A 55,919-nucleotide genomic window follows, 5' to 3' on the forward strand; every position below is an offset into this window, starting at 1 on the left:
ATGGGAAACCCGGCGGCGCGATCCTCGACCGCGTCCGGGCGACCTGAAGTGCGGCTCGCCATTGCCGGCGCCGGGCAGATCGTGGCCGACTTCCTCCCGTACGCCGCAGATGTTCCCGGCCTGACGCTCGCCGCGATCTTCGGCAATCCCCGCCGCTATGACAAGCTCCGCGCTCTCGCCACCGCCTACGACATCGGCACCGTTCACACCGATTACGACGCTTGCCTCGCTGACCCGCACGTCGACACGATCTGGGTAGCCTTGCCCAACGCGCTTCACTTCGAGTACTCACATCGAGCGCTGCTGGCTGGCAAACACGTCGTGTGCGAGAAACCGTTCGTGTTGCGAGTGGATGAGCTCGCTGAATTGCGAAGGGTCGCAACCGAGCGCGGCCTGATTCTCGTTGAGGCCATCAGCAACCAGTACCTGACGAATGTGAGGGCGATGCGCGAGCACCTGGCTGAGCTCGGAGACCTGCGGCTGGTGCAGTGCGAGTACTCGCAGTACTCATCCCGGTACGACGCATTTCGCGAGGGGACAGTCCTCCCGGCTTTCGACCCGGCGATGGGAGGCGGCGCTCTCATGGACCTCGGCATCTACGCTCTCCACCTGGTGGTGGGCCTGCTGGGGCGGCCGGAAGATGTCACCTACGTCGCACATGTGGAACGCGGCGTAGACACCTCCGGTGTCGCCGTGCTCCGCTACAACCACGCGACAGCCGTCTGCATCTGCGCCAAGGACTCCGCCGGACCCTCTCGAACGAAGCTGCAGGGAACCGACGGTGTCATCATCATGGACGGCACCCCGAACGAAGTTCCGTCGTTCGACCTCCGGCTTCGAGGCGCGGAGTCGCGACTTATCGCCGACAACCTCCATCCCCACCGCATGGTCGAAGAGTTCCGTGCGTTCGTCCGGATGGTCGATACCGCTGATCTCGCTGAGCGGGACCGTCGCCTGGATCACAGCGAGATCGTGCTCGACGTCGCCACCGCCGCCCTCGCATCAGCCGGCATCGTGCTCGGGTGACCTGGGCATCAGTACAAGCCGTTCGACCCGGAAGGAACTCACAATGATGAAACAAATCCCTGGTATCTCCGCACGGTTCCGGCCGTACCCAGACGGCCGATGGAAGGTCGACGAGACCGGTCGGATCACCGTGACGAGCATCCCTGGCACCGACATCTTCACTGACCCGGGCGGAGAGGACTCACAGGTCACCTCGACCACCCTTCACAGCGCAGCCACACTCCTCACTGATGCGCCGTCGGGGGATTTCCAGCTGAGCGCCCGGGTGAGCGTCGGCTTCTCGGATACCTTCGACGCCGGGGTTCTCTTCCTCCGACACAACCGCGACACGTGGGCGAAGCTTTGCTTCGAATACTCTCCGCAGGGCGAGCCGATGATCGTCAGCGTCGTGAACGACAGGGTGTCCGACGACGCGAACGCTTTCACCGTCGACTCCCGAAGCACCCACCTACGGATCTCTCGAAAAGGCAGAGTGTTCGCATTCCATGCCTCCCAGGACGGCAAACGGTGGACCTTCGTGCGGGCATTTGCGTTCCCCGATGCCGACTCGTCGCTTGAGGTGGGGTTTGAAGCGCAATCGCCGCACGGCGACGGGTGTGACGTCACCTTCGAGGACCCCGTCCTGACGGCGACCTCCATCACCGACTTCCGCGACGAGACCTGACGGGTCTGGCCGACTCGGGCCCCGCCCGGTCCCTGCTTTCCCGCGAGAACCCTCAGGCGGGTCGAGGCGCCGGACGAGCCGAGTGCATGAGCTCCGGCGGGGAGCCCTGGGGCCGAGCTAGCGCGAGATAAAACCCTGCCGCCTCGGCACGTGTATGTACACCGATCTTCCGGTAGATGCTCGAAATGTGGAACTTGACCGTATTCTGACTGATTCGCAAATCGGTGGCGATGTCTCGATTGCGGTGACCGGCAGCGATGCCTTGCAGCACATCGATTTCCCGCGGCCGCAAGGTGGCAGCAAGGGGATGCCCTGAAGTGAGGAGATGAGGTGGGTCTAGGGGGATGGTGATCGCCATCTCGGTGCCCCAGCCCGGCGTCGCGTGGACGACCAAGGTGCCACCCAAGGCCCCCACCCGGCGGCGGACGAGTTCGAATTGCGTGCCGTCCGAGGTCGGTTCTCCGCTGCCGTCGTCGCGCATCTCGACGAGCAGGTTGCTTCCATCACAGTCCCACTTGACACGCACTCTTCTGACGTCCGACCGATCTACAAGCGCGAGGATCGAACCCCGCACCACAGCGCGGGCGCCTTGGGCGACCTCGCTGGGGAGCGGCCGGCCGTCTTCGGGTGGCTCGACGAATTGCACGTCGATATCGCGATGCCGTGTGAACGGCCGGATATCCTCCCGGAGCCGGTTGAACGCGGTGGTGACCGGCTCCTCCGTCACAGTTCTGATCCGAGCGCTCGCTCTCCTGAGCCGTGAGATCCCGTTGGCGGCGATGCTCGTTGCTGTGAGGCGCGCAGCCCGATCTCCTAGTGAAGTCGACCGGAGAGCGGCCAGCAGTGATGCAAGGGTGGTCGAGTACTCGTCAGCGAGCTCAGCGAGCGCATCCATGCGCTCACCCGACGACTCTCGGGCAAGCTGAAGGTAGTCCGGCGGCGCTGCGTCGGCGAGGTCCTGGACGCGCAGCGCCACCACGTTCCATACTTGCGCGGCTCGCTCAATGCGCGCGCCTCGGCCGGTAGGGCCGGAGTCGTCAAGCTCCTCGCCGTGAAACGGGTTGGCCATGATCACCAATGCTCCGTTGCCCGACACCAATTGAAGTGACGGCAGGGATTTCCCGGCGACCAAGAGGTCCGTAAGCCGGCTGGAGTTGGGGCCAAGGCTCCGCCGATGCTCGTCCAAGTCGAGCAGCGACAGTGATTCGGCGAACTCTCGGTCGCCGGCGCTCGACACATGTCCGCCGGTGGCGCTGGCCGACAGGAGGAGCAGAGCGTCATGCGGTACGAACTCGGCAAGCAGGCGTGACAGGAGATTGGGAAGCTCCGTGACAGGCGAGGCGACAACCTCGGCCAGGTCTCGCAGAGTGTCCTCAGTGCAGCGATGTCCACCGTCGGGCATGGCCTCACTCTAGAGCCGAACCGCCCGTTCGGGTAGGTCAAACAGCCCCTCCGGGGAATGGCAGCCCCGGGCATCTCACGGCAAGGTCGATTCTGCCGGGACCCGCACCGGCCCGACTCAACGCTGAGAGGACGAGTATGTCTGGGAACAAGGCCGTCGCATATAAGGGCCCCGGGATCGTCGAGGTAGTCGACACCGCTTATCCGGAGTTCGAACTAAAAGACGGGCCCGGCGTGAACCCGGCGAACGTCGGACGGAAGGTGCCCCACGGCGCGATCCTCCGCACGGTGTCGACCAACATCTGCGGTTCTGACCAGCACATGGTGCGAGGTCGTACCACCGCCCCTGAGGGACTTGTTCTCGGACACGAGATCACCGGCGAGGTCGTGGAGGTGGGGCCTGATGTCGAATTCATCAAGGTCGGTGACATTGTCTCGGTCCCGTTCAACATCGCCTGCGGACGCTGTCGGAACTGCAAGGAGGGCAAGACCGGTATCTGCCTGAACGTCAATCCGGATCGGCCGGGAAGCGCCTACGGCTATGTCGACATGGGTGGATGGGTCGGGGGGCAGGCCGAGTACGTGCTGGTCCCGTACGCGGACTGGAACCTGCTGAAGTTCCCTGACCGTGACCAAGCACTGGAGAAGATCCTTGATCTGACGATGCTCTCCGACATTTTCCCGACTGGTTTCCACGGCGCGTACACCGCAGGTGTCGGGCCGGGTGCCACGGTCTACATCGCGGGCGCCGGCCCGGTGGGACTCGCTGCCGCCGTCGGTGCGCAGCTCCTCGGTGCGGCCGTCGTCATCGTTGGGGACCTCAACGAGGAGCGGCTCGCTCAGGCGCGTTCGTTCGGCTGCGAGACGGTCGATGTATCCGAGGGCGACCCCAAAGACCAGATCGATCAGATCCTCGGTGTCCCCGAAGTGGACTGCGGCGTCGACGCGGTGGGCTTCGAGGCGCGCGGACACGGATCCGATGCGTCGCACGAAGCGCCTGCGACGGTCCTGAACTCCCTCATGGACCTCACTGCCGCCGGCGGCGCTCTCGGAATCCCCGGGCTGTATGTCACGGGCGACCCGGGCGGAATCGATGAAGCCGCCAAGACGGGATCCCTTTCGCTGCGACTCGGTCTGGGCTGGGCCAAGTCGCTTAGCTTCACCACTGGTCAGTGCCCGGTCATGCGGTACAACCGGCAACTGATGATGGCCATCCTTCACGACAAGGTTCAGATCGCCCAGGCGGTCAACGCCACGCCTATCACGCTTGAAAAAGCTCCTGCCGGATATGCGGACTTCGATAAAGGCGCGGCCCGCAAGTACGTCCTCAACCCCAACGGATACATCGCGGCCTGAACACACTAACCCGGATCCGGGACCGCCGGCATCCAACTTCCAGAAAGGAAAAGACATGACCGTTACCCTCGAGGACGCCCGTCGCGTTATCGCCGCCGCCGAGAAACGCGCCGACGAGATCGGCCAGCCCATGAACATCGCCGTAGTTGACGCCGGAGGCAACCTCGTCTCCCACGTCCGTCAGGACGGTGCGTGGATCGGCAGCATCGAAATCTCCATCAGCAAGGCGTGGACGTCGAAGGCATTCGACATCTCGACCAAGGACCTGGGCGACAACTCCCAGCCGACCCAGCAATTCTTCGGCATCCACACCACCAACGCCCACGGCCGCGGTGTCGCCATTTTCGCAGGCGGCGTTCCGCTCAGCCGCGACGGTAGGGTCGTCGGCGCCATCGGGGTCAGCGGAGGCTCCGGCGAACAGGACCAGACCGTCGCTGAGGCTGGCGCCGCCGCGCTGTGACCTGACCGCGCAGGTGGGGCATGCCCGTGCCCCACCTGCGCCCTACGCGAAGCTAGACATGGCGACGAAGCCTCCGAAGAACGACATCGACGAGACCTGCGTGCACGTCACGCGGCCGAGAAGGACGCCGTGGGCGTGCCCGCGGTGCTGCACGCCCTGAGATTGCGAACGCGCAGATGGGCGCGGACTCGGCACTCGACTAACACATGGTTGTTCCCGACCTCGTTGCGGTATGCCTGTCGCATTCCGCAAGAACGGACTACGATGCGGGGGGTGGGAAGTGTCGAGCCCTACGAATCGAAGGCGGGCCGCCGGTATCGGGTGCGCTACCGCCGTCCGGACAATACGCAGACGGACAAGCGTGGGTTTCGCACGAAGCGGGAAGCGGAGGCCTTCTTGGCAACTGTGGAGGCTTCGAAGCTTCGTGGCGAATGGGTGGATCCCGCGCGATCGCGGGTCCGCTTCGCGGAGATTGCTGAGGCTTGGTATGCCAGCAAGATCCGTGTGAAGCCGACCACATTGTCCGGCTATCGAAACTCGCTCGACAAGCATGTGCTCCCGGGATGGGGCAGTGTGCGGATCGTCGACATCGATCACGCTCATATTCAGTCTTGGGTGAGGCAGCTTTCGACGGCGCTGTCTGCGTCGTCGACGCGCCAGGTCTTCCTCGTCCTGTCCGAAGTGCTTGCATTCGCGGTTCGCGATGGCCGCCTCGCCCGCAATGTTGCCGCTGACGTTGAGCTTCCAAGACTGTCCAAGTCAGAGCGGCACTACCTGAGCCACCTGCAGGTCCATGAACTGGCCGATGAAGTCGGGGAGTGGGGAACCCTGGTGAGGTTCTTGGCGTATAGCGGACTGCGCTGGGGTGAGGCTGCAGCGTTGCGTCCCGCCGACGTCGATCTGGCGAACCGTCTCGTGCACGTGCGGCGTGCTGTCGCCGACGTTCGCGGCGCGTTGGTTTGGGGGACACCGAAGACGTATGAACAACGCGTTGTGCCATACCCGTCGTTGCTCGACGAGGGAATGCGCGACCGCGTCGTCGGTGGGCGAAAGGATCTTGTCTTCTCCACGCGGGAGGGAGCGGTTCTCCGGGGAGGGAACTTCCGCCGTCGCGTGTTCGCGCCGGCCATTGCACGGCTGCGTATCGCTTCGTCGGACAGCTTTCCGCTCATCACTCCCAATGACCTGCGCCACACCGCCGCGAGCCTCGCGATCTCCGCGGGGGCGAACGTAAAGATCCTGCAGCGGATGCTCGGGCACGCTTCAGCCGCGATGACGCTAGACGTCTACGCAGATCGGTCGCTCGGACAAGACAACACTGCAATAAGCATCAAGGAGGGTTGCATGGCAGGCAAGTCCGAGCTGTTCAAGGACTCATCGGATGGTTATCGCTTTCGACTGAAGGCTGGGAACGGAGAAGTCATCGCGACTTCCGAGTCGTACACCTCGAAGTCGGCGGCGCAGAACGGCATCGACTCGGTGAAGTCCAACGCAGGTTCGCCGGTGGTCGATCTGACGTAGCAGTCACCCGCCACGTTGTTCAGGGCCGCGTTCGTGCCCACCCCGTGCCCACGAACGAGACGGAACGCGGCGGGCTCAAGTCGGTGAATAGGCGCGATGGGCGATGAATGATCCGCGAAATTTCGCGGAAGCTGTGTCGAACCGGATCGAATCAGCTTGAGAAGGAACGGTTCCGACGGAGTTCAAATCCCTCCGTCTCCGCCATATTCCGGCTGTTTCACCCTCGTTCTGCGACGTGGTCCCGGCGGGTTTGTTCCCGATCTGGCTGATTTCTTCCGAGATGTGGGCACGGCGTGGGCGACTCAGATATCCGCCGTCATCGGCTTCTCGGATGATGGTCGCGCTCGGCGCCATGCACCCCCGGACAGGCCATATGGGCTCGTCGAGGGAGCGACGCTCGGAGAGGCGACCTCGTCACTCAGCGACTGCGGCCCCTCTTGTGAGCGCCTCTCGACTGCGCTAGACACGGACTGACAGCCCCGGTACACGTGCACTGACCGAGTGACAGATTGGGGATCCTCGCCTCATGTCCGCGCCGACCGAAATCGCGGCGACCTCCAAACTCAACCTTCCCGCGCTGACGGCGATGGTGGTCGGCTCGATGGTGGGGGCCGGCGTGTTCCAGCTCCCGGCGCGCTTCGCCACCCAGACGGGCGTCTACGGCGCACTCATCGCGTGGACGATCGCGGGTCTCGGGATGCTGACCCTCGCACTGGTCTTCCAGACCCTCGCGGTTCGCAAGCCGCAGCTCGACAACGGCGTGTACGTCTATGCGCGGGAAGGATTCGGTCTATATCCCGGCTTCCTCTCGGCCGTCGGGTTCTGGGCCTCCACGTGCGCGGGGAACGCGTTCTATTGGGTGCTGATCATGACCACCCTTTCGCAGCTGTTCCCCGAGTGGCGTTCGGTTCTGGGAAACGGTGACACCTGGCCCGCCTTCTTCATCTCGGCGGCGGCGGTCTGGGGCTTCTTTCTGCTGATCCGGCGCGGCGTGAAGGAAGCCGCTGCGGTCAACTTCATCGTGACCGTCGCCAAGCTGGTCCCGCTCGGCCTCTTTCTGGTGCTCGTGCTCTTCTTCGTGCGCTGGGACGTGTTCGTCGGGAACCTCACAGGCGGATACGACGTCCCTGGGGGCGACTCGCTGTTCGCGCAGGTGCAGGGAACCATGCTGATCACGGTCTTCGTGTTCCTGGGGATCGAGGGCGCCAGCGTCTACTCGCGATACGCGAAGAAGCGGGAACACGTCGGCAAGGCGACCGTTCTCGGGTTCCTGTCGGTTCTGGCGCTCTTCGCGTCGATCTCCATCCTGTCGTACGGGATCCTGCCGAGAGCCGAGCTCGCAGAGCTCCAGCAGCCGTCCGTCGGCGGTGTCCTCGAGGCGGCGGTCGGGCCGTGGGGCGGCGCCTTCATCCGCGTCGGACTGATCATCTCCGTGCTCGGTGCCTACTTGGCATGGCAGCTCCTTGCCGCGGACGTCGTATACGCCGCCGCGAAGGACGACGACCTGCCACGCCACTTCGCGATCCTCAACCGCCGCCAGGTTCCCGAGCGTGCCGTGCTGTGGACGTCGGTCTTCGTCACCGTCATCCTGTTCGTCGTCCAGTTCGTCGACGACGCCCTGGACTTCACGCTGGACCTGACAGCCGCGCTGGCCCTTGCTCCGTATGCGCTTGCCAGCGCGTACGCCTTGAAGATCGCGATAACCCGAGACGGATACGGCCAGCACGCGGACGGTCGGACCCGCGATCTCGTGATCGCGGGCATCTCGACGATCTACACGGTGTTCCTCATCTGGGTCGCGGGGTACGTCTTCCTGTTCCTCGCCTGCATCCTGCTGGCTCCTGCGACCATCCTCTACATCATCGCGCGCAGGCAGCAGAACGAGCGGGTCTTCACTCGCCCTGGAATCGCCGTCTTCGCCGCGGTACTCGTGTTCGCCGTCGTAGGCGTCGTCCTGCTCGCAACAGGGGCCGTTCAGATCTGACCGCGCATCACCGCCCCCGAGAGGAGAAACCCCATGCCCCCCGTCACGTACGGCGTGCATTCCGAGGTGGGAAAGCTCAACAAGGTCCTCGTATGCCGCCCGGGACTCGCGCACGAGCGGCTCACGCCGAGCAACAACGACGCCCTCTTGTTCGACGACGTCCTGTGGGTTCAGAACGCGAAACGCGACCACTACGACTTCGTCCTGAAGATGCGGGACCGCGGCGTCGAGGTCGTCGAACTCCATGATCTCCTCGCGGAGACCCTCGCTGTGCCCGGTGCGAAGGACTGGCTCCTGGATCGGACGGTCCACCCGAACGGAGTGGGAACCGGCCTTGTCGCCGACACTCGTGCATACCTGGAATCGCTCGACGACACGACCCTCTCCGAACACCTCATCGGCGGCCTGTCGACCCGGGAACTGCCCGACAACTTCCGGCCCGGCTATGTCGCGCTCGCCCGGGAATCCAGCGGCGCCAACGAATACCTCCTTCCGCCGCTTCCGAACACCATCTACACGCGCGACACGACGTGCTGGATCTTCGGCGGACTGACGCTCAACCCCCTCTACTGGCCTGCGCGTCACGACGAGACGCTCTTGATGAAGGCGATCTACGAGTTCCATCCCGAGTACACGGCGAACACGGTGTGGTGGGGCGACCCCGAACTCGATTGGGGACACGCCACGCTCGAGGGCGGCGATGTCATGCCTGTCGGCAACGGAGCCGTGTTGATCGGGATGAGCGAGCGCACATCACGACAGGCGATCACCCAGGTCGCCGCGAAGCTGTTCGAAGCCGGTGCCGCGGAACGCGTCGTCGTCGCGGGCATGCCGAAGCTGCGCGCTGCCATGCACCTGGATACCGTGTTCACTTTCGCCGACCGCGACCTCGTCACGTACTATCCGGACATCGTCGACGGCATCCACACGTTCTCCCTACGCCCTGCCGACGACGGGGGAGTGGAGGTCACCGAAGAGAGCGAGCCGTTCATCGAGGTCGTGGCCGATGCGCTCGGCCTCGCGAAGCTCCGAACGGTCGAGCCCGGCGGTGGCTGGTACGCCGGCGAACGTCAGCAGTGGGACAGCGGCAACAACGCGGTCGCGGTCGAACCCGGCGTGGTCTTCACGTACGACCGGAACACTCACACGAACACGCTTCTGCGCAAGGCCGGCGTGGAGGTCATCACCATCGTCGGTGCCGAGCTCGGGCGTGGGCGTGGAGGCGGCCATTGCATGACCTGTCCGATCTCGCGCGACCCCGTCACCTTCTGAAGCGGCGACGGCGGATGCACCGCGCGCGTGCGAGGCGGAAGGCCAGGCTGCGACAAGCGCGACGCGCGCTGACGGGGATGGTGTCGGGGCAGCCTCAGCTGACGCCGATCGAGCCGAGGTCCGCACCCGCCCTTTCGCCGCGGATCAGCCGTTGGGGAATCCTTACGGGAGGCGTCCTGGCCCAGGGAATCGCACAGCTGGCGACCTTCTTCGTGGCGTACTTCGGCGCCGTGCCGTCGCTCGTGAATGCCGTCATCCACCCGTACGAGGAGGCAGCGTCGCCACGAGAGCTCGCGCTCGCCGCGTTCTGGTTCGCCGTCCTCCTCGTATCGCTGCTGGTCGTCGTCCTCATGAACCGGTTCGCCCGCTACATGCATCAGTGGTGGCTGGGTGAGGTGGCCGCTCGCGTCGCCGCGCACTACGACGTGCCATGGCCACTGATCTCGAAGGCGACGCGGTACAAGCCGCTCGCGACGCCGTACTGGCCGACGCGGAACCGAATCGTCCGACTGCACGACAAGCGCGGCTGGCTCTCCGGCGAGCCGACCATCGAGATTCTCGTGCCTGCCAGGCCGGATCGGCGCATGGTCGTCGCCGTTCGCAGACAGGCGGCCGCCGCCTCGGCGCGCGGCGAGGCGTTCGACGATGGATGACCGGCGATCAGGGCACCTCGCCTGCGTCGTGGCCGCCGCGCAGGCTTCGCGCGGATTCGGCTGAGAGGAGAGGCAGGTCATGGATGACTCCGCCGGCGCATGGCCGGTGTTCTGGCTCGAGTTGGCGGGCGCCATCCTGGTCGCCGCCGTGGCGTCTGTCGCCGTGATCGTCGTGCTGAGCCTGGTCGGCCGGAGGAGTCGCTTGGCGGCCGAGCTCGCGAGGCGTACTCGATGGCCGCTCCTGGTGACTCTGCCGCTGATCGCTGCAGCGCTTGTGACGGCCTATCTTCCCGACCCGGCGTGGAGCGCCTTCCTCGGGCACGCCCTGGTGATCACGGTCATCGCCAGCGGAGCGTGGCTCGTGGCGTCAGCATTCCTGGCGGGCGTCGACTACCTGGTAGCGAGGTCGGACGTGCCGGCGACCGACTCGGCTGACGCGCGCCGGAGCAGAACGCAGCTGTCGGTCTTGCGGCGGCTGGGGCTCGTCGTGATCATCGTCGTCGCCATCGGGGCGATCCTGATGACGTTCGAGGGCGTGCGGGCGATCGGCGTGAGCCTCCTGGCGTCGGCGGGAATCATCTCCGTCGTCGTCGGTCTCGCGGCGCAATCGACGCTCTCGAACCTGTTCGCGGGTGTGCAGCTCGCGTACAGCGAGGCGATCCGAGTCGGCGACGTGGTGGTCGTCGAAGGCCAGTGGGGTCGCGTGCACGACATCACGCTCAGCTATGTCGTCGTGGTGACGTGGGACCGACGGGTGCTGGTGCTCCCGTGCACGAGGTTCACCACCGCCCCCTTCGAGAACTGGAGCAAGATCGCCCCCGACCTGTCGGGACCGGTCGAGCTCGACCTCGACTGGCAGGCGTCGGTTCCGGCGCTGCGCGAACGGCTCGACGGGATTCTGGAGGCAACCCAACTGTGGGACGGCGAGGTCGCCCGAGTGCATCTCACCGAGGCCATGGGGGGCGTCCTTCGAGTCCGCATCCTGGTGAGCGCGGCCGATCCACCCACGCTGTGGGAGCTCAGATGTCACGTCAGAGAGTCGCTCGTGGAGTGGATTCGCGATGACCACCCCGAGTGGATCGTCCGGCACAGGCTGCTGGCGTCGCCGTACACGTAGCCGACTCCTTGAGCGAGGCCATGTTGCTGCGCGTTCCGTGGACCGGCCACGACAACACGCGCGGCGTGGTTCGCACCCGGCGGCGGCTCCATCCCTAGACCGGTCGCCGGCTCCGTTCGAGGGCGGGCACGGGCAGCTCGAGCCGGCGCGCCCGACGTGCGCGATAGACAGTGAGACCGACATGAAGTACAGTAATATTGCACATTGCACATGGTTCAGGCGGGACGCCTGCCGACTAGACAGGAGATTCGATGCCCTCGACTCAGCCTTGGCATGGCGTCAACGTCGCCACCACCCTCCCGATCGATCCCGACTTCTCCGTCAACTACGACGCTTTCGGTGAACACGTCCGGTTCCTGACATCCAACGGTGTCGATGGGATCATCCCGAATGGCTCGCTGGGGGAGTATCAGACGCTGACCGAGGACGAGCGCCGACAGGTCGTGGAGACCGCGTTCGCGGCAGCTGACGGTGCTGTCGTGATCCCGGGCGTCGGTGCCTATGGCGCCCTGGAGAGCGTCCGTCACACCGAGCACGCTGCTGAGCTGGGCGCACCCGCCGTCATGCTCCTCCCACCCAACGGGTACCGCGCCGGCGACGATGAGGTCATCGACCACTACCGTCGCGTCGCCGCCGTCGGCGTCCCGGTTCTGGCCTATAACAACCCCATCGACACGAAGGTCGATCTGCGACCGGAGCTGTTGGCCCGGCTCTACGCGGAGGGACTCATCGTGTCGGTGAAGGAGTTCTCGGGCGATGTACGCAATTCGTACGCCATCCGCGAGCAGGCGCCGGGGCTCGATGTCTCCATCGGCAGCGACGACGTGGTGTTCGAACTCGGTATCAACGGTGCCAAGGGCTGGGTGGCCGGATATCCGAATGCCATTCCGCAGTCCACCGTCGAACTGTACAAGCTGTCCACCTCCGACGACCCGGAGCAGTGGCGACGCGCACACGAGATCTACCGTGACCTCCACCCCCTGCTGCGCTGGGATTCCAAGGTCTGGTTCGTCCAGGCCATCAAGCTGTCGCAGCAGGTCGCGGGGGTCGCGCCGGCGGGCATCACAACCCGGCCGCCGCGCCTTCCCCTGCCCGCCGAGGTGCAGGCTCAGATTATCTCCGACACCGAGGCCGTGCTCGCCAAGGGCTATCGCTGATCGCCCGGCGCTGATGGCGGCTTCTGGCTCCGCGCCGGCGATTCCCGTACTCGGCGACGACGCCTTCGAGCATCTGACGCCGGAGGTCACGGTCGAGTCCCTCGAGCACGCCTTGCTCGAGGGCCTCGACATCGAGTCCGATCCGCCACGCCTGTTCAGCCCGCTCCGGGCCGGCGAGTTCCTCCTCATGCCGTCAGAGACCGCGACGCACGCCGGCATCAAGGTGGTGACGATAGCCCCCGGCAACGGCGAGCGGGGGTTGCCGCGCATCCATGCCTGGTACCTGCTCTTCGACGCAGGCACGCTCCAGCCTCTCGCGATCGTCGACGGTGCGCGGCTCACGCTCGCGCGCACCGCAGCGGTGACCGCCTTCGCGGTTCGCGGCCTGCTCAAGGCCGCGACCCGCGGCGCCGGCGAGGGCCTCCGTATCCCGCACCTCGCGGTCATCGGGTCCGGACCGCAATCGGAGGCGCACGTTCGTGCCCTCGCCGCCCTGATGCCCATCGGTGGAGTCTCCCTCTTGGGTCGGAACAACGAACGGGTGGCGGCGCGTGCGGCCGTACTGGCGGATCTGCCGTTCCCGGTGCAGCCCGCGGACCGTAGTCGGCTGCCGGGCGCCGACGTGATCGTCACGGTGACGTCATCCCAGAGGCCTGTGCTGCATCGCGCCGACGTCGCCGACCATGCCGTCGTCGCCGCGATCGGCTCCCACGGGCCCGCGAACCGTGAGCTGGGTGACGACATCATCCTCGACGGTGATCTGGTCGTGGAGTCGCGGGCGTCGGCACTGCGAGAGAACGGCAACCTGCTGCGCGCGCGTCCGGCGGAGGAGTGGCACGTGCCGGCGCTCCGTCCCGCCAACCTCGCGGATCTCGTCGTCGGCCGTGTCAACCGTCGCGCGGGTCACCCTGCTGTGTATACGGGCGTCGGCATGGCGTGGGAGGACCTCGTCGTGGTCGCGCGTCTCGTGGAGAACGAACGCCGCAGCCGCCCCTGAAAGGCAGGCAACCCGTGCACCGCGGAATCAGGACACTTCTGTTCTGAGCGCGTCGCGGCGAGCGCTCATCGCCCCCTCGACAGTGGCGTCCAGGTCGCTGATCACGGAGACGAACGTCGCGCCGTGCCGGATGAACGCTCGCGCGCGTTCGGTCGTCCCGGCGAATCCGCCGAATCGGATCTCCGCCGCGCGTGCGGCTGCCGCGATTCGTGGGATGGGTGCGTCCGCGGAGGTGTGAGACAGGAGAGCGTCGACTGTGGTGTCGAGGGCGAGGGCTAGGTCGAAAGGACCGACGAACAGCATGTCGACGCCGTCGACGCGCGCGATGTCGTCGACTGCGGCGAGGGCAGCCGACGTCTCGATCATGATCCCGATCGTCACGCCCGCGTTAGCGGCGGCGAGATCGTCGGCTGCACCGAACGCAGCTCGGATCGGGCCGACGCTTCGCGTACCGATGGGTGGAAAGCGCGCAGCCTGGGTGACCGCTCGTGTCTGCTCGACGGAGTCGATCAGCGGCACGATCACCCCCGCGGCACCTGCGTCCAGGGCGCGCCCGATGAGGTCATGGTCCGCGGATCGCGGACGGACGTAGACGCGAGCGGCGTCCTGCCGGGCGCCGCCGCCGAGCAGATCGAGCGCTCCAAGGACGGACAGGTCGGACCACCTGCCGTGCTGAGCATCCAGGCACACCCAGTCCAGGCCTGAACGCGCCAGCGCCTCGACGACCGGCGCGGAACCGGAGAAGCTGAAAGCTCCGAGGTGCACGGGCTCGCTCATCCGGCCGGGCCCGGTTCGGTCGCCAGCTGCCGGGCGCGGTCGAGGCCCGCCGCAGAGGCGTCGATCACCAGTTGCCCGAGACCGCGGGCCTCGAACACCTCCACGGCGCTGTGCGTCACGCCCCCGGGGCTGGTGACTCTGCGCCGAAGGGTGCGGAGATCCTCACCCGACACTTCGAGAAGGCGTGCCGCGCCGATCAGCACCCTCCGAGCCATCCTGTCGGCGTCGCGGGCGGCGAATCCTTGCGCAGTCATGGCGGCGGCGAGCTCTTCGGTGAACAGGTAGATGAATGCCGGCGCGGAGCCGGTCAGCACGGTCATCGAATCAAGTTCGTCTTCGTCGACGTCTACGACATCGCCCAGGTGACGGAAGAGCGTTCGCACCCGATCGATGAGTGCAGGGTCGCCATCGCCGACGATGCCTGCGACGCCTTGATTGACCTGAGACGGGGTGTTCGGGAGGACACGCACGATCGTGGGACTCGCACCCAGGCCGGCGCGGAGTGTCTCGATTCGGACGCCGGCCGCGACGGAGACGACGATGGCGCCCGTGCTGGTGATCGTGTCGGCGATCCGGGGCAGGAGATCTCGCACCATCCACGGCTTGACAGCGATCAGCACGATGTCCGCTTCCGCCGCGGCATGCCGCACGGCGTCGGGGTCGCTCTGGAGGCTGAGCGCCCTGGTGACGCTGCCGGCGAGCTCGGCTGCCCGCTCGTCGCGTCGCGAGACCGTCACGATGTCGCGGAACATCTCACCCCGTGCGGCCCAGCCGGCAACGAGCGCTCGCGCCAGAGATCCCGCACCGATGACGCACAGAGACGGCGATGGGTTCACGTGTCACCGCGGCGCACGCACGATGCGGCCCGCCTGGACGATCGTCCTGGCGCGGGACTCCGAGACGATCACCTCGATGTCCTGCAGCGGGTCGCCCGACCAGACGACGACGTCGCCGGCAGCGCCCACGCCGATGCGGCCGAGATCCGGCCGCTGCAGGACGGCCGCGTTCCCGGTCGTCAGTGCGCGCAACGCTTCGAACGCACTGGAGGCCTCGGCCTGCAGGCGCACCCCGATGAGCTGGTCGGAGGCGAGGTCTCCCATCAGATCGGATCCGAAACCGACTGTCACCCCCGCGGTCAGGGCGTGGCGGACGGCGTCGCGCCCCGCGTCGAGCACGAGTCGGTTCTTCTCCGCCGAGATCGGGGAGAGACCCACCTCGTCTCCCCGGCGGTCCATCGCATCGTATGCGGCGAGCGTCGGCACGAGAACGGCTCCCCGCTCCGCCATGGCACGCGCGGTCTCGGCATCCAGCAGGTTGCCGTGCTCGATGGAGCGCACGCCATTGTCGATGGAGTGGCGGATGGCCTCGGGGGAGTAGGCATGCGCGGCCACGTAACTGCCACGACGCGCCGCCTCGTCCGCGACGGCACGCACCTCCTGCGGGGAGTACTGGGGAACCCGCAGCGGATCCGTCAGCGAAGCCACGCCGCCGGACGTCATCAGCTTGATTGCGTGCGCGCCATGGTGGAAGCGGGACCGGACAGCGGTGCGCAGCGCGTCGACGCCGTCGACGAGCTCGCACATGTGCCCGCCGTGGAAGCACAGGTCCTGTTCGGCTCCACGGTGATCGCCGTGACCGCCCGTCTGGCTCAGCGCAGCCCCTGTCCAGAGGTATCGCGGCGAGGGAAGCAGTCCTTGCGCGATGGCCGCCGACAGGCCGGCGTCCCCGCCGGCGACGTCGCGAACGGTGGTGAACCCCCGGCCGAGCGCGGCTTTCAAGCGCGCGGCGCCGGCCAGGGCCAGATAGCTGAGGTAGGAGCTCTCGATGCGACTGGTGTTCATCGAGACCGCGTACGCGTGGAAGTGCGCGTCGATAAGCCCGGGTGTGACCACGCGCTCCTTCGCATCGATCACCTGCTCGCCGGGTGAGACGTCACCCACCTCGACGATGACGCCGTCCGCGATGCGGACACCTCCCGGGGTGAGCTGCTCGGACTCCCCGTCGAACACGAGCGCATTGACGATCGTGAGATCCGCCATCAGGATGCTTTCGCCCGCAGCTCGGCGGTGGCGTGCTCGTCCACATCGAAGGTGTCCACCACGAGCGCGACGCCGTAGCGTGACGCCGCGGCCTCCCGGGAGACGAAGCCGTTGCGCACATCCCGGGCGACCGCGGCCGGATCGCGCTCGAATGCCGGCCCCCAGCCGCCGCCACCGCCGGTGGCGTTGACCAGCAGGTCGCCGGGCTCGAGGTGGCTGTATTCACCAGAGCCGCGGCGCTCCGCGGGGGTGCCGGGATTGATCGTCATCCCGTTCGGCAGCGCCTCGTCGCCGCCGGCGACGGCCCAGGGGGCGCTCGTCTTGTACACCAGTCCGATCCCGACCGAGGCAGCGGTGAATCGGTACGCCCGGGACACGCCCACCCCGCCGCGGTGCTTCCCCGGGCCGCCGGAGTCGGGGCGGTAACCGTAGTGCTCGATGATCATCGGCGACTTGGCCTCGAGCACTTCGACCGGGTTGTTGCGGCAGCCCGGCTCGGAGAAGTGCATGATGCCGTCCTCGCCGTCTCCGCCCGAGTGGCCGCCGAATCCGACGGCTTCATTGGTCGCTTCCAACCAGGACTCGCCGGCGCGGGGGTTCACACCGAGGCCCATCATGGAGTTCACGTCACCGCCGGAGCTCGCGGGAATGAGGTCGGGCATGCCTTGAGCGAGCGCCTTGAGCACCACTTCGCCGGCGAGCAGGCCGGTCCACAGCGTGAACGTGGGCATCGGCGGCACGGCGTGCATGACGCTGCCCTCGCGCGTAATCACCCGCAGGGGCGCGAAGTTGCCCGCCACCACCGGGGTGTCCGGGGTGGTGAGCGACTTGAACACGAGGGAGCACAGAGCCTCCGTCTGCCCCAGCGGCAGGTTGATCGGCCCCTTCACGCCGGTGGCACTGTCAGACCAGTCGATGATGAACTCGTCGTCGGTGATCGTCACCACGGCGTCCATCCTCACCGGAGTGGATTTGTCGACGCCGTCGCTGTCCATGAAATCGTGCGCGCGCCAGGTGCCCTTCGGAAGCTTCGACAGTCCGATGCGAGCGAGCTTCTCGCCATGCTCGTTGATGGCGGCCATCGCTTCGAACAGGGTCTCGACACCGTACTTGTCGGCGATCTCGCGGGTGCGGACGGCGCCGGCGTGCACTGCCGAGACCTGTGCCTGAAGGTCACCGATGGTGCGATCAGGCATGCGGCTGTTGAAGCGGATGATGTTGAAGATGTCGTCGCACTGACGGCCTCCCTGATACAGCCGCGTGCCGGGGAAGAAGATGCCCTCCTGGTACATGTCGGTGGAATCGAGCACGTACCCCGCGTCCTTCTGCATGAGGTCGAGGACATGGATGCGCACCGACGCGAAGCCGATGAGTCGTCCGTCGCCGGCGTGGATGGGGGCGAAGACGAGGGTGTCCAGCGTGTGGGCGGATGACCAGTACGGGTAGTTGAGGAGGAACACGTCTCCTTCACCCATCGCCTCGACACCGAGGAACTCGATAGCCTTCTTGATCCCGTAATCGTTGCCGCGTGTGAAGATCGCGATGCCAGGGGCGTCGGCGACGACATCTCCCGCGACATCGTGGATGCCCACCCCGTAGTCGTGGATCTCGTAGACGACGGTGTTGTAGGCGGTACGGCACAGGTTGTGCGCGACTTCGGCAGCGGCGGCGATCAGCGCGTGGCGGATGACTTCGGTCGTGATGGCGTCGCTCATCGCAGTGCTCCTTCCAGGACGGAGTTCGGGAGGCCGGCGGCGGACTCGGTTCCGATCGCGATGAGCAGCTCGCCGTAACCGCCGACGGTGAGCTCGTCACCGTCGTGGAGCACCGTTGTGGCAGTGTGCTCGGTGATGACGGCGGGCCCCTCGATGCGGTCACCAGCCTGCAGCTGCTCGCGCGAGTACAGGCCGTACGTCCGCTCGCTGCCGTCCGCCAGATGAACCGTGCGGTCGCCCAGCCGGACCACAGCGCCGCTGGTCCGGGCGGCCACGGTGGGCAGCGACGGCTTGTCGATGACACCGATGCCTCGCAGGCGGAGCGTGGTGATCTCGATGGGGTCGCTCATGGTGTGCCCGTATTGACGCTCGTGCAGTTCGGAGAATTCGGCTTCGACGGACGGTGTGAAACCGGCGTCGAAGGCGGGGCATGCGACGGTGACGGAGTGCTCCTGCCCGGCGTAGCGGACGTCGATGGTGCGGATCATGCGACGGTTGGCAGCGTCGAACCCTTCGGAAGCCAATGCGGCTTCGGCGGATGCCTCGAGTCGTGAGAAGGCTTCCTCGACCGAACTCACATCGAGATCCTGCAGCGGTGAGATCGAGGTGAGTGAGAAGTCGTGCTGAACGTCTGCCATCAGCATGCCGAGCGCGGAGAACGCCCCCTGGCCCGGTGGCACGATGACGGTGGGGATGCCGAGCTCGTGGGCGACGTCCACCGCGACCAGCCCGCCCCCTCCGCCGAACGACAGCAAGGCGAAGTCCTTCGGATCCAGGCCGAGTTCGACGGTGATGCCGCGGACCGCGCCGACGATCTTGGTGGTGGAGATGCGCAGCATCCCGCGGGCGACATCCCGCGGCGACAGGCCGAGGGGTGTGGCGATCGCGGCCAGCGCATCGACGGCGGCCTGCTCGTCGAGCACCAGCGTGCCGCCGAGCGGCGTGTCGGCGCCGAGGTAGCCGACGGCCAGTGCGGCGTCGGTGAAGGTCGGCTGCGTTCCGCCACGTCCGTAGGAAGCCGGCCCGGGAACCGCCCCCGCGCTCTGAGGTCCCACCTGCAGAGCGCCGGCCTCGTCGAGCCAGCCGAGTGAACCGCCGCCGGCGCCGATCGTCTGGATGTTCAGCGACGGCGTGGTGATGGGGAGACCCTCGAACTCGGCGCCGCTGTGACGCAGTGGCTCGTGGCCGAGCACGAGGGAGGCGTCCAGGCTCGTTCCGCCCATGTCGATGGTGACGAGATTGGGGATGTCGATGAGCCTGGAGAACGCTGCGGCGCCGATGACGCCACCGGCGGGGCCGGAGAGGATGAGATTGACTGGCTGTTCCCTCGCGGATTTCGCGGTCATGGCCCCGCCGCCCGAGCGGGACATCAGGAAGCGGCCGTCGAAGCCGCGCTCGGCCAGCTCCGCTTCGAGGACCTCGAGATAGCTGCGCACGATCGGCTTGATGTACGCGTCCAGGACGGCGGTGCTGGTGCGCTCGTACTCTCGGTATTCACGGGCCAGCTCGTGGGAGAGAGTGACGTCGACGTCCGGTGCGACCTCCCGGAGGATCTCCCGCATCTGAAGCTCGTGTTCGGCGTTGGCATATGAGTGCAGGAAGGCGACGGCGACCGACCGGTATCCGCCGTCCCGGATGAGGCGCGCGACGCGACGGGCGTCGTCGGGGTCCAACGGCATACCCACCGAGCCGTCGAAATAGCTGCGCTCCATCACCTCGAACGTGTCGGCGCGCTCGACCAGCGCTGCCGGCTTGCGGTACTTGATGTCGTACATGACCTTTCGGTCGGTGCGGCCCAGCAGATAGACATCACGGAAGCCGGCCGTCGAGATGATCGCGGTTCGCGCTCCGTTGCGCGTAAGCAGCGCGTTGAGCCCGAGGGTCGTGCCGTGATTGAACATGACCGTCTCGCGGAAGTCTGCCTCGGCGGCGGCGAATCCGTCCAGCACGCCTTCGGTCGGCGCGGAGGGGGTGGTCGGAACCTTCTCGAACCGGATGTCGCCTGTCGCCGGGGTGAGCTTGACGACATCGGTGAACGTGCCGCCGACATCGATCGCAACGCGGACTTTGTCAGTCATGGGGGTCCTTTCAGGAGAGAAGGAAGGGTCGACGCGCCCGGGTCAGCGACGACGGGTTCCAGCGGCGGCGAGGGCCACGGCGGCGAGGATGATCACGCCGGTGACGAGGTCCTTCATCTGGGGATTGAAGCCGAGGATGTCGAAGCCGTTCCCGATGAGAGCGATCAGGAACACGCCGGCGAGGGACCGCCACACGGCGCCCGATCCGCCGTAGATGCTGGTGCCGCCGAGGATGATGGCGGCGATGGCGGACAGTTCGAGCCCTACGCCTGCCTGCGGCTGTCCGGATGCGATTCGCGAGACGCCGATGGCGGCGGCGATCCCCGCCGCCAAGCCGCTGAGGGCGAACACCATCACCTTGATGCGGTCGACGCGAATGCCGGACAGTTGAGCAGCGTCCGCATTTCCGCCGACGGCGAAGACGTGCCGGCCGAAAACGGTGCCCTTCAGCAGGAACCACATGATGGCGACGAACAGCACCAGCACGATGACGGAGTAGAAGACGCCGCCGATGCGACCCCGTCCGAGGTCCGAGAAGCCGGGGAGGACGACCTGGATGAGGGCTCCGCCGGTGATCAGTACGGCGATCGCCTTGTAGATGAGACTCGTCGCCAGCGTCGCAAGAAAGGAGTGCACCCTGAGTACGGTGACCGCCAGGCCGTTCAAGATGCCCAGCACCAGTCCGATGACGACTGGCACCGCCAGTGCGAGCGCGATATTGCCCGTCGCGACGGCGACCCAGGCCGCCGACACGCTCCCCACGGCGTACATGGCTGCAGTGGACAGGTCGAACGCGCCAGAGATGATGACGAAGGTGCCGGCGACGGCAATCAGCGCGAGCGGGACGTTCTGATTGACGATGTTCATCAGGTTCGCGAACGTGAAGAACGAGGGGGAGGCGATCGCCAGGATGATGATGATCGCGCCCAGCAGGATGAGCACGGCGTAGTCGCGCAGGAACGTCAGGACCTTGGCGGGTGTCAGGCCCTGCGCAACAGTGACGGTGGATGTGGTGGTGGTGGTCATGCTGAGGTTCCGATCTCCTGATCGACGGCGAAGAGGTGTGCGAGCACGTCGCTGACACCGAGAAGCGAAGGGTCCACTTCTCCCGCGATACGCCCGGCAGTGACGGTGTACGCGCGTGTGCTGAGCGCGAGCACCTCTTCATGCTCGGATGAGATGAGCAGCACACCGACGCCCCGGTCGGCCAGGTCTGCGATGAGTCTGTAGATGGTCGCCTTGGCGCCGATGTCGACACCGCGCGTCGGTTCGTCCAGGATGACGAACTTCGGGTCTCCGATCAGCCACTTCGCCAGCAGCGCCTTCTGCTGGTTTCCTCCCGACAGCCCGCCGACCTCGAGATTGATGCGAGGAGGGCGCATGCTGAGCGCCTCGGCGAGGGACTGTGCGCCTTCACGCTCCGCACGCGGACGCAGGATGCCGCCGCGCGCGAACCGGCTGAGGAATGCCAGGGAGATGTTCTCCTTCACGCTGCGTTCCAGCACCAAGCCCTGAGCATGCCGGTCCTCGGGGACCATGACCACGCCGGCGGCGATGGCCGTGCGGGTGTTCCAGCGCGGCCGCTCCCGGCCGAGGTACGTGATGCGGCCCGCGGTGACGGGATCCGCGCCGGCGATGGCCCTGGCGATCTCGGAGCGGCCGGACCCGACCAGACCCAGCAGCCCCACGATCTCGCCGGGCCGGACGACGAGCGAGACGGAGCCGACGCCGGTCGTCGTGGAGATGTCGTCGACGACCAGCAGGGGGTCCACAGCAGCGTCCACGCGTGGTCGGCGTTCGGGGAAGGTGACGGACAGCTCGCGCCCGAGCATGCCCTGGACCATCGACGCTTTCGTCTCGGCCGCGGCATCCGCCGTCCGCACCCGCACACCGTCGCGCATGATGGTGATCCGGTCGGCGATCTCGAGGACGGCGTCCAAGAAGTGTGAGACGTAGACCACTGTGCGCCCCTGAGCCCGCAGGGACCGGATGAGCGCGTGCAGCCGTTCGGTCTCGTGAGCGGTCAGCGACGATGTGGGCTCATCCATCACGATCACGCGCGCGTCTCGCGCCAGCGCGCGCATGATCTCGACCTTCTGTTGATCCGCGATGCGCAGGTCACCTACGAGCGCCTTGGGCGGCAGGCGGAAGTCGGCCTGCGCTTCGAGCTCGGCGAAGCGCCGACCCACGTCCCGGTGCATCACTCCGAGAGTGTTGGACTCGACGCCGAGGAAGACGTTCTGCTCGACTGTCAGCTCGGGCACGAGAGAGAGCTCCTGCGCGATCATCACGACGCCGGCGCGTTGCGCCCGGACCGGATCCCACCGTCCGACGGCCTGCCCGTCCACACGCAACTCCCCGGAATCCGGGCTGTACAGGCCCGCGGTGATCTTGCCGAGTGTGGACTTCCCGGCACCGTTCTCGCCGACCAGTGCGTGGACTTCGCCGGTGCGCAGGTCGAGGTCGACGGTGTCGAGGGCTTTCGTCCCACCGAACCGCTTGGATACCGCGCGCAGCTCGACGATCGGTGATGTGGCGTTCATGGAGAGATCCGATCCGGGTGGCGGGTTCAGCCGACCCACTCTCCGACGAAGTCGGGGGTCTCGTCGAGGGTCTCCTTGGTGGCGTACGGTTCTACTCCGCCCACCTCGTCGGCGTTGACCCAGCTGGTGACATCGGCGCCAGTGAGCTGGTTGTACAGCTGCTCCATGGCGGCCTTGCCCATCGAGACGGGGAAGTTGAGGTAGTCGGCCTTCCAGATGCCGTCGCGCACGTTCTGAACCGCCTCTTCGGTTCCGCCACCGCCGCTGATGTAGACCGTGGTGGGGTCGATGCCGGCGTCTTCGAGGGCGATCTGCGCACCCTTCGCCTGCTGGTCGGCGTTCGAGAGCACGACGTTCAGATCGGGTGTCGACTGCAGCACGTTGCTGATGCTGGTGGCTGATTGATCAGGGTCGTAGTTGCCCTCGACGGTGGCCACGACCTCGATGTTGGACTCTGCCTCGAGCACATCGCGGTACGCCTTCTCACGGGCGACGTCCAGGGGTGCGTTGAGCTGGCCCACGAGCAGGGCGACCTTGCACGGGTCGATGTCGGCGCAGTACGAGACGACATCCTCAGCCTGCTTGGCGGCTGCGTCGCTCGGCGGCACGGCGACCGTGGAAACGACGCCCTCGACTTGCGGCTCCATGGTCTCGATGTCGGGTCCGATCGGATTGAGGACCGTCACGACCGGGATTCCGTTGCCCAGCGGGAAGGCGGCGCCCAGTGCTGGGCCGTCGAAGGGTACGACGACGATGCCGTCGTACTTGTCACCGGTTCCTGCGGTCTCCAGCTGGCCGAGCTGCGTGTCGGCGTTGAACTGGCCATCGAGGATGGTCACCTCGATGTTCGGATCGAGTTCGGCAGCCGCTTCCTTGACGCCGTCGCCGACAGCCTGGTTGTAGCCGTTCTGGCTGGATGCGAGCAGGACTGCGACACTGTAGCCGCCGTCCGCCGATGAGTCGTCGCCGGCGTTCCCGCTGCATGCAGCCAACCCGGTCGCGGCGAGTGTGACGGCGGCGGCCGCTGTCAACAGTCGACGAACACGGTGCGGTGTGCTGTGGTTCACTTTCCTACCTCCTCGTTGGAATGTGACGTCTAAGGTCCGGTTAACCCTATCCCAGTACTATGTCACATCTCCTATTACAACGGTAATGGCTCGGTGTGACGAGGGTGTTTCGTCGACGTTGCCGAACAAGGCTCAGCCCTTGCGGACGGCATGGTCGACCTCGAAGAGCCGTGCCGAGCCCACTTCGACGCCTCGGAGGATCTCCACCAGCCGGCGTCGTTGCCGGTGAGGGTGATCGAGCCATTCCTGGTATGCGGCGAGGTCGGGCCAGAGCGCCGTGACGAGGACGTCCCCGGAGCCGTCGACGGCGACGGAGATCTCGGACGCGAGGGCGCGAGACTCGTCCAACGAGTACTGCAGGATGTCCTCGTCCCGGTAGACCTCGAGTACCGCGTCCACCTGGTCCGCAGTCGGGTGCAGGGTGAGAACGCTGCGGATCACGACGTCGCTCCGGCCGGATCAGCGCTGCTTCCCCAGTGTGGGGATTCTCCTGCCTTGGCCCGGCGCTGCGGGACGTTCCATGGGTTGTCGTCACGCAGTGGGGGCGGGAGGACCGCGACCGGTGCGTTCTGGTACGTGACGGGGCGGAGGAAGCGGGTCACGGACGTGGTGCCCACCGAGGTGCCGCCGAATCCGGTGGTCGCGGGAAATGGGCCGCCGTGGGTCATCGCGGGCGTGACCGCGACACCCGTCGGCCAGCCGTTGAAGACGACACGTCCGGAGTGGGCGGCGAGTGCCCCGACGAGCGCCGCAAAATCGGCGCCGTCTTCATCGTCGTCGGTGTGGATGCTGCCGGTGAGGTTCCCGGGGAACAGATCGCCGACGACGGCAGGCAGTTCCTCGACTGCGTCGTATTCCACCACGATCGCCAGCGGGCCGAAGGCCTCCTCGAGCAGTTCGCTCCGGTGTTCGCGCAGCGCTGCGAGGTCGGTGCGGACGAGCGTCGGCGTGACCCAGGTGTGGCCCTCGTCGTCGCTTCTGACCGTGCCCACGGCGATGGGCGCGACGGCGGAGCTTGCGAGAATGCTCTCGCGGCGGTCGAGGAAGCCGTCGGCGATGCCAGGGTAGAGCATCCGATGTTCGGGGACCGCCGTGGCGGCATCGTGGATGACGTCGTCCGGCAGGGTGCCCCGAGGAGTGAAGACGAAGCCGGACTTCGTGCAGAGTTGGCCGGCCGATCCTCCGACGCTGGCCACGAGATCCGCGGCGATCGCGTCGCCTCGGCTGGCTGCGGCCGCGGGCGTGATGAAGACCGGGTTCACGCTGCCGAGTTCCCCAAAGAACGGAATGGGCGTGGGCCGTGAAGCCGCGAGCTCGGCCAGCCGAAGTCCGCCCTCTGTGGATCCAGTGAATGCGGCGGCGGTGATTCTCGGGTCCTTGAGGGCGGCCACGCCGGCGTCGCGGCCGATGATGATGCTCAACGTGCCCAGGGGCAGGCCTGCCTCCACGAGCGCATCGCCGGCGACCTGCGCGGTGAGCGCAGAGAGCTCGAGATGTCCCGTGTGTGCTTTCACCACCACGGGGCACCCGGCGGCGAGGGCGGCCGCCGTGTCTCCACCGGCGACCGAGAACGCGAACGGGAAGTTGCTGGCGGCGAAGTTGAGTACGGGGCCGACGGGGGCGAGGTACCGCCGCAGGTCCGGGCGAGGTCCCAAGACGAAGGATGCGTCGGCTTCGTCGAGTCGCACGTCGAAGCAGGAGCCGTCAGCGACGACGTCCGCGAACAACCTCAGCTGGACGGTGGTGCGACGCAGCTCACCGCGAAGTCGGGCCTCCGTCAGCCCTGTCTCTCGCTGAGCCAGATCGACGAGAGCGTCCGCGGCCTCGTCGAGCGCATCCGCGGCGGCTACCAGCGCGCGAGCACGGCTCGCCGGTGGTGTGCTGGCAAGGACAGGGGCGGCGATCGCCGCGGCCTCGAGGATCGCGTCGAGTTCCACGGGGGTGGTTGGTGTCGAGGTTGTCATCGTGCCTCCTGCGGCGGTTTCAGAACTCGAAGCCCTGGGGGAAGGGGTCGGACGGATCGAGCAGGTACTGACCGATGCCGGTCACCCACGCGCGTCCGGTGATGGTGGGGACGACCGCAGGAATACCGGCGACCTCGGTCTCCCGGATGAGTCGACCCGTGAAGGTGGAGCCGATGAACGAGTCGTTTCGGAAGTCACTGTCCAGCGACAGTTCTCCGCGGGCCCACAGTTCGGCCATTCGTGCGGACGTGCCGGTGCCGCACGGGGAGCGGTCGAACCAGCCCGGGTGGATCGCCATCGCGTGTCGTGAATGCGTGGCGTCGGACCCGGGTGCGATGAACTCGACGTGGTGGCAGTGGTCGACACCGTCGATCTCGGGGTGGGACGGCGGGTTCTGCGTGTTGATGGCGTCCATGATCGCCAGCCCCGCCGCCAGGATCTCCTGCTGCCGCGATCGGTCGAAGGTCAGTCCGATGTCGTCGAGATTCACCATGGCGTAGAAGTTGCCGCCGAAGGCGAGGCTGTAGGGAACCGCCCCCAAGCCCTGCACTTCGATGGTGTCGTCCAGACGCACCGGATAGGACGGCACGTTCTCGATGGTGACCGCGTCGGCGTGGCCGTCGGAGACGGCGACGCGCGCGATGACGAGGCCGGCCGGTGTGTCCAGGCGGATCGTGGTCACCGGTTCGACGACCTCCACCATTCCTGTTTCGACAAGGACGGTCGCCACCCCGATGGTGCCGTGTCCGCACATGGGAAGGCACCCCGACACCTCGATGTACAGGACGCCGAAGTCCGCATCCGGACGAGTGGACGGCTGGAGGATGGCTCCGCTCATGGCGGCGTGACCGCGCGGTTCGTTGACGAGGAGCTTGCGGATGTGGTCGAGGTGCTCGATGAAGTACAGCCGTCGCTCGTTCATCGTCGCGCCGGGGATCACGCCGACGCCTCCCGTGACGACGCGGGTGGGCATGCCTTCAGTGTGCGAATCGACTGCTGTGTAGAGCTTGCTGGATCGCATGGGCTTCTCCGTGTGGACGGGGGTCGGGGACCCGGATGGAGTTGACCGGAGGTCAGGGGGTGACGGGTGGGTCGTCGGCGACGAGCCCGGCGAGGTCGCCCAGCCGTTGCGGGGTCACGATCGGACGGCGGTCCACCTGAGCGCCGTCCCGAGGCGTGCCGAGGATGTCCTCGACGGTGCGGCCGCAGATGCGCCCCTGACAGATGCCGAGCGAAGCGCGCGTAGTCAGCTTCAGCGAGCGCAGACCGGGCGAGGACTCCACACCACGGCGAAGGGCACCGTACGTGACTTCCTCGCAACGGCACACCACGGTGTCGGCCGACATCCATGCGCGCCAGCCAGGGCGGATGCCATGTGCTGCGCTGATCCGGCGCGCGAATCCAGTGAAGACGGCGCGGCGGCGAAGGACTCGCGACGTCGGCCGGGCGTCGGCGGCACTGGCACCGGCGATCGCGCCTTCCGCCAGAGCGAGGTCGACGCCCCCGATGCCGGTGATCTCGCCCGCGGCGTAGATTCCGGCGACACTGGTCCGCTGGCGGCCGTCGACGATCACGAAGCGCTGTTCGCTGAGATCGCAACCCGCTGCGATGGCGACTTCGATGCGGGGAGTGAAGTCGTGTGAGACGCACACGGCGTCGACGGTGACGCGCCGCGCCGTCCCGGGCACGGGCCGCCAATCGGCATCGAGCCGCGCGACGGTGACCGCCTCCACACGCTCGCTGCCGTGCGCGGCGATCACTCCGGTGCCGGTTCGGTACGGGATGCGGTGGCGGACGAACGCCTGTGCGTACTCCATGAGCTCGCCGGCTTTCGATCGGGCGCCGATCAGCTGCCATGGGTGGCGGGACCATCCGCGCAGAAGCTGAGGAACGCTGCTCGCTTCGGCGACCTGGACGACCTGCGACCCGGCTTCTGCCAGGGATGCTGCGACGGGAAGGAGGAACGGGCCGGCGCCGCCCACGAGAACCCGTCGTCCTACCGCGACGCGTTCCCCTTTCGCGAGAGCCTGCGCGGCGCCTCCGGTGAACACCCCCGGCAATTCCCATCCTGGGAACGGGAGCGTGCGGTCGTGAGCTCCCGTGGCCAGCACGGCCGCGTCCGGCGCGAACGCGCGCATTGTCGCTCCACGCCGATCGACTGCGCCGATGGACACGTTGAAGATCCGACCGCACGGTGCGGAGTCGTCCGGTTCGACGGACCACACCTGAGCGCTCAGAATGAGATCGCAGGCGGGGTCGCTCGTGACCCTGGCGTGCAGCGCCTGATACGTCGCCCAGCCATGGTGGAGCCGCTTCTCGTTTCGGCCCGCCCGCGCCGGCGGCAGATGTCGCCAATACTGGCCACCAGTCTCGTCGGACGCGTCGAGGATCGTGACCTGTGCGCCGGCGTCCAGGGCGGCGGCAGCGGCTGCCAGCCCGGCAGGTCCGGCGCCCACGACGAGCACGTTGGACATCAGAGATCCTCCTCGCTCACCGGAACCGGCAGCTCATCACACTGAGAGCGAACGACGTCGCCGTCCGCGGCGCGGCGTTGACATAGCCGCACATCCCGCTCCCCGTTGACCTCGGCGATGCAGTCGAAGCACACACCGATGCCGCAGAAGACCCCCCGGGGGCGTCCGCCCACCGAGGTCGTCCGCCACGCGAGGCGCCCCGCACCCAGCAGTACGCCCGCGATGGTCTGGCCCGTGAACCCGCCGATCGGTGCTCCGTCGACGGTGACAGTGAGCGGCGCGGAAACCCTGGGCTGAACGGCGTCGCGGTCTTCGGGGATGCGGGAGGACGTCATGCGGGAACCTCGTCCATGAACGGGGCCAAGGTCGGCCGGTCGACAGCGAAAGGAGCGGGGTCGGTCGGCGCGGGGACGCGGTCGATGAGGGACCTCAGCACGGCTGCCGTCGCCGGGGCGAGCCCGATGCCCGCACCCTCGTGGCCGGTCGCGTGCCAGAGGCCCGGCACACGGGGGTCCTCGCCGATGACCGGCAGATGGTCGGGCATGTACGGACGGAAGCCCGTGTAGGTGCGCATCACCGATGCGTCTGCCAGGAAGGGGAACAGCCCTGTCGCTTTGCGCGCGAGCTCCGCGACGATTCGGGACCGGAACTCATCGCGGAACCCCACCTGCTCGCGTGAGGAGCCGATGAGAACCGTGCCTGCGGCCGTCGACTCCACGACGCTGCTCGTCTGCAGGTCGGCAGCGGACGACCCGACTGCGCCGACGTAGTCGGCGTCGTACACCTTGTGGTGGATCCTGTGGGGCATACGCGTCGTGACGAGGACCATTCCGCGACGGGGCCTGACCGGAATCGGTGCCTGCAGGAGACGGCTCGCTTCAGCGCTCCACGGACCCGCGGCGATCACGACGTGATCGGCGTCGACGGTCCCCGGCGTCCCACCCTCCGAGACCCGGACTCCGCAGATCCGCCCGCTCGCGTCCCAGATCCCGCCGTCCACACGGGTTCCGACGAGGACGGCGGCGCCCGCAAGGCGAGCCGAGGCGAGAAGCGCCTCGGTGGCGATGACGGGCTGGACCTGCGCATCGTCCGGGTAGTACACCGCCATTGTGAAGCGCTCCGTGAGGTGAGGCTCGAGACGGCGAGTCGCGGGGTCATCGATGATCTCCGCGCGTACCCCCGCTGCACGCTGCCGCGCCGCGAACGCTTGCAGCGGTCCGGCGCCCGGCTCTGTGGTCGCGACGACCAGCCCGCCCTTCGGCTCGAACTCGATGTCGGGGAACCCGACCGGCAGCTCATCGCGCAGCTCGCGGGCGACGATCGGCCACAGCCGTCGCGACAGCAGCGAGAGATCAAGTTCCGGGCCCGGCCCCTTGTCGCTCACGAGGACGTTGCCTTCGCCGCGGCCGGACGTTCCCGCGGCGGCAGCAGCCCGCTCGATCACCGTGACCTGGTGGCCATGACGGGCGAGCTCGCGCGCGGCGGCGGCTCCCACGATCCCCGCCCCGACGACGACGATGCGTGACATGGACACCCCCGGTCGAAAGAAGTTCGACCAGTACTATGTCACACTTTGCTGGATGCTGTTCTGAATCGGCTCAGGAATCCAACTCAGGGCGGCCGGCCCACCAGCCGATGACATGACCGATGTGACGATGCATCAGCTGCTCCGCCTGATCCCCATCGCCCTCTTCGAGCATGGTCAGGAGCTCGTGGTGCTCCGCTGCGGACTTCGCCAGCTCCTCGGTCGCGAGCAACCCGGCCAGACCGGGCAACCGGGTCTGCTGCCGCAGCTCCGAGACCAGACTGGTCAGTCGCGGGTTTCCCGCGAAATCCGTCAGGGCGGCATGAAACAAGCGGTCTGCTTCGAGGTAGGCCGTCAGATCCCCACGAGAGGCGCTGGCCACGATCGTGTCGGCGAGGGAACGCAGCTCCGCGTAGGCCCGCGCCGGGATCGTCCCTGCGATCTGGCGCATGACCGGGGGCTCCAGAAGCCGTCGCACGGCGACGATGTTCTCGACATCCTCATCGCTCACGACCGTGACGCGGAACCCCTTGTTGCGGACGGTCTCGACGAAGCCCTTCTTCTCCAGGTTGAGCATCGCCTCGCGCACCGGTGTGGCAGAGACGTTGAAGCGGGCTGCCAGTGCGGGCGCTGAGAACAGCTCGCCGGGCGGCATCTCGCCGGAGCGGATTGCGGCTTCAAGCGCCAGTTCCACGCGTTCGCGCAGGCTGGAGACCGGCTCGAGTGGAGCGACGACGGAAATGGCGGACATGTGCACCGGACCAAGTAGAGGGAACGTCAATCCTTGACGACAGTGCAATGCGACACGACACTGTTCTCTGACGGTACCTGAAACAACCTTCGACTGCGAGCAGTGCGAGCTCTCGGGTGGTGCGAGGCGGGCGACGAGCCGGGGAGTGAAGACGTGATCGTGTCGGTCAAGCATCTGTTTCGAAGACTGCGCGCGAGGTTGCTCGGGGCATCCGCGGATGAATTCGCAACCATGACCCGGTACTCCCGGGCAGCAAGTTGACGGAAAGCGAGCGGCGTGCACGCCCGAGCGTTGACCACGTAGTGCGCACACCGCAGGATCGCCTGCGACCCTCATCGGCGCACATCCGCCGCGCCCGAAATGCAGATCTCAGATCAGCGGGGGCTGATGGCTGACGCGGCCGTCAGCGGCCGTCGAAGAGCGCGAGTACGGCGCGCCGGTCGACCTTCCCGGTGCTGTTCGTCGGGATCGCGTCGACGTGCGTCACCAGCTCGGGTGTCTTCTGCTTGGCGACGCCGCGGCTCATCATGAAGCGTGCGAGGTCTTCGGGGGTGATCGTCGGGTCGCCCACGATCACGGCGCCGATCCTCTCCCCGAGGCGCCCGCCGGGGACGGCGATCACCGCGGCCGCATCGACGCCCGGGTGCTTGCGGAGGTGCTCCTCGATCTCGCGTGCACTGAACTTCTCGCCGCCGCGGTTGATGATGTCCTTGGTGCGGCCGCTGATGCGCACATAGCCGTCGACGCCGATCTGGCCCACGTCGCCGGTGTCGAACCAGCCGTCGTCGCTGAAGGCGCGCTTCGACGCGTCGGACGAGAGGTATCCGAGCATCATCTCGGGCCCGCGGAGGAAGAGCCGTCCGTCCTCGCCAGGACCGAGCTCGCCGTCACTGTCGTCCAGCACCCGCAGCTCGACGCCGGGCGCGAGTCGTCCGTCTGTCTCCGCACGCGCCCACAGCGGGTCCAGTTCGCTGGCGACCGTGGAGGTGGGGAGTTCCGTCATCCCCCACGCGCGGTAGGCCACGATGCCGAGCTCGTCGGCTTCTCGGATCAGCTCCGGTGGCACGGCAGCCCCTCCGCAGCAGTACTGTCGCAGGCTGGAGCGTGTGCGGCCGTCGTCGCGGTAAGCGGCCAGGAGCTCTCGCAGGAAGGGCGTCGCGCCCGCCATATAGGTCGCGCGGTGGTGCTCGATGAGCCTGACCGCCTCGGCCGCGTCCCACCGATCGAGGAGGATGGCGGCGCCGCCGACGCGCGTGGGAATGAGAAACCCCTGGAGGAGGCCCGTGATGTGCGTCATGGGTGAGGCCATGAACATGCGGTCGCGGTAGGTGATGCCCCATTCGGTCACGCACGACCGCAGCTCGTGCATCAGCCCCGCGGTCGAGTGCACCGCGCCCTTCGGAGCGGCCTCGGTGCCGGAGGTGTAGAGGATGAGCGAGGGCGCGTCCGACGGCGCCGGGGTGACGTCGTCCGACAGGTCGCCCGGCCCCTCGCCGCCGGCATCGTCCCAGCCGGGGTGGTCGCCCACTGCCAGCAGTCGTGCGCGCGGCTCATGCCCGATGCTCCGGAGCACCTCGTCGAAGTCCTCGGGCAGACGACGGCCTCGCACCTCTGCGTTGGTGATGATTGCGGCCGGCCGCGACTGCTCCACCACGGCGGCGATCTCGCGAGCGCCATAAATGGGCACGATCGGGCTGCTGATCGCACCGATGCGCCAGATCGCGGACGCGACCGAGACCGCCTCCGCGTCTGTAGGCAGCATCCAGCACACGGTGTCCCCGCTTCGGATGCCCCGTGCCACGAGTGTGCGCGCGATGGCGGATGCCGTGCGTTGAAGCTCGCCGTAGGTCAGCTGCCGGGCCGGAGTGATGACCCCGACGTGCTCGGGCATCGCCCGAGCACGGTCCTCCAGCATCCATCCCAGGCGTTCGTCGGTGTGGAATCCGCGTGCTCGCCACGTCGCCCGGAGGCTGTTCGGCACGTCGCCGGCGGGAGTGAGAGCTTCAGGTGCGTCGGTCGTCATCGTCCGTCCTCGAGGCTGGAGTGTGGAGCTTGCAAATCCTCTAATCTTTATATAGTTTAAAACCGCTTCCCGTCACCGTCGACTCCGAGGTGGAACCCGCACACATGGACCAATTCATCCAGTCGATTCTGCTGCCTGGGTTGTCACAGGGGGCGATCTACGGGCTCATCGCCGTCGCGTTCGCGGTGCTGCACCTCACGACAGGGGTGATCAACTTCGCGCATGGCCAGCTCGTCGTGCTCGCTCCCATCGTCATCCTGTTGTCCGCGGCGGCAGGGGTTCCGGTGTGGCTGGCGTTTCTGCTCGGCTTTGCCATCCTGCTGGTCGCGGCGCTGGTCACCGAGGTGGTGGCGATCCGGCCGTTCGTTCAGTCGGGCTCAGCCGTGTCGTGGATCCTGTCGACCTTCGGCGTGAGCATCGTGCTCACCGAGATCCTCGCCATCCCCGCCGGCGGCGAGGCGACGTACTTCCCCTTCGGCATTCCGTCGACGCCGTTCACCTTCCTCGGCTTCCGTCTCTCGTGGGCGGAGCTGGCCACGCTGCCGGTCCTGCTGGTCGTCGCCGCCGGACTGCTCGTGTTCTATCGCATGACGCGCGTGGGGCGCGAGCTGCGTGCCGTCGGCCAGGACGTGCGCGGCGCCGAGGCGCTCGGGATCTCTCGTGCGCGGGCGTCGCAGATCACGGTGCTGATCTCGGCCCTCATCGCTGCGATCACCGGGTTCCTGGTGGCGTCGTCGCAGATCCTCATGCCGAACCTAGGGATCTTCTTCCTCTTCTACGGCTTCGTCGCGGTCTCGATGGGCGGCATGAACAGTATCCCCGGAGCCGTCATCGGCGGGCTCGTGGTAGGGCTCGTCAGCCAGGCGACTGCGGTATATATCGGCCCGCTGTTCGGAAACCTCGCGGTGTTCGGGCTGCTGGTCCTCGTCTACATCGTCAGACCGCACGGCATCTTCGGTGCGCGTCCGGTACGGGAGGTTTGAGAGTGGCCCGCTTCCAAGAGAACCTCCGCACCGGCAGCTATGCGGTTCAGGATGCCGTCAACCGCGGTCTCGACCGGGTGCTCGACCGACTGCCGGCTCCTGTTCGTCGCGTCGCGATCATGCCCTCCGTCCAAGGGCTCCTGATGGTCGCCGTGGCCCTGGCCATCCTGCTCATCACGGGCCCGATGTCGTACCCCGCCTACGTCGTCCTGCTCATCTGCGTCTACCTCGTATCGGTCTATGGCGTCAATGTCACGATCGGCTTCTCCGGAGTTCTGTCGCTGGGGCAAGGCGCCGCGTTCGCCGTCGGCGCGTACGTCGCGGGCATCCTCGCGGGCACCTACATGTGGCCCATCTGGCTCACGCTGCCGCTCGCCCTGCTCAGCGGCGTCGCGGTCGGCGCGCTCGTAGGTCTGCCGGCCGGGCGACTCGCTGCCCTCGGGCTGGCGATGCTGTCGTTGGGAACCGTGCTCGTGGTCTCGGACATGCTGGTCGCCCTCGACGACCTCACCCAGGGCCACGGCGGCATCTCGGGAATCACGCCGTTCCTGTCGTTCGATCCGAGCAGCTACGTGCTGTGGGAATGGTTCGTGCCGCTGCTGATCATCGCGATCGCGTTCCTGGCTTTCTGGTTCCACGCGCGCTACCGCACCAGTCGCCTCGGGCGCGCGACCGCGGCCGTCCGGGACGAGCCCATCGGCGCGTCGGCGCTCGGCATCGGCGGGTACCTCACGAAGGTCGCCGCTTTCGCGGTGGGCTCAGGACTCGGAGGCCTCGCGGGGGCCCTCTTCGCCTACCTCTCGGTGTACATCTCGCCGGACGCCTTCCTGCCGTCGCTGTCCATCCTGTTCCTCGTGATGGCAGTGCTCGGCGGACTGGGCTCACAACTCGGCCCGCTGGTCGGCGTCATCATCCTGGTCATCGTGCCGCTGCTGCTTGCGCCCTACCCGCACGTCAACATCATCGTGTACGGCGTCCTGCTCGTCCTCCTCATGCGGCTGCGGCCTCGTGGTCTGTTCAGCCGGACCGCGGCGACCGCCGACCCGGTCAAGAAGTCGCTTCGCGTCGAGAGCGAGACGGTCGCTGCCGGGGAAGAGGCATCCGACTCCGACGGTGGCGTGCTCGAGGTGAACGACGTCAAGCGCAGCTTCGGCGGTCTCAAGGCCGTGGACGGTGTCTCGCTCGCGCTGCGCGAGGGTGAGATCCTCGGCCTCATCGGGCCCAACGGCTCGGGCAAGACCACGATGCTCAACATCATCGGGGGCTACTACCGCCCGTCCTCGGGCACCGTCGCGCTCGGGGGCGTCGACATCAGCCGTACGCGACCACAGGAGAGCGCGCGCCGCGGCATCGCCCGGACGTTCCAGACGCCGAAGACGTTCGCGGGCATGAGCATCGACGAGCACATCGAGATCGCGGTGCAGCGTCAGCTGGATGCCGTGCCCGAGCGTGTCACCGCGTGCCGAAGGGCTGCGCTGGCGCTGCTGGAAGCGGGCGGCCTCAAGCCCGACGACCTCAAGATGGGCCGCCGCGAGAGCAGGTTCCTCGGCCACGGGCAGCTCCGGTTCCTCGAAGCCGCAATGGCCGTCGCGCGCTGCCCGAAGGTGCTGCTGCTCGACGAGCCTGCGGCGGGTCTGTCAGCGTCCGAGATCGACGCGCTCGAATCCATCGTCAAGGACGTCGCGCGCGCCGGCGTCGCGGTGATCATCGTCGAGCACCACCTCGAGATGGTCAGCCGGCTCGTGGACCGGATCGTCGTGCTCGACCTCGGCCGGGTGCTCTGGGAGGGCCATCCTGACGATCTTCACGATGCCGAAGCGGTCCGCGCCGCGTACATGGGAACGGTGTGATGGGAAGCGAACTGGTCGTCCAGAACCTGACGGTACGCTACGGCGCCGTCATCGCCGCCGAGAGCGTCAGTCTCACGGTGCGGCCTGGCGAGTGCGTCGTGCTGCTCGGCGCCAACGGCGCCGGCAAGACCTCGACGCTGCACGGCATCGGAGGGCTCACTCCGTCGGTCGGCACCGTCCGGCTGGGCGAGACCGAACTGACGGGACTGCCGGCCAGCAAACGCGCCCGCGCGGGCCTCGGCCACGTGCTCGAAGGCCGGCACGTGTTCCCCGAGATGACGGTGGCCGAGAACCTCGACGTCGCGCGCCCACGCTCGGGCGCCAAGCCGCCGGTCGAGCCTCTCGAGCTGCTGCCCGAACTCACGGAGCACCTCGGCCGCGCCGCTGGGCGGCTCAGCGGCGGACAGCAGCAGATGCTGGCGATCGCTCGTGCCGTCGCGGGGGCTCCCCAAGCCATCATGCTCGACGAGCCGACCAACGGGCTGGCACCGAAGCTCGTCGCTCGAACCACCGAGATCATCGCCACCCTGCGCGATCTCGGATTCGCGGTCCTCGTGGTCGAACAGCGCCTCGAGGTCGCACAGAACCTCGAGGCCGACGTGCTGGTCCTGCGGCACGGTCACATCGTCCACGAGGTGAACGGCACGGACCCGGAACTGCCGGATCTGCTCCACGCCGCCTACCTGTCCTAGACGGCATCAGACACATCGAAGGAGAAACATGTTCCGCACCAAGAAGAGGCTGCTCGGTACAGCCGTCGCGGGAGCACTGGCGCTCTCACTCGTCGCGTGCTCGAGCGGCGACGGCGGAGGCGGGGGAGGCACCTCGCCGAGCGAGAGCGCGGCTCTGCCTGACAAGCTCACGATCGGGTTCGTCGGCTCGCTCACCGGACCCCTCGCCGCCTCGGGCATCAACTCGCTTGCCGGGCTCAAGGCCGGAGCCGAGTACGCAGAGACGCTGCACTCCGGAATGAGCATCGAGGTGGTCGAACGCGATACCGCCGGCGAAGCCACCGCCGCCGTCGCCCAGACGCGCGAGCTCGCGCAGGCGGGCGCGACGGCGATCTTCTTCACCACCGAGGCGTTTCCCGCGGTCCAGGACGTGCTCAACCAAGTCAAGATCCCCGGCGGCACGTCCGGCGGCATCGCCGCCGTCCTTCCCGAGGTCGGCGACTCGAAGCGGTACAAGTACGCGTTCTCGACCGGCGCCGGCAACGCGGGCGACACGGCTGTGACGCCGCTGCTGGACTACGTGGCGGAGTTCGGCGACAAGATCGGACTCGTGGAGGACGCCTCGGCGTTCGCCGTCGCGCAGGCCGACCTCACGGAAGAGATCGTCGCCGAGGACTACCCCGAGCTGGAGCTCGTGCGGACCAGCTTCCCTGCGTCGGCGAGCGATGCGACAGCTCAGCTCAGCAGCCTGCAGGAGGCCGGTGTCGATGCCGTCGTGATGTGGCCGTACGGCACGCCCGCGGTCACGGTCATGAGCTCGTTCGACAAGCTCGGCTGGTACCCGCCGACGGCGGGCACGCTGGGGCTCGGAACGCCCGCGATCGTCGAGGCGACACCGGACGAGCTCGCCGAGAACCTCGCCGCCGGCCCGATGGCGAAGACGTTCCTCGACCCCGAGCTCGACACCACGGGTGTCGTCTCGGAGTTCGTCACGCGATATCTCGAGGCCCTGGACAAGACGGAGTTCACCCCGCTCGACACGGTCGGCGCGAACAGCTTCGACTGGTCCGTCCTGGTCGCCCAGGCGGTCGCCGACACCGGCAAGACCGACGGCGATTCGATCAAGTCGTACCTCACCTCGGGCGAGGAGTTCATCGGCGCCAACGGCGTGTACGTCTTCGGACCCGACAAGCGCATCGGCATCGATGCGACGGAGCTGCAGCTCTACCGCTCGACCGAGCCGTGCTCCCCGGAGGGCATCTGCGTCCCGGTCGAGTAGTCTCACCGTGCGTGTGAGGCTCCGCCTTCGGGCGGGGCCCCACACGTCGGATCAGGGATGCTGATACGGAGGTCCCGCGAGCAGGCCTCCGTCGACGGAATACGACCCACCGGTGCAGAACGACGCCGCGTCGCTGGCGAGGAACCCGACGAGCGCGGCGATCTCGGCGGGATCCGCCACGCGGAACAACTGCGGGAGGCCGACGCGATCATCCCCGGACTCCGCGCGCTTCGCCGGAGCCGCCGCAGTCCACACGGCGGTGTCGGTCGGACCCGGGTGGACGGCGTTCACACGGATGCCGTACGGGCCACCCTCGATCGCCGCTGTCTTCATGAGTCCGACCACGGCATGCTTGCTCGTGACGTACGCGCCCATTCCGCCGCTGCCACGAAGTCCGCCCGTCGAAGATGTGACGACGATCGCACCGCCGGCGCCCTGTGACCGCATCGCGCGGATCACGCGCGTGATCCCCAACCACACGCCCCGTACGTTGACGGCCATGACGGTGTCGAACGCGTCGAGCGGGTACTCCTCCAGCGGAGAGGACGGTCCGAGGATCCCGGCGTTCAGGAACGCGATGTCGACGCGTCCATGGCGCCGCAAGCACGTCGCGATGTAGTCATGCTCGTCGGCCGCGCTCGCGACGTCGGCCGTGACAGCGTCGAAGGCGTCGCCGAGTTCGATTCGCGCGGCGGCGAGAGCCGCGGCATCCGTGTCCACCGCGACGACGACGGCACCCTCTGCCACGAACAACCGGGATGCCGCGAGCCCGATCCCGTTGGCGGCACCGGTGACGACGGCGATCCTGCCGGCGAACCGGTTCATCGCGCGTCCTCCGCGGCGAGCGTCGTCGCGATGTCCTCGGCCGACCAGTTCGGAAGTGCGCTCGAGACGGGCTCCAACGTGGAGCGATATCGACCGAGCGTGGTGCCGTCGAAGCGGAGGGCGGCGCCGGTCAGGGGCGCACTGGCGTCCGAGAGCAGCGCCGTGACCAGAGGTGCGATGCGTTCCGGCTCGGGCATCGCCGGGCGCTCAGGCCGGATGTCCGCCATCGACATCCGAGTCAGGGCGAGCGGCGAGATGGCGTTCACACGCACGTCGTGCGGGCGGGCGGCGAGAGCCCAGTTCGCGGTCATCGCCGCAACGGCGCCCTTGGACGCACCGTACGCACTCATCCCGGCGATCCCCTCGCGGGCGCCCGAGACCACCGTGACGATCGAGCCTCCGAGGCCCGAGTCGACCATGGCGCGCATGGCGTGCCGGGCCGTGAACTGGACGCCGAGGATGTTGACCTCCGCGATGCTGCGGAGGTCCGCCTCGGTCTCGTCCCACGGTTGCGCGTTGCGCATGATGGCCGCGTTGGCGACGAGTCCGTCGACGCCGCCGAACGTCTGCGCGCACGTCGAAGCGAGCGCTTCGGCGACTCGCCAGTCGGCTACCGACCCGGTGACCCCCACGGCCTCGCGGCCCGCGGCACGGATAGTGGTGACGGTGTCGGCCACCGCGTCCGCGTCGATGTCGCCTACGACCACTGCCGCCCCTGCGGCAGCCGCGGCGATCGCATACGCCCGGCCGAGTCCTGCCCCCGCGCCGGTGATGATGACCCGCTTGCCGGTGAGCATGGGCTAGTCCGTTCCCGCCCAGTCGGGCCTGCGCTTCTCGAGGAAGGCGCGGGGACCCTCGTTCGCATCGTGATGCGGCCAGTGATCCTGGACGGCTTGCCATCCGGCATCCATGTGCCGGCGCACCAGGTCTGCCTCGAAGTCACGTATCACGGCTCGCGTGATTCTCACGGCTTCGGGCGACCCGTCGGCGATCGCGTCCCCGAGTGCCACAGCCCGCTCGAGCAGCTCTCCGGCCGGGACGACCTCGGAGACGAGTCCCGCTCCGAGGGCGGCCGCAGCATCGAGGGTCTCGGCGGCCCCGAGAAGCGCCATCCTGACGACGGCATCGCGACGGGCTTTGAGCATCAGCTCGACCGGCTCCATGCCGCTGACCTGTCCCACGGTCACATGAGGGTCCACGAACCGCGCCGAGTCCGCCGCGATCGCGATGTCGGCATCCGCGACGAAATGAAGGCCGCCCCCCGCACACGCGCCGTTGACGGCCACGATGACGGGAACGCTGAGGTGGGGACCGGGCAGGAACGCCAGCACCTCGGCCGCGTCCTGTCCGATCCTCGTGCGCGGCTCGGCCAGCATTCCGACATCGGCGCCGGCGCAGAACGCGCTCCCCGCGCCGGTGACGATCACGGAACGGACCCACGTCGCGGCGGCGACGGCGTGCCACAGCGAACGAAGGTCCGCCATCAGGGACTCGGTGAGCGCGTTCGCGCGGGCCGGGCGGTTCAGCGTGACGATCAGCGACTGCCCCGCCGCCGTGAGGGTGAGTTCGTCGCTGCGGGGCAGCTCGGAGAGACGCTCGTCAGTCATGAGGTCGTCCTTTCGGGAAGAAGTGCACTCGCGAAGCCGCTTCGGTCGGGAGCGGTGCATGCTGCGAGGTACTCGTCGGCGAGTCGCTGCGCGAGCTCCGCCACCGGCGGCACGTCGCGGATGAGCTCCATCCCTTGGCCGGCGGACCACAGATCCCGCCAGGGGCGGACGTCCGGGGGAAGATGCTCGTGGCCGCGCCCAATCGGCTCGGGGAAGGCGTCCAGATCGATCGAGTGGTGGTCCAGCGAGTCCAGCATCCAGTTCGCCGGGACGCCATTCACCTTGGCCGTGTATTGCAGACGCCGAGAGTCCCCGCTCACCATCCACTCCTTCTGACGCCGATGTGCGCGTGACTCGATCGTCGCGGCGAAGCGTGTGCCCACGAACGCGAGGTCGGCGCCGAGCACCTCGGCGGCACGCACGGCCGCACCGGTGGCGACGGCGCCGGCGAGCGAGACGGTTCCGTCGAAGATGGACCGCACGCGCGGAATCAGCGCGAGGTGGCTCAACGTCCCGGAGTGTCCGCCACCACCGGCCCCGATGCAATTGAGTCCGTCGACTCCGGCATCGATGGCCTTCTCGGCGAAGACGACCGAGGTCGCGTCGTGGTGCACGAGGAGTCCGCGCTCATGCGCGAGCCGCGTCACGACGTCCGGCTTCCCGACGGAGGTGATGACGATGTCGACGCCGTAGCGGGCGCACGCGTCGAGGTCCGCCGCCATCTCGTCGAGGGTGAGCGTCGTCGGAATGTTGACGGCCAGCGGCCCCGGCCGGCGACCCGTCGTCTCGAGCGTCGCCTCGCCGGCGTCGCGGATCGCGCTGAGCCAGTCGGCGAACTCCGTGCGCGTGCGCGTGTTCTGTCGCGGGAAGGCTCCGATGAAGCCGGCATGACGGGCGGCAGAGACGAGCTCGGGCCCGGAGATCAGGAACATCGGCGCGCACACCACGGGCAACGTGAGTCGGCCCGAGATCGCGTCTGGCAGCGTCATCCTTGATTGCCTCCGTAATTTCCTCAATCATTATAGAGATTAGAGAGAATGGATGCCATGCCAGACGAGATCCGATTCCGCACTGTTGTTCGAGATGCCGTTCTCGTGGTGCGCTTCGACCACCTTCGCACGCGCAACGCGCTGGACAGGAGCACGCGGGCTCGACTCGTCGAGGTGCTGCGCGAAGCAGACGAGGCTGAGGACATCCGCGTCGTCGTGCTCACCGGTAGCGACCCGGCATTCACGAGCGGAGTGGATGCGAAGCAGCTGCTCGGAGAGGCGGGCTACGCACCGCTTCCGACCGACCCCGCGACGGCGGTGAGGAGCATGGCGACGCCGACCATCGCGGCGGTCAACGGCTCGTGCGTCTCGGGTGGCCTGGAGATCGCCCTGGCGTGCTCGATCATCGTCGCCTCGGAACGCGCATCGTTCGCCGACACGCACGCTCGGCTCGGACTCACGCCCGGCTGGGGCCTGAGCGTCGAGCTTCCCGCGGCGGTCGGAGCGTGGCGGGCGAGGCAGCTCGCGCTGACCGGTCTACCCATCGACGCGAAGACCGCTTATGAATGGGGGCTCATCGGCGAGGTGGTCGCGCACGACGCCCTGGACGATCGCGTCCGCGAGCTCGCGCACGCCATCGCGACGATCGATCCTCCGAGCGTCCGTAACGCGAACCTCTTGTATCGCGAGGGACAGGATGCCGTGCACAGGCCGGCGCGAGAGGTTGAGCGGACGGTGCACTCCGCGTGGAGCGTCGATCGCTCGGCGGCTCGCGCGTCGTTCGCTCAGAGGGTTTCCCCGCCGTCCACGTAGATGACCTGACCCGTGACGAAGGACGCCATGTCGCCGGCGAGGAAGGCGGCCAGTGCGCCCAGCTCCCTCACGTCGCCGGCGTGACGCATGGGAATGCGCTCGCGCAGCCACGCCCGGCCGTCCTCGCTGTCGTGGAGCGCCTTCGACATCTCGGTACGGAAGTGCCCCGGTGCGATGGCGTTCACCGTCACGCCGTACTCCGCCCATTCCTTCGCCAGCGCACGAGTGAAGTGCATCATGGCGCCTTTGGCCACCTTGTACGGCCCTGAGAGATTCGGCGTGCGCTCGACCGCGCTCGAGCCGACGTTGATGACACGCCCCCATCGCCGTTCGAGCATTCCGGGTCCTGCGAGTCGCACGAGCTGCAGGGACGCGCGGACGTGGGTGTCGAAGATCGCGTCCCACTCGTCGTCCGACATCCCCACGGTCGCAGGCCCGGACCCGGGCTGTCCCACGGTCTGCCCCTGGTCCACGGGGAGCGGGATGAAGGGACGCTTGAGGTTCACGCCCGCGTTGTTGACCAGGATGTCGATGCCGCCCAGATCCGACAGGACGTCGCCCACGACAGCCGCAAGCGCCGCGGCATCCGTCAGATCCACCGGTGCGCCGACGGCGCGTCCGCCGTCGGACTCGATCAGCGCGACCGTCTCGTTCACCTGCTCGGCATGGCGAGCTAGGACCACGGTGTTCGCCCCGGCCGCGGCGAGGGACTGCGCGATGGCGCGACCGATGCCGCGGCCGGAACCCGAGACGAGCGCCGTGCGCCCCGCCAGTGGGCCGACCGGCTCGGGAAGTGCGGACATGTCAAGCTCCCTTCGGCAGGCCGAGGATCCGCTCGGCGATGATGTTGCGCTGAACCTCCGACGTGCCGCCGTAGATCGTGGCGGCCATGGACTCGAGATACTCGTCGAACCGGTCGAGCGGAGCTTCGCCGTCCGCCGCGCCGAGCTCGACCGCCAACGCGGCGGAAGCCTGGACCGACTCCGAACCGAAGAGCTTGAGGATGCCGGCGACAGGGGTGTCGAGACCCGCGGCACGGCTGCCGACGCTGCGTATCCCCGTCAAGCGGATCGCCTCCATGTCCGCGAGCAGCCTGCCCAAGCGCTCGTGCGCGTGGGTCGGCACCGCGGGATCGGCGAGCACCGGCGCCAAGGCGCGCTGCATCTCGAGCCAGTTGTTGATCCAGATCATGTCGCGCTCGTGCTCGAGCGCGGACATGGCGACCCTCCAGCCGTCGTTGAGCTCGCCCAGCAACGCATCCGCGGGGATCTCGACGTCATCGAAGAACACCTCGCAGAACGACTCGATCGACGGACCGGCAGTGCGGATCCGGCGCACGGTGATGCCCGGAGTGTCCATGTCGATCAGCAGGCAGCTGATGCCGCGATGTTTCGGGGCGCTCGGATCCGTGCGGACGTAGAGGGTGCACCAGCGGGCTTGGTCCGCCTGCGTCGTCCACACCTTCTGCCCGTTCACGATGAAGGCGTCGCCCCGGCGGACCGCCGTCGTTCGCAGCGATGCGAGGTCGGATCCCGCCCCGGGCTCCGACATGCCGAGCGCCCACCACGCGTCCCCGCGCAGTGTCGGGCGAAGGTACCGCTCCTGCTGCTGCGCGGTGCCGAACGCGCGAAGCGCCGGCGCGACGACGCCGACGGCCTGGATGTTCATCTGCCGGGGGATGCGTCGTCGCGCCCCCTCGATCCGAACCGTGAGCGCGTCGGTCAGAGAGAGCTCGCGACCGCCCAGTTCGCGCGGCCATTCCGGCACCAGCCAGCCGGCGTCGAACATCTGCACCTGGAACCGCGTGCGCAGGTCCTCATCGTCACGGTAGCGGGGATAGTTCTCGGCGTAGTCGGGAGGAAGCGCCTGCGAGAGGAACGCACGGAACGCATCGAGCGAGTCATTCATTCAGCGCCTCCTAGGGATTCGCCGGCGACGGTCGCGTACAGCTCGGCGGGACTCCCGAGAAGCGGGATCGTGTGCTGGGCGCGACGAACGGCGAACGGGCTGTCGGATTCGAACGTGAGCCCCATGGCGCCCAGAAGCTGGGTCTGCAGCGCGGTGCATCGCGCTGCGGCATCCCCCGCCGCCGCCTTGGCCAACCGCGAAAGCCGAGACACCTCGTCGGTGTCGCTGCCGACGGCGACGGCGACGGCGCTGCCCAGCACGAGGCTCCGAGCGCGTTCGACGAGGACGTAGGCGTCGGCCAACTGGTGCTTCACAGCCTGGAAGCTCGCGATCGGCCTGCCGAACTGCTCTCGACCGCGCGTGTGCGCGATGCTTCCGTCCAGCGCGCGTGCGGCTATCCCGACGAGGTCGGCTGCCACGCACGTCCGCGCCGCCGCAAGGACGTCATCCGCTGCGGCATCGATCTCGTGCGTCGTCGACTCGATCGCGTTCAAGGACGCGGCCACCCAGGGGCGGGATGGGTCGACCCCGGCAAGGACGGCGCGAGGCGCGTCGCCGAGTGCGTGCATGTGGACGACGCACGTGCCGGACGAGGTCTCCTCCACCGAGACTGCGACGTCCGCGTCCGACCCGTCGAAGATCAGCAACTCTCGCCCTCGGGTGCGGGCGAGCGCGAGCGACGACGCCGCGAGGTCGCGGTCGAGCAGTTCGACGCGGCGGAGCGTCTGCGCAGCTGCGGCGTGACTGAGCAGCGGGGAGGGAAGCAGAGCGCGCCCGGCCTCCTCGAGCAGCGCGACCAGGTCGACGAACCCGCCGAGGCCGTCGAGTTCGTCCGGGATGCCGATGAGGGTGTAGCCATGGTCGGCGAGTTGCGCCCACAGGGGGGAGCGCTCTTCGCCGTCGTACACGCGCCGAAGGTCGTCGCTCGTGAAGAGCGAGGTGAAATGGTCGCGCGCCGCGTCGGCGATCGCCTGCGTTTCGTCGGTCGGGACGTACGCGCCCCAATCGATCGTGCCGTCGTTCTGCGCCGACGTTGCCTGGTTCACGAGCGTCACCCTATCAATCCTTTAGAAGATTAGCGTCTGGCCCTGCTATGATCGAGCCGTCTACTCTGTAATCTTTATAATGTTTAGCTCCTCGATTCACAAGGTGGTGTCCAGTGCTCGACTACCGCGAACCGGAGTCGGTCTCCCAGTTGCGGACGGATCTGCGCGCGCTCATCGCCGAGCACGTCCCGACCGACTTCCTCGGTGCCTTCACGCCGGACCCGGCGGACTTCGCGCTGACGGAGGAGTTCTCGCGCGAACTCGGGCGTCGGCAGCTTCTCGCGGCCGCCTGGCCGCGCGAGTACGGCGGAGCCGGAGCGGACGTCTGGGAGCAGACCGCGGTCCGCGAAGAGATGTGGGCGGCGCACGAACCTCGTGGTGCCCAATACATGGGTGTCAACTGGGTCGGGCCGGCGATCATGCGGCACGGCACGCCACGGCAGCGTGAGCAGCACTTGCCCGCCATCGCGGCAGGCGAGGTCGTCTGGTGCCAGGGATTCAGCGAGCCCGGCTCCGGGTCGGACCTGCCTGCGCTGCGGACCAGGGCGATCAAAGTCGAGGGTGGCTGGCGCATCACCGGCCAGAAAGTCTGGACGTCGTACGCGCGCATGGCGGGATGGTGCTTCCTGTTGGCGCGCACCGGGCCGGCCGGCGGGCGCAAGAACGGCATCACCGTCTTTCTGATGGAGATGGACCAACCTGGTGTCGAGGTCCGGCCGATCGCCGCCATGCTCGGCGAGCATCACCTCAACGAGGTGTACCTCGAGGACGCTTGGGTGCCCGACGAGCAGGTGCTCGGCGAGATCGGCGGCGGCTGGGGGATCGTTGCCGAAGTCCTTGGCTTCGAACGGATCGGGATCGCCCGATACGCACGGTCCGACCGGCTCCTCCGTGCGGCCCCGGCGGCGCTCGGCGACGACTGGTCGGCGCTGCCGGAGTCCTTGCGAGAGAGGTGGGCTGCCGCGCTCGTGCGCGCGCGCCAGGCACAGCTGCTGGCCTATCGACTGGTCGAATCCGACGAGTCCGAGGTGTCCGCGCTCGCGGCGGCCGCGTACCGCGTCGTCGTGACGACGCTCGATCAGGAGTCGGCGGAGATCCTGATGGAGATGCTCGGCAGCAGTGCCGTCGGTGCGACTCCGCAGTCGGCGTTCTTCCATCGCGAGGTCGAGGACCATTGGCGGTATTCGCAGGCCGCTACGGTGGCCTCGGGCACCGTCGAGATCAATAAGCAGACGATCGCCAAGTCACTGGAGCGGGCATGAACTCATCCCTGGCCGAAGAAGCTCTCGAGGTCGGGAGCGTGTTGCGCGCGAGTATCGCGGACGCCGGCGGGGTCGACCTGCTGCGCCGTGCCGCCGCGGATCCCGACGCGCGAGCGGACGCGGAGGCGATCGTCGACGCCGTGGGTCTCTGGGACATCGATCCGCTCGGCGATCCGCTCGAACTCGAGGTAGCCGCGGCGGCGTGCCAGGCGGCCGGCTTCTATGCGCTCCCGTACCCCGTCGTCGAGCGCCTCGCGGGGACGACCGCAGGGGGAGCCACCGCCCTCGTGGGCTCGACCCGCACGGCGCTGGTCGCCCATGGCGATCTCACGCTGGCGTGGGCCGGCGTCGAAGCCGATGGCGGGATGCGGCGGCTGAAGCCGCGGGGCGCCGGGGTACTCGGGACGAAGCTTGCGCCGTTCGCCGTCGAGATGGAATCGGAGCTTGCCGGCGAGCGAATGCCGGCCGTGGCGTCACTCGTCACCGCGCTGCAGTCGTGGTGGCTGCTGGGGCTGCTCGAGCACGCAGTCGATGACACCGTGGCGTACACCCGTGAGCGCGAGCAGTTCGGCAGAAGGCTGATCGCATTCCAGGGTGTGGGATTTCAGCTCGCCGACATGGCGGTCGCCGTCGAAGGCCTCGCGGAGCTCGCGAAGTACACCCTCTGGCGGCTGGCCACGGCCGGTGACGAGGCGATCGTGGATGCGTTGGCCCTGAGGACTGCTGCCCAGTCCGCCGCGGGCACCGTTCTGCACGGCGCGCATCAGCTTCACGGAGCGATGGGGTTCACCGATGAGGTCGACGTGTCGTGGCTGTCACGAGCCTCCCAGATGGTGCGCCGGCTTCCCGAGGGCGCACACACGACGTCGGGTCGACTTCTCTCGCTGATCGAGCAGAACGGGTGGACCGATTTCGGACACGCCGAAGAGGCTCGAGCCACGACGAGCGCGGAGGCTGTTCGCTACGCGTAGCGTGTTCGCGGTGTTCTTCTCGGCTTAACCGTATAAAGTTTGCGAGGAATCACCGCTCCACGAGATGAGGCGCACGCGTGAGTGAATCGGGCACCGGCCAGGCCGCACGGATGGGCTTTTCGCCCCGCGTCGCCGAGTCGATCGCCGCAGACCTGCGGAAGCGGATACTCCGCAGCGACGCCGACAACGTCCCGCTCCCACGCCAGGACGACCTCACCGCCCAATACGGCGTGAGTGGGCCGTCGTTGCGCGAAGCGCTGCGCATTCTCGAGGCGGAGGGTCTCATCACGGTGCGGCGGGGCAAGTTCGGGGGCGCCTATGTGCACAAGCCGAGCTGGTCATCCGCTGCGTACGCGTTCGCGCTCTCACTTCAGGGGCAGGGCGTCACTGTCGCCGACCTCGCCGCCACCATCCTCACGCTCGAGCCGATGTGCGCGGCCGCCTGCGCCGCGCGTGCTGACCGCGCCGAGTCGATCGTGCCCGCGCTGGAAGCGAGCCTCAACGAGACAGAGGCGCACATCGGGGACGGCGCGCGCTACTCGGCCGCCGCTCGTATTTTCCATGACATCCTCGTCGCCGGGCTGGACAACCAGACCATGCAGCTGCTGGTGCGGAGCATGGTGGCGATCTGGTCCATCCAGGAGCAGATCTGGGCGGAGTCGGCGAACGCTGCGGCGCAGTACCCCGGCATCGAGCCGCAGAAGGAGTCGTTCCGGACGCACGCCGCCCTGGTGCGGCTCATCGTGGACGGCGATGTAGAGGGCGTCACAAAGCTGGCCACGGCCCACCTCCGAGCAACGCAGGCGATCGTGCTCGAGCGTTATGGGGATGAGGTGGTCGACGCCTCGTCGCTGGCTGCAGTGCAGGCGTTCAAGAGTCTCTGAGGCGCGCTCGCGGCGGGCTCAGTCGAGGAAGAAGTCGCCGTCCAGCCCGCCGTCCACCCCTGAGTACGCATAGGGAGCGAAGTCGGTCACTCCCGCCGCACCGAGCACCTCGTCGTCGATGAGCAGCTGTCCCGTGCGCTGTCGCGCAGGCGTCGTCAGGATCGCATGCGCGGCATCTGCCATGATCTCCGGTCGCCGGGCGCGGGCGAGCGCGTCGTCGCCACCGAGCAGGTTCCGCACCGCATCCGTTCCGATAGTCGTGCGGGGCCAGAGCGAGTTCGCCGCGACTCCGGCCTCGGCGAACTCGGCTGCGATCGCGAGGGTGACCAGGCTCATGCCGTACTTCGAGAGCAGGTACCCCGGGAACTCCGCCAGCCACCGCTGCGACGTGAGGTTCAGTGGAGGACTCAGGGTGAGCACGTGCGGGTTCTCGCTGCGTACGAGGTGGGGCAGGCACGCGCGCGTCAGCATGAACGTGCCGCGCGTGTTGATGTCCTGCATCAGGTCATACTGCGAAGGGGTCAGCTCGAGAGTCCCCGACATCCGGAGTGCGCTGGCGTTGTTGATGCAGATGTCGATGCCTCCGAAAGCGTCGACGGCCGCGGCGGCTGCTTCGGCGACGGAATCGTCGGAGCGCACGTCGCCGACCACCGCGAGGGCGCGACCGCCGGCGCGCTCGATCTGGGTGGCGGCTTCGTGGATCGTGCCGCTGAGGCGCGGATCCGGTTTGTCGGTCTTCGCAAGCAGCACGACGTTAGCGCCGTCCCGGGCCGCGCGCAGTGCGATCGCGAGTCCGATTCCGCGACTGCCGCCGGACATCACGATGGTCCTGCCCTCGAGCGATCCCTGGGTTCCTGTGCGGGGAACGGTCATGACTGCTTCTCCTTCTCGCGGTGCGCGAAACCGCGGATGAGCGATTGTGCAGCGGGGGAGGAGGCTGCCCGGACGAGGGCCGCGCGCTCGGCGTCGAGGGCCGCGGCGTATTGACCTGCGGTATCGCCGCGCAGCAGCCGACGCGTGGCCGCGATATGCGATTGCGGGCCGCGTGCCGCCGCGTCGGCGAGGTGCTGTGCTCGCCGCGGCGCTGTCTCGGCTTCGACCAGTTCGGTGACGAGTCCGCAGGTCGCGGCTGCCGTGGCATCCATCGTCTGACTCAGCGAGCTCATCGCGGACGCGCGTCCGCCGCCGATCGCGCGGGGGAGCAGGAACGACACGCCGCTGTCCGGCGTGAGGCCGACGGCCTCGTAAGCGGTGAGGAACCGGGCGCGCGGGGTCGCAATGCGCACGTCGGCGTTGAGTGCGAGCCCGAGCCCGCCCCCCGCGGCAGCGCCCTCGACCACGGCGATCAGGACAGCATCCAACGCCGACAACCGCAGCAGCGCCTCATGGAACGTGCCGGCCAGACGGTCGAGGTGCGCGGGAAGATCTCGAGCCTGGGCCATCTCGCGGACGTCGCCGCCGCCGCAAAACGCGCGACCGCGCGCGGCGATGACAACCGCGCGGGGATTGTCAGCCTCGAGCACCTCGACGACCTTCAGCAGAGATACGGCCAGAGCGAGGTTGACGGTGTTGGCCGCCTCGGGTCGGTTGAGCGTCACGCGCGCGACGCCGTCGCCGACGAACAGTTCTACGGGATCGTCCATGTCAGCGCGGTGCCATCCGCAGTGCTCCGTCCATGCGGATGGTCTCTGCGTTGAGGTAGTCGTGCTCGACGATCATCTGCGCGAGTTGCGCGAACTCTTCGGGTCGCGCAAGACGCGCGGGGAAGGGGACGGATGCCGCCAGCGAGGCGCCCACGTCCGGTCCGAGTCTCGCGAGCATGGGGGTGTCGACGATGCCGGGGGCGATCGTGTTCACGCGGATGCCGACGGCGGCGAGATCGCGCGCCGCGGGGAGCATCATTCCGACGACACCGCCTTTCGACGCGGAGTACGCGACCTGCCCGACCTGACCCTCGAACGCCGCGACCGAGGCGGTGTTGATGATGACGCCACGCTGGCCATGCTCGTCGGGCTCTTGACGCGAGATGGCCTCCGCAGCGAGACGGAGCACATTGAACGTGCCGATCAGATTGACCTCGATGGTCCGGCGGAACAGTTCCAGGTCGTGTGGTCCTCGCGATCCGAGAACCTTCCGAGCGGGAGCGATGCCGGCGCAATTCACGACGACGCGCAACGGCGGCTGATCGGGCAGCACTGACTCGATCGCCGCGCCGACGTCGTCGGCGTCGGTCACGTCTGCGCCGACGTAGCGGACGCCGTCCGCGCGCGGGGCCCCATCGAGCGCGCGCGGCAGGTCCACAGAGACGACGGCGGCGCCCGCTGCGGCGAATCGGCGGGCTGTGGCCGCGCCGAGTCCGGATGCTCCGCCGGTGATGAGGGCCGTGATGTCGGTGATCTTCATGCTTCTCCTGCTTCTTCGGACGGTTGGAGGCTGCGCACGATGAGATCTGCCAGAGCCCGGTACGCCGCGGAATCGTCGATGCCCGCGGATGACTCGATGTCGCCGCGATGGATGGCTTCCATCACCTGCGCCGCGACGGCGCCGACGAACGCGGCATCCTCTGTGCGCGGCGCGGCCTGACGGACGAGGCTCTGCACGCGTTCGGCGGCGGCGCGGGTGTTGGTGCGGTAGAGCTCCTGCGTGGAAGGCCACGCGTCGAGATCGCCGAAGAAGGCCGGTGAGGCCGGTGCGAGCTGCTCCGAGATCGCCACCAGGTAGGCGCGGATCTGCTCAACGGGATCGTCGTCGCTGCGGAGGAGACGGATCTCGACACGGTCCGCCGCGCGCCGGAAGAAGTGCCGGACGGCGGCGACGACGATCTGCTCCTTGGAAGGCGCGACCGCGTAGAGCGTCGACTTCGAGCACCGCAGCTCTCGAGAGAGGTCCTCGACGCTGAGGTCCGCGAACCCCTCGCGCAGGATCACCTCGACGAGTCGCTCCAGGAGGTCGTCCCTTCGATCGGCGCGCGCGGCGGTGGAGTGCCCACGTGCGGAAGGTCGTGTCATACTCGCCACAGTACCAGAATTAGAATTCTGGTACTCCAGACGATACTGAAATCAAAAGATTGTGAGGATTCGCCTGTGTCAGCCCATGCCGCCACCGCGACCGACATCTCCGACGAGCTGATGTCACTCACTGCGGACATCTGCGCGCGGGCCCTTGTGCCGCATGCTTCCGACGCGGAACGCGCAGCTCGATTCCCCCGCGCGGAACTGCGCACGCTCGGCGAGGCGGGACTGCTCGCGCTGCCGTACCCGGAGGAGTACGGCGGGGCCGCCCTGCCTGCCGAGGTCTACCTGCCGGTCTTCGAGCAGCTCGGACGGACGTGGGCGTCGGTCGCGGTCGGAGTCAGCGTGCATGCGCTCGCATGCCTGCCGCTCGCCGTCTTCGGAACGGACGAGCAGAAGCGGCGATGGCTGCCGTGGATGCTCTCGGGGCAGACCCTGGGCGCGTACTGCCTGTCGGAGACGCATGCCGGATCCGACCCCGCCGCGATGCGCACGAAGGCCACGAAGGTCGACGGTGGATACGAGCTGAACGGCGCGAAGGCATGGACGACGCACGGCGGCGAGGCTGACTTCTATACCGTGATGGCTCGGACATCGGCGGATCTGCGCGCCGGCATCTCGTGCTTCCTCGTACGCGCCGACGTGCCCGGACTGTCGGCCGATCCGCCCGAGCGCAAGCTCGGGCTCACCGGCTCCACAACAGCGACGGTTCACTTCGACGGCGTGTTCGTCCCGGACGAGTGTCTGATCGGAGCCCCTGGCGACGGCCTTCGTATCGCGTTCGCGGCGCTGGACTCAGGCCGCCTCGGCATCGCGGCGATCGCCACCGGCCTCGCGCAGGCCGCTCTCGACGAATCCGTCGCCTACGCCCGCGGACGGGAAGCGTTCGGGCAGCCCATCATCCGGCACGAAGGCGTCGGATTCATGCTCGCCGACATGGCCGCGACGGTGGAGACGAGCCGTGCGATGTACCTCGCGGCAGCGCGAAGGCGGGACGGCCAGCAGTCCTTCACGCGTGAAGCGTCCATCGCGAAGCTCGTCGCGACCGACGGCGCGATGGCCGTGACCATGAACGCGGTGCAGGTGCTCGGCGGAGCCGGCTATACCCAGGACTTTCCGGTCGAGCGCTACATGCGCGAGGCGAAGGTCATGCAGATCTTCGAGGGCACCAATCAGATACAGCGCCTCATCATCGCTCGAGACCTCGAGCGCACAGCCGGCTGAGAGAGAGGATCACATGCACACCGCCGTCATCGTCGACGCCGTCCGCACGCCGTCCGGAAGAGGAAAGCCGGGAGGAGCCCTCGCCGGCACCCACCCCGTCGATCTTGCCGCCGGCGTGCTCACCGCGCTCCTGGACCGCAATGGCATCGACTCGGCACAGGTCGACGACGTCCTCATGGGATGCGTGAGCCAGCGCGGCGACCAGGGTGCGAACATCGCGCGCCGGGCCGTGCTGGCCGCTGGTTTCGCAGAGTCCGTGCCCGCGGTCACGATCGACCGCCAGTGCGGGTCGAGTCAGCAGGCGGCGCACTTCGCCGCCCAGGGAGTCATCGCCGGGGCATACGACGTCGTCATCGCGGCCGGCGTCGAGTCCATGAGTCGTGTTCCCCTGGGCACTTCATGGGCGGACGCGAGCAGACCGGCGGGCATCACCGCGCGCTATCCGGACGGCCTTGTCGCACAAGGGGTGTCGGCCGAGCTCATCGCTCACCGCTGGGGCATCTCGCGAGCAGACATGGATGCGTTCTCGGCCCGATCCCACCAGCGGGCTGCCGCCGCCTGGGCGGACGCGCTGTTCGACCCACAGCTCGTGCCCGTGGAACACGACGGAGGCCGCCTGACCCATGACGAGACGGTTCGGCCCGCGACGACGGCCGAGGCGCTCGCGGCGCTTCCGCCCGCGTTCCGCACGCCGGAATTGGCGGAGCGCTTCCCTGAGCTCTCGTGGAGGGTCACCGCCGGCAGTTCGTCGCCACTGACGGATGCCGCGTCCGCCGTGCTCATCATGAGCGAGCGTCGCGCACTCGAACTCGGCCTGCGTCCCCGGGCTCGGTTCCACGCGTTCAGCGTCGTCGGCGACGACCCCGTCATGATGCTCACGGGCCCGATACCGGCCACGCGCCGCATCCTCGAGCGCTCGAGGATGAGCCTCGACGACATCGACGCGTATGAGGTCAACGAAGCCTTCGCGTCGGTGCCGCTCGCATGGCAGCGCGAGTTCGTCGCCGATCCGGCCAGACTCAACCCGTGGGGCGGTGCCATCGCGCTGGGCCACGCCGTCGGTGCTTCAGGCACTCGCCTCCTCGGGACCCTCCTCGCCTCCCTCGAGCACACGGGCGGCCGATGGGGACTTCAGACGATGTGCGAGGGCGGCGGGATGGCGAACGCCACCATCATCGAAAGGCTCTGACATGACGGCATACGACACGATCCTGACCCGAGTTGAGGAAGGCGTGGGATGGATCACCCTTGACCGGCCGGCGGCCCTCAATGCGCTGAACACGCAGATGATGCGGGAGGTCGTCGACGCGGCCGAATCCTTCGATGACGACGAAGCGGTCGGCGCCATCGTCATCACCGGTTCCGAACGAGCTTTCGCCGCCGGCGCCGATATCACCGAGATGGCGCACAAGGCAGGGGACGACATCCTCCGGGAACGCTTCTTCGCCGACTGGAGCCGCTTCGCCGCGGTGAGGACGCCCGTCGTGGCTGCGGTCGCGGGTTACGCGCTCGGGGGAGGCTGCGAAGTCGCCATGATGTGCGACATCGTCCTCGCCGCCGACACCGCGACGTTCGGTCAGCCCGAGATCAACCTCGCCGTGATTCCCGGAATGGGTGGGACGCAGCGACTCATCCGGGCGGTCGGCTATTACAAGGCGGCCGATCTCGTGCTGACGGGGCGATCGATCGACGCGTTCGAAGCGGAGCGCATCGGACTGGTGTCGCGCGTAGTGCCGGCAGCCGAGTTGACGCGGCACGCCCAGGAACTGGCTCGCGCGATCGCGTCGAAATCCCGGCCATCACTGCAGGCGGCGAAGGCGGCGCTGCACGCCGGGCTGGAATCCCCGCTCGCGGAAGGGCTGCGGTACGAGCGGCTCGCATTCGCCGGCCTCTTCGACACCGCCGACCAGAAGGAGGGAATGGCGGCCTTCCTCGAGAAGCGCCGGCCTGTCTTCACGAATGGATAGGGGACAGCCGGCGCGACGCCGTGCATCACCGAGCGCATGGACGTCGCACCCGTGGCGTTCGCGTCCGGCAAGCCCTACTCCGGGTCGCTTCACGCAGAACCTGCTCGAGGAACTCGACGTCGTCGTGATCCCGGGTGACCGGGTGCTCAACCTGCGCTCTCGATCGCGCCGCTGAAGCGCGAACGCCGCCCGGCTTACTGGGTGGAACGACCTTTGCTCGCCTGCATCGCCGAAGCCTAGATTCGCACCAGCCCTGGGGCTGATGCGGTTCGCCTGCCCGAGGCACCAGCAGCAACGATCAAAGGAGATCACATGAAATCGCTCATTCGCTCCGGAGTCGCTCTCGTCGCCGCGGCAGCGCTCGGCGCGACCATGGTGGTCGGGGCGAACGCCCTGAACGCGGGCAAGGACAACGGGAACGGCCTCGGCGGGCAGCCCGCGACCGCCAGTCAGATCTACCTCGACGAGATCAAGGACTACGGCGTGTGTCGCGGCACCGACCCCGAGTGCTACAACGACTACGGCAACGGCTGGACGGAGGGGGAGCAGAAGCGCATCCTCATCTGGAGCCGGACGCCCGGTCCGCGCCACGCCCACCTCGGCTCGCCGCTCGGCCCCGGCCTGAACCCGCCCCTCGCCGCCAACAATGTCGCGCAGGCCGCTCTCAAGGCGTGGGCCGAAGAGCGCGGGATCGCAGTGGATTACACCGAGGACCTGGCGAGCTTCAGCCGGCTGAACAACTACCAGGCCGTCGTCTTCCTGAGCTCGAACCGCGACACGCTGGATGACACGGCGCAGACCACCCTGATGCAGTACATCCGGGGCGGCGGCGGGTTCGTCGGCATCCACAACGCGTTCGGTGCGGAGTACCACTGGCCGCACTACGAGGGGCTGCTCGGCGGTGCGAACTTCTTCAATCACGGGCCGAACCGCGACGGCACGGTCGAGACGATCAACTCCGGCGACGTGTCGACGTCGTTCATGCCCGAGACGTGGGCGTTCAAGGACGAGTGGTACAACCTCATCCCGTACCCGAGCTTCGTGAACGTCCTCCTCGAGGTCGACCAGGCCACGAGCGAGGCGACCCCTGCCGGGCACGGCGAGCACCACCCTGTCAGTTGGTGCCACTACTACGACGGCGGCCGCGCGTGGCTCACCACGCTCGGTCACGACGTCGCAGCGTGGACGGATGCGCCGCTCGCCGGCGACGACCTGTTCAAGCAGCATGTGATGGAGGGGCTCGAGAGCGCGATGGGGATCAAACCGTTCTGCGCGGCCTGACGCCCAGGCGAGTCGTCCGCGGCTCGTGACCGACGAGGGCCCGAACCCGCCGGAAGGCCGGTTCGGGCCCTCTGTCGTGGTCCTGGCGCGCAGGCCCGCCGGGGCGTGTTCCACTCAGCGGGACCACTCGCCCTCCGGCGAAGCAGTTCCTTGCCGCTCCGGCGGACGCGACGGATACTGCCCACATGCGATCCGCAACCGGAGGCGAGCCTGTCTCGGTGCTCGACCGGATCCTCGCCATCCTCGACACCGTCCGTGAATCCCACGGCTCCACGACGATCACCCAGCTGGCGCTGGCCACGGGCATCCCGAAGTCAACCGTCTCGCGCCTGGTCGGAGACCTCGTGCGGCAGCGGTACCTGACGCGCAGCGAGGGCGGCGTGGTGATCGGCATGAGGCTGTTCGAGCTGGGCGCACGCGCCAGCACGCCCCGGCGGCTGAGCATCGCGGCTCTGCCGGTGCTGGCCGAGTTGTCCAACGCCACCGGCGAGCACCTCAACGTCGCGGTGCAGGAGGGGTGCGAGATGCTCTCGGTCATCTCGGTGCGCGGGCGGCTTCGGCCGGTCCCATCCCGCGCGGGCGTCCGCGTTCCCTCCGTCACGACGGCGCTCGGCAAGGCAGTGCTGGCCCACACCACGGACGAAGACGTCCTGAGGGCGGTGATGGCCGGGCTCGACCCGTACACGCGCCACCGGTTCGAGCGTGAGCTCGTGGCAGTCCGGGCGGAGTCGATCGCGGTCGACCGCTGCGAGACGTTTCCCGGCGTGGTCGGCGTCGCGAGCCC

The 55,919-nt window shown here is 67.9% G+C and carries 52 protein-coding genes (1 of these 52 only partly in view); 24 read left to right on the forward strand and 28 right to left on the reverse strand.

Annotated features, from left to right (window positions below):
* Together AC3ANN_RS01660 and AC3ANN_RS01665 are read left to right on the forward strand one after the other, a co-directional pair.
* Positions 1–1,026, forward strand: a complete 1,026-nt coding sequence (locus AC3ANN_RS01660; protein WP_488339276.1) for a Gfo/Idh/MocA family protein — start codon at positions 1–3, stop codon at positions 1,024–1,026.
* A 43-nt stretch (positions 1,027–1,069) separates the two neighbouring features.
* Positions 1,070–1,690, forward strand: coding sequence for a DUF1349 domain-containing protein (locus AC3ANN_RS01665; RefSeq protein ID WP_488339277.1), 621 nt, complete (start codon positions 1,070–1,072; stop codon positions 1,688–1,690).
* Positions 1,691–1,742: 52 nt separating this feature from the next.
* Here the strand turns inward: AC3ANN_RS01665 and AC3ANN_RS01670 are convergent, their stop codons facing one another.
* Positions 1,743–3,092: a LuxR C-terminal-related transcriptional regulator gene (locus AC3ANN_RS01670; RefSeq protein WP_488339278.1), complete on the reverse strand. Its 1,350-nt coding sequence runs from the start codon at positions 3,090–3,092 to the stop codon at positions 1,743–1,745.
* Between the two features lie 137 nt (positions 3,093–3,229).
* Between AC3ANN_RS01670 and fdhA the strand changes: the two genes are divergently transcribed.
* The 9 genes from fdhA to AC3ANN_RS01715 all read left to right on the forward strand — a co-directional run bounded on the left by fdhA (position 3,230) and on the right by AC3ANN_RS01715 (position 13,608).
* On the forward strand, positions 3,230–4,447 hold the full coding sequence (fdhA, locus tag AC3ANN_RS01675) for a formaldehyde dehydrogenase, glutathione-independent (RefSeq protein WP_488339279.1): 1,218 nt from the start codon (positions 3,230–3,232) through the stop codon (positions 4,445–4,447).
* 55 nt (positions 4,448–4,502) lie between these two features.
* Positions 4,503–4,907, forward strand: a complete 405-nt coding sequence (locus tag AC3ANN_RS01680; protein WP_488339280.1) for a GlcG/HbpS family heme-binding protein — start codon at positions 4,503–4,505, stop codon at positions 4,905–4,907.
* A 273-nt stretch (positions 4,908–5,180) separates the two neighbouring features.
* Positions 5,181–6,428, forward strand: a complete 1,248-nt coding sequence (locus tag AC3ANN_RS01685; protein ID WP_488339281.1) for a DUF1508 domain-containing protein — start codon at positions 5,181–5,183, stop codon at positions 6,426–6,428.
* A gap of 526 nt (positions 6,429–6,954) precedes the next feature.
* Positions 6,955–8,412 carry a basic amino acid/polyamine antiporter gene (locus tag AC3ANN_RS01690; RefSeq protein ID WP_488339282.1) on the forward strand — a complete coding sequence of 486 codons (1,458 nt, stop codon included), beginning with the start codon at positions 6,955–6,957 and terminating at the stop codon, positions 8,410–8,412.
* Positions 8,413–8,445: 33 nt separating this feature from the next.
* The gene (locus tag AC3ANN_RS01695; protein WP_488339283.1) at positions 8,446–9,684 is read left to right on the forward strand and encodes an arginine deiminase; all 1,239 of its coding nucleotides are present in this window, start codon (positions 8,446–8,448) and stop codon (positions 9,682–9,684) included.
* 80 nt (positions 9,685–9,764) lie between these two features.
* Entirely contained in the window at positions 9,765–10,337 is a 573-nt protein-coding gene (locus AC3ANN_RS01700; protein ID WP_488339284.1) for a hypothetical protein, read from the forward strand.
* Positions 10,338–10,416: 79 nt separating this feature from the next.
* Complete coding sequence (locus tag AC3ANN_RS01705; RefSeq protein WP_488339285.1) at positions 10,417–11,454, forward strand: mechanosensitive ion channel family protein; 1,038 nt, start codon at positions 10,417–10,419, stop codon at positions 11,452–11,454.
* A 251-nt stretch (positions 11,455–11,705) separates the two neighbouring features.
* Positions 11,706–12,611 (forward strand): dihydrodipicolinate synthase family protein, encoded by a 906-nt coding sequence (locus AC3ANN_RS01710; protein WP_488339286.1) that lies wholly within the window; start codon positions 11,706–11,708, stop codon positions 12,609–12,611.
* A gap of 13 nt (positions 12,612–12,624) precedes the next feature.
* Positions 12,625–13,608, forward strand: a complete 984-nt coding sequence (locus tag AC3ANN_RS01715) for an ornithine cyclodeaminase family protein (protein WP_488339287.1) — start codon at positions 12,625–12,627, stop codon at positions 13,606–13,608.
* Between the two features lie 27 nt (positions 13,609–13,635).
* Here AC3ANN_RS01715 and AC3ANN_RS01720 read toward each other — a convergent pair whose 3' ends face one another.
* The 16 genes from AC3ANN_RS01720 to AC3ANN_RS01795 form a co-directional block, all read right to left on the reverse strand.
* Entirely contained in the window at positions 13,636–14,373 is a 738-nt protein-coding gene (locus tag AC3ANN_RS01720; protein WP_488339288.1) for an HpcH/HpaI aldolase family protein, read from the reverse strand.
* A gap of 8 nt (positions 14,374–14,381) precedes the next feature.
* The gene (gene proC, locus AC3ANN_RS01725; protein ID WP_488339289.1) at positions 14,382–15,221 is read right to left on the reverse strand and encodes a pyrroline-5-carboxylate reductase; all 840 of its coding nucleotides are present in this window, start codon (positions 15,219–15,221) and stop codon (positions 14,382–14,384) included.
* Positions 15,222–15,224: 3 nt separating this feature from the next.
* On the reverse strand, positions 15,225–16,424 hold the full coding sequence (locus AC3ANN_RS01730) for a metal-dependent hydrolase family protein (protein WP_488339290.1): 1,200 nt from the start codon (positions 16,422–16,424) through the stop codon (positions 15,225–15,227).
* Positions 16,424–18,139: a hydantoinase B/oxoprolinase family protein gene (locus AC3ANN_RS01735; RefSeq protein WP_488339291.1), complete on the reverse strand. Its 1,716-nt coding sequence runs from the start codon at positions 18,137–18,139 to the stop codon at positions 16,424–16,426. The genes AC3ANN_RS01730 and AC3ANN_RS01735 overlap by 1 nt, the downstream gene beginning before the upstream one ends.
* Positions 18,136–20,217: a hydantoinase/oxoprolinase family protein gene (locus AC3ANN_RS01740; RefSeq protein WP_488339292.1), complete on the reverse strand. Its 2,082-nt coding sequence runs from the start codon at positions 20,215–20,217 to the stop codon at positions 18,136–18,138. Before AC3ANN_RS01740 ends, AC3ANN_RS01735 begins: the two co-directional genes overlap by 4 nt.
* 42 nt (positions 20,218–20,259) lie before the next feature.
* Positions 20,260–21,243 (reverse strand): ABC transporter permease, encoded by a 984-nt coding sequence (locus AC3ANN_RS01745; RefSeq protein ID WP_488339293.1) that lies wholly within the window; start codon positions 21,241–21,243, stop codon positions 20,260–20,262.
* A complete protein-coding gene (locus AC3ANN_RS01750; RefSeq protein ID WP_488339294.1) occupies positions 21,240–22,760 on the reverse strand; it encodes a sugar ABC transporter ATP-binding protein in 1,521 nt (506 codons plus the stop codon). The genes AC3ANN_RS01745 and AC3ANN_RS01750 overlap by 4 nt, the downstream gene beginning before the upstream one ends.
* A 26-nt stretch (positions 22,761–22,786) precedes the next feature.
* Complete coding sequence (locus AC3ANN_RS01755) at positions 22,787–23,827, reverse strand: sugar ABC transporter substrate-binding protein (protein ID WP_488339295.1); 1,041 nt, start codon at positions 23,825–23,827, stop codon at positions 22,787–22,789.
* A gap of 132 nt (positions 23,828–23,959) precedes the next feature.
* The gene (locus AC3ANN_RS01760) at positions 23,960–24,268 is read right to left on the reverse strand and encodes an antibiotic biosynthesis monooxygenase (RefSeq protein WP_488339296.1); all 309 of its coding nucleotides are present in this window, start codon (positions 24,266–24,268) and stop codon (positions 23,960–23,962) included.
* A complete protein-coding gene (locus tag AC3ANN_RS01765; protein WP_488339297.1) occupies positions 24,265–25,791 on the reverse strand; it encodes an aldehyde dehydrogenase (NADP(+)) in 1,527 nt (508 codons plus the stop codon). The genes AC3ANN_RS01760 and AC3ANN_RS01765 overlap by 4 nt, the downstream gene beginning before the upstream one ends.
* Positions 25,792–25,810: 19 nt before the next feature.
* Entirely contained in the window at positions 25,811–26,812 is a 1,002-nt protein-coding gene (locus tag AC3ANN_RS01770; protein ID WP_488339298.1) for a proline racemase family protein, read from the reverse strand.
* A 52-nt stretch (positions 26,813–26,864) separates the two neighbouring features.
* The gene (locus AC3ANN_RS01775; RefSeq protein WP_488339299.1) at positions 26,865–28,265 is read right to left on the reverse strand and encodes an FAD-dependent oxidoreductase; all 1,401 of its coding nucleotides are present in this window, start codon (positions 28,263–28,265) and stop codon (positions 26,865–26,867) included.
* Positions 28,265–28,600 (reverse strand): (2Fe-2S)-binding protein, encoded by a 336-nt coding sequence (locus AC3ANN_RS01780; RefSeq protein WP_488339300.1) that lies wholly within the window; start codon positions 28,598–28,600, stop codon positions 28,265–28,267. Before AC3ANN_RS01780 ends, AC3ANN_RS01775 begins: the two co-directional genes overlap by 1 nt.
* Positions 28,597–29,793 (reverse strand): NAD(P)/FAD-dependent oxidoreductase, encoded by a 1,197-nt coding sequence (locus AC3ANN_RS01785; RefSeq protein ID WP_488339301.1) that lies wholly within the window; start codon positions 29,791–29,793, stop codon positions 28,597–28,599. Before AC3ANN_RS01785 ends, AC3ANN_RS01780 begins: the two co-directional genes overlap by 4 nt.
* A gap of 70 nt (positions 29,794–29,863) precedes the next feature.
* Positions 29,864–30,541: a GntR family transcriptional regulator gene (locus AC3ANN_RS01790; RefSeq protein WP_488340889.1), complete on the reverse strand. Its 678-nt coding sequence runs from the start codon at positions 30,539–30,541 to the stop codon at positions 29,864–29,866.
* A gap of 403 nt (positions 30,542–30,944) precedes the next feature.
* Entirely contained in the window at positions 30,945–32,564 is a 1,620-nt protein-coding gene (locus tag AC3ANN_RS01795) for a class I adenylate-forming enzyme family protein (protein ID WP_488339302.1), read from the reverse strand.
* A 104-nt stretch (positions 32,565–32,668) separates the two neighbouring features.
* Between AC3ANN_RS01795 and AC3ANN_RS01800 the strand changes: the two genes are divergently transcribed.
* From AC3ANN_RS01800 to AC3ANN_RS01815, 4 genes are read left to right on the forward strand one after another with little or no spacing between them, the layout of a single operon-like run.
* The gene (locus tag AC3ANN_RS01800; protein WP_488339303.1) at positions 32,669–33,547 is read left to right on the forward strand and encodes a branched-chain amino acid ABC transporter permease; all 879 of its coding nucleotides are present in this window, start codon (positions 32,669–32,671) and stop codon (positions 33,545–33,547) included.
* A gap of 2 nt (positions 33,548–33,549) precedes the next feature.
* Positions 33,550–35,397 (forward strand): branched-chain amino acid ABC transporter ATP-binding protein/permease, encoded by a 1,848-nt coding sequence (locus tag AC3ANN_RS01805; RefSeq protein WP_488339304.1) that lies wholly within the window; start codon positions 33,550–33,552, stop codon positions 35,395–35,397.
* Complete coding sequence (locus AC3ANN_RS01810; protein ID WP_488339305.1) at positions 35,397–36,089, forward strand: ABC transporter ATP-binding protein; 693 nt, start codon at positions 35,397–35,399, stop codon at positions 36,087–36,089. The genes AC3ANN_RS01805 and AC3ANN_RS01810 overlap by 1 nt, the downstream gene beginning before the upstream one ends.
* Before the next feature lie 28 nt (positions 36,090–36,117).
* Complete coding sequence (locus AC3ANN_RS01815; RefSeq protein ID WP_488339306.1) at positions 36,118–37,347, forward strand: ABC transporter substrate-binding protein; 1,230 nt, start codon at positions 36,118–36,120, stop codon at positions 37,345–37,347.
* A gap of 51 nt (positions 37,348–37,398) precedes the next feature.
* Here AC3ANN_RS01815 and AC3ANN_RS01820 read toward each other — a convergent pair whose 3' ends face one another.
* Genes AC3ANN_RS01820 through AC3ANN_RS01835 form a run of 4 tightly spaced genes read right to left on the reverse strand, consistent with a single transcriptional unit; the run spans position 37,399 to position 40,768 of the window.
* On the reverse strand, positions 37,399–38,172 hold the full coding sequence (locus AC3ANN_RS01820; protein WP_488339307.1) for an SDR family NAD(P)-dependent oxidoreductase: 774 nt from the start codon (positions 38,170–38,172) through the stop codon (positions 37,399–37,401).
* Positions 38,169–38,969 (reverse strand): SDR family NAD(P)-dependent oxidoreductase, encoded by an 801-nt coding sequence (locus AC3ANN_RS01825; RefSeq protein ID WP_488339308.1) that lies wholly within the window; start codon positions 38,967–38,969, stop codon positions 38,169–38,171. The genes AC3ANN_RS01820 and AC3ANN_RS01825 overlap by 4 nt, the downstream gene beginning before the upstream one ends.
* Positions 38,970–38,972: 3 nt before the next feature.
* Complete coding sequence (locus tag AC3ANN_RS01830; RefSeq protein ID WP_488339309.1) at positions 38,973–39,779, reverse strand: enoyl-CoA hydratase/isomerase family protein; 807 nt, start codon at positions 39,777–39,779, stop codon at positions 38,973–38,975.
* Positions 39,776–40,768 carry an NAD(P)H-dependent flavin oxidoreductase gene (locus AC3ANN_RS01835; protein WP_488339310.1) on the reverse strand — a complete coding sequence of 331 codons (993 nt, stop codon included), beginning with the start codon at positions 40,766–40,768 and terminating at the stop codon, positions 39,776–39,778. Before AC3ANN_RS01835 ends, AC3ANN_RS01830 begins: the two co-directional genes overlap by 4 nt.
* A 57-nt stretch (positions 40,769–40,825) precedes the next feature.
* Here AC3ANN_RS01835 and AC3ANN_RS01840 point away from each other — a divergent pair, with 57 nt between their 5' ends.
* Positions 40,826–41,581: an enoyl-CoA hydratase-related protein gene (locus AC3ANN_RS01840; RefSeq protein ID WP_488339311.1), complete on the forward strand. Its 756-nt coding sequence runs from the start codon at positions 40,826–40,828 to the stop codon at positions 41,579–41,581.
* Here the strand turns inward: AC3ANN_RS01840 and AC3ANN_RS01845 are convergent.
* From AC3ANN_RS01845 to AC3ANN_RS01855, 3 genes are read right to left on the reverse strand one after another with little or no spacing between them, the layout of a single operon-like run.
* Positions 41,554–42,384, reverse strand: a complete 831-nt coding sequence (locus AC3ANN_RS01845; protein ID WP_488339312.1) for an SDR family NAD(P)-dependent oxidoreductase — start codon at positions 42,382–42,384, stop codon at positions 41,554–41,556. The genes AC3ANN_RS01840 and AC3ANN_RS01845 overlap by 28 nt on opposite strands.
* Position 42,385: 1 nt before the next feature.
* Positions 42,386–43,489, reverse strand: a complete 1,104-nt coding sequence (locus AC3ANN_RS01850) for an acyl-CoA dehydrogenase family protein (protein ID WP_488339313.1) — start codon at positions 43,487–43,489, stop codon at positions 42,386–42,388.
* Positions 43,486–44,544, reverse strand: a complete 1,059-nt coding sequence (locus AC3ANN_RS01855) for an acyl-CoA dehydrogenase family protein (protein WP_488339314.1) — start codon at positions 44,542–44,544, stop codon at positions 43,486–43,488. Before AC3ANN_RS01855 ends, AC3ANN_RS01850 begins: the two co-directional genes overlap by 4 nt.
* A 104-nt stretch (positions 44,545–44,648) precedes the next feature.
* Between AC3ANN_RS01855 and AC3ANN_RS01860 the strand changes: the two genes are divergently transcribed.
* From AC3ANN_RS01860 to AC3ANN_RS01870, 3 genes are all read left to right on the forward strand, one after another.
* Positions 44,649–45,797, forward strand: coding sequence for an acyl-CoA dehydrogenase family protein (locus AC3ANN_RS01860; protein WP_488339315.1), 1,149 nt, complete (start codon positions 44,649–44,651; stop codon positions 45,795–45,797).
* Positions 45,794–46,768: an acyl-CoA dehydrogenase family protein gene (locus AC3ANN_RS01865; RefSeq protein ID WP_488339316.1), complete on the forward strand. Its 975-nt coding sequence runs from the start codon at positions 45,794–45,796 to the stop codon at positions 46,766–46,768. Before AC3ANN_RS01860 ends, AC3ANN_RS01865 begins: the two co-directional genes overlap by 4 nt.
* Positions 46,769–46,845: 77 nt before the next feature.
* Entirely contained in the window at positions 46,846–47,652 is an 807-nt protein-coding gene (locus AC3ANN_RS01870) for a FadR/GntR family transcriptional regulator (protein ID WP_488339317.1), read from the forward strand.
* Positions 47,653–47,670: 18 nt separating this feature from the next.
* On the opposite strand, the gene AC3ANN_RS01875 is transcribed toward AC3ANN_RS01870, so the two are convergent.
* The 4 genes from AC3ANN_RS01875 to AC3ANN_RS01890 are packed head-to-tail and all read right to left on the reverse strand — an operon-like array spanning position 47,671 to position 50,660.
* Positions 47,671–48,525, reverse strand: coding sequence for an SDR family oxidoreductase (locus tag AC3ANN_RS01875; protein WP_488339318.1), 855 nt, complete (start codon positions 48,523–48,525; stop codon positions 47,671–47,673).
* Entirely contained in the window at positions 48,522–49,295 is a 774-nt protein-coding gene (locus AC3ANN_RS01880; RefSeq protein ID WP_488339319.1) for an enoyl-CoA hydratase/isomerase family protein, read from the reverse strand. Before AC3ANN_RS01880 ends, AC3ANN_RS01875 begins: the two co-directional genes overlap by 4 nt.
* A 1-nt stretch (position 49,296) precedes the next feature.
* Positions 49,297–50,055 carry an SDR family NAD(P)-dependent oxidoreductase gene (locus AC3ANN_RS01885; protein WP_488339320.1) on the reverse strand — a complete coding sequence of 253 codons (759 nt, stop codon included), beginning with the start codon at positions 50,053–50,055 and terminating at the stop codon, positions 49,297–49,299.
* Positions 50,052–50,660: a TetR/AcrR family transcriptional regulator gene (locus AC3ANN_RS01890; RefSeq protein ID WP_488339321.1), complete on the reverse strand. Its 609-nt coding sequence runs from the start codon at positions 50,658–50,660 to the stop codon at positions 50,052–50,054. The genes AC3ANN_RS01885 and AC3ANN_RS01890 overlap by 4 nt, the downstream gene beginning before the upstream one ends.
* 75 nt (positions 50,661–50,735) lie before the next feature.
* Here AC3ANN_RS01890 and AC3ANN_RS01895 point away from each other — a divergent pair, with 75 nt between their 5' ends.
* The 5 genes from AC3ANN_RS01895 to AC3ANN_RS01915 all read left to right on the forward strand — a co-directional run.
* A complete protein-coding gene (locus AC3ANN_RS01895; RefSeq protein ID WP_488339322.1) occupies positions 50,736–51,887 on the forward strand; it encodes an acyl-CoA dehydrogenase family protein in 1,152 nt (383 codons plus the stop codon).
* A gap of 13 nt (positions 51,888–51,900) precedes the next feature.
* On the forward strand, positions 51,901–53,076 hold the full coding sequence (locus tag AC3ANN_RS01900) for a thiolase family protein (protein WP_488339323.1): 1,176 nt from the start codon (positions 51,901–51,903) through the stop codon (positions 53,074–53,076).
* Position 53,077: 1 nt separating this feature from the next.
* Positions 53,078–53,854, forward strand: coding sequence for an enoyl-CoA hydratase-related protein (locus AC3ANN_RS01905; protein ID WP_488339324.1), 777 nt, complete (start codon positions 53,078–53,080; stop codon positions 53,852–53,854).
* Between the two features lie 312 nt (positions 53,855–54,166).
* Positions 54,167–55,135 (forward strand): ThuA domain-containing protein, encoded by a 969-nt coding sequence (locus AC3ANN_RS01910; protein WP_488339325.1) that lies wholly within the window; start codon positions 54,167–54,169, stop codon positions 55,133–55,135.
* A gap of 185 nt (positions 55,136–55,320) precedes the next feature.
* Positions 55,321–55,919, forward strand: the 5' portion of a protein-coding gene (locus tag AC3ANN_RS01915; protein ID WP_488339326.1) for an IclR family transcriptional regulator. 142 nt of this gene lie beyond the right edge of the window; only the first 599 of its 741 coding nucleotides appear in the window; the start codon lies at positions 55,321–55,323; the stop codon falls past the right edge of the window.

The sequence above is a fragment of the Microbacterium sp. STRO-2N genome (genome assembly GCF_057747775.1).

What these genes read in the sequence shown, in the direction of transcription:
- AC3ANN_RS01830 (WP_488339309.1), bottom strand. Translation starts at nt 39,779, where the DNA reads ATGACTGACGAGCGTCTCTCCGAGCTGCCCCGCAGCGACGAACTCACC.
- AC3ANN_RS01670 (WP_488339278.1), bottom strand. Translation starts at nt 3,092, where the DNA reads ATGCCCGACGGTGGACATCGCTGCACTGAGGACACTCTGCGAGACCTG.
- fdhA (WP_488339279.1), top strand. Translation starts at nt 3,230, where the DNA reads ATGTCTGGGAACAAGGCCGTCGCATATAAGGGCCCCGGGATCGTCGAG.
- AC3ANN_RS01705 (WP_488339285.1), top strand. Translation starts at nt 10,417, where the DNA reads ATGGATGACTCCGCCGGCGCATGGCCGGTGTTCTGGCTCGAGTTGGCG.
- AC3ANN_RS01890 (WP_488339321.1), bottom strand. Translation starts at nt 50,660, where the DNA reads ATGACACGACCTTCCGCACGTGGGCACTCCACCGCCGCGCGCGCCGAT.
- AC3ANN_RS01690 (WP_488339282.1), top strand. Translation starts at nt 6,955, where the DNA reads ATGTCCGCGCCGACCGAAATCGCGGCGACCTCCAAACTCAACCTTCCC.
- AC3ANN_RS01880 (WP_488339319.1), bottom strand. Translation starts at nt 49,295, where the DNA reads ATGGACGATCCCGTAGAACTGTTCGTCGGCGACGGCGTCGCGCGCGTG.
- AC3ANN_RS01660 (WP_488339276.1), top strand. Translation starts at nt 1, where the DNA reads ATGGGAAACCCGGCGGCGCGATCCTCGACCGCGTCCGGGCGACCTGAA.
- AC3ANN_RS01835 (WP_488339310.1), bottom strand. Translation starts at nt 40,768, where the DNA reads ATGACGCTGCCAGACGCGATCTCGGGCCGACTCACGTTGCCCGTGGTG.
- AC3ANN_RS01825 (WP_488339308.1), bottom strand. Translation starts at nt 38,969, where the DNA reads ATGCTCACCGGCAAGCGGGTCATCATCACCGGCGCGGGGGCAGGACTC.
- AC3ANN_RS01780 (WP_488339300.1), bottom strand. Translation starts at nt 28,600, where the DNA reads ATGACGTCCTCCCGCATCCCCGAAGACCGCGACGCCGTTCAGCCCAGG.
- AC3ANN_RS01910 (WP_488339325.1), top strand. Translation starts at nt 54,167, where the DNA reads ATGAAATCGCTCATTCGCTCCGGAGTCGCTCTCGTCGCCGCGGCAGCG.
- AC3ANN_RS01795 (WP_488339302.1), bottom strand. Translation starts at nt 32,564, where the DNA reads ATGACGACCGACGCACCTGAAGCTCTCACTCCCGCCGGCGACGTGCCG.
- AC3ANN_RS01765 (WP_488339297.1), bottom strand. Translation starts at nt 25,791, where the DNA reads ATGACAACCTCGACACCAACCACCCCCGTGGAACTCGACGCGATCCTC.
- AC3ANN_RS01730 (WP_488339290.1), bottom strand. Translation starts at nt 16,424, where the DNA reads ATGGCGGATCTCACGATCGTCAATGCGCTCGTGTTCGACGGGGAGTCC.
- AC3ANN_RS01905 (WP_488339324.1), top strand. Translation starts at nt 53,078, where the DNA reads ATGACGGCATACGACACGATCCTGACCCGAGTTGAGGAAGGCGTGGGA.
- AC3ANN_RS01850 (WP_488339313.1), bottom strand. Translation starts at nt 43,489, where the DNA reads ATGAATGACTCGCTCGATGCGTTCCGTGCGTTCCTCTCGCAGGCGCTT.
- AC3ANN_RS01715 (WP_488339287.1), top strand. Translation starts at nt 12,625, where the DNA reads ATGGCGGCTTCTGGCTCCGCGCCGGCGATTCCCGTACTCGGCGACGAC.
- AC3ANN_RS01800 (WP_488339303.1), top strand. Translation starts at nt 32,669, where the DNA reads ATGGACCAATTCATCCAGTCGATTCTGCTGCCTGGGTTGTCACAGGGG.
- AC3ANN_RS01735 (WP_488339291.1), bottom strand. Translation starts at nt 18,139, where the DNA reads ATGAGCGACGCCATCACGACCGAAGTCATCCGCCACGCGCTGATCGCC.
- AC3ANN_RS01740 (WP_488339292.1), bottom strand. Translation starts at nt 20,217, where the DNA reads ATGACTGACAAAGTCCGCGTTGCGATCGATGTCGGCGGCACGTTCACC.
- AC3ANN_RS01785 (WP_488339301.1), bottom strand. Translation starts at nt 29,793, where the DNA reads ATGTCACGCATCGTCGTCGTCGGGGCGGGGATCGTGGGAGCCGCCGCC.
- AC3ANN_RS01815 (WP_488339306.1), top strand. Translation starts at nt 36,118, where the DNA reads ATGTTCCGCACCAAGAAGAGGCTGCTCGGTACAGCCGTCGCGGGAGCA.
- AC3ANN_RS01710 (WP_488339286.1), top strand. Translation starts at nt 11,706, where the DNA reads ATGCCCTCGACTCAGCCTTGGCATGGCGTCAACGTCGCCACCACCCTC.
- AC3ANN_RS01665 (WP_488339277.1), top strand. Translation starts at nt 1,070, where the DNA reads ATGATGAAACAAATCCCTGGTATCTCCGCACGGTTCCGGCCGTACCCA.
- AC3ANN_RS01885 (WP_488339320.1), bottom strand. Translation starts at nt 50,055, where the DNA reads ATGAAGATCACCGACATCACGGCCCTCATCACCGGCGGAGCATCCGGA.
- AC3ANN_RS01820 (WP_488339307.1), bottom strand. Translation starts at nt 38,172, where the DNA reads ATGAACCGGTTCGCCGGCAGGATCGCCGTCGTCACCGGTGCCGCCAAC.
- AC3ANN_RS01750 (WP_488339294.1), bottom strand. Translation starts at nt 22,760, where the DNA reads ATGAACGCCACATCACCGATCGTCGAGCTGCGCGCGGTATCCAAGCGG.
- AC3ANN_RS01770 (WP_488339298.1), bottom strand. Translation starts at nt 26,812, where the DNA reads ATGCGATCCAGCAAGCTCTACACAGCAGTCGATTCGCACACTGAAGGC.
- AC3ANN_RS01810 (WP_488339305.1), top strand. Translation starts at nt 35,397, where the DNA reads ATGGGAAGCGAACTGGTCGTCCAGAACCTGACGGTACGCTACGGCGCC.
- AC3ANN_RS01680 (WP_488339280.1), top strand. Translation starts at nt 4,503, where the DNA reads ATGACCGTTACCCTCGAGGACGCCCGTCGCGTTATCGCCGCCGCCGAG.
- AC3ANN_RS01840 (WP_488339311.1), top strand. Translation starts at nt 40,826, where the DNA reads ATGCCAGACGAGATCCGATTCCGCACTGTTGTTCGAGATGCCGTTCTC.
- AC3ANN_RS01745 (WP_488339293.1), bottom strand. Translation starts at nt 21,243, where the DNA reads ATGACCACCACCACCACATCCACCGTCACTGTTGCGCAGGGCCTGACA.
- AC3ANN_RS01790 (WP_488340889.1), bottom strand. Translation starts at nt 30,541, where the DNA reads ATGTCCGCCATTTCCGTCGTCGCTCCACTCGAGCCGGTCTCCAGCCTG.
- AC3ANN_RS01695 (WP_488339283.1), top strand. Translation starts at nt 8,446, where the DNA reads ATGCCCCCCGTCACGTACGGCGTGCATTCCGAGGTGGGAAAGCTCAAC.
- AC3ANN_RS01875 (WP_488339318.1), bottom strand. Translation starts at nt 48,525, where the DNA reads ATGACCGTTCCCCGCACAGGAACCCAGGGATCGCTCGAGGGCAGGACC.
- AC3ANN_RS01775 (WP_488339299.1), bottom strand. Translation starts at nt 28,265, where the DNA reads ATGTCCAACGTGCTCGTCGTGGGCGCCGGACCTGCCGGGCTGGCAGCC.
- AC3ANN_RS01900 (WP_488339323.1), top strand. Translation starts at nt 51,901, where the DNA reads ATGCACACCGCCGTCATCGTCGACGCCGTCCGCACGCCGTCCGGAAGA.
- AC3ANN_RS01865 (WP_488339316.1), top strand. Translation starts at nt 45,794, where the DNA reads ATGAACTCATCCCTGGCCGAAGAAGCTCTCGAGGTCGGGAGCGTGTTG.
- AC3ANN_RS01845 (WP_488339312.1), bottom strand. Translation starts at nt 42,384, where the DNA reads ATGTCCGCACTTCCCGAGCCGGTCGGCCCACTGGCGGGGCGCACGGCG.